At 66.0% G+C, this 55,875-nt stretch carries 56 protein-coding genes; 29 read left to right on the top strand and 27 right to left on the bottom strand.

What is annotated here, in order from left to right; all coding sequences use genetic code 11:
* Positions 1-56: 56 nt before the first annotated feature.
* The 4 genes from IC40_RS0120645 to IC40_RS0120630 all read right to left on the bottom strand — a co-directional run bounded on the left by IC40_RS0120645 (position 57) and on the right by IC40_RS0120630 (position 5,624).
* Positions 57-713 carry a VC0807 family protein gene (locus IC40_RS0120645; RefSeq protein WP_030136578.1) on the bottom strand — a complete coding sequence of 219 codons (657 nt, stop codon included), beginning with the start codon at positions 711-713 and terminating at the stop codon, positions 57-59.
* 193 nt (positions 714-906) lie between these two features.
* Positions 907-1,902 carry an esterase family protein gene (locus tag IC40_RS0120640; protein ID WP_030136577.1) on the bottom strand — a complete coding sequence of 332 codons (996 nt, stop codon included), beginning with the start codon at positions 1,900-1,902 and terminating at the stop codon, positions 907-909.
* A 157-nt stretch (positions 1,903-2,059) separates the two neighbouring features.
* Entirely contained in the window at positions 2,060-3,460 is a 1,401-nt protein-coding gene (locus tag IC40_RS0120635) for a mechanosensitive ion channel domain-containing protein (protein WP_030136576.1), read from the bottom strand.
* Between the two features lie 4 nt (positions 3,461-3,464).
* Positions 3,465-5,624 carry an adenylate/guanylate cyclase domain-containing protein gene (locus tag IC40_RS0120630; protein WP_042509736.1) on the bottom strand — a complete coding sequence of 720 codons (2,160 nt, stop codon included), beginning with the start codon at positions 5,622-5,624 and terminating at the stop codon, positions 3,465-3,467.
* A gap of 104 nt (positions 5,625-5,728) precedes the next feature.
* On the opposite strand from IC40_RS0120630, the gene IC40_RS0120625 reads away from it, so the two are divergent.
* Positions 5,729-7,051 (top strand): NAD(P)/FAD-dependent oxidoreductase, encoded by a 1,323-nt coding sequence (locus IC40_RS0120625; RefSeq protein WP_030136574.1) that lies wholly within the window; start codon positions 5,729-5,731, stop codon positions 7,049-7,051.
* Here IC40_RS0120625 and IC40_RS0120620 read toward each other — a convergent pair.
* From IC40_RS0120620 to IC40_RS0120595, 6 genes are all read right to left on the bottom strand, one after another.
* On the bottom strand, positions 7,042-8,322 hold the full coding sequence (locus IC40_RS0120620; RefSeq protein ID WP_030136573.1) for an alpha-amylase family glycosyl hydrolase: 1,281 nt from the start codon (positions 8,320-8,322) through the stop codon (positions 7,042-7,044). The genes IC40_RS0120625 and IC40_RS0120620 overlap by 10 nt on opposite strands.
* A complete protein-coding gene (locus IC40_RS0120615) occupies positions 8,319-8,798 on the bottom strand; it encodes a nucleoside deaminase (RefSeq protein ID WP_030136572.1) in 480 nt (159 codons plus the stop codon). The genes IC40_RS0120620 and IC40_RS0120615 overlap by 4 nt, the downstream gene beginning before the upstream one ends.
* Before the next feature lie 30 nt (positions 8,799-8,828).
* The gene (locus tag IC40_RS0120610; protein WP_019510027.1) at positions 8,829-9,044 is read right to left on the bottom strand and encodes a hypothetical protein; all 216 of its coding nucleotides are present in this window, start codon (positions 9,042-9,044) and stop codon (positions 8,829-8,831) included.
* Between the two features lie 132 nt (positions 9,045-9,176).
* Positions 9,177-10,853, bottom strand: a complete 1,677-nt coding sequence (locus IC40_RS0120605; protein ID WP_030136571.1) for a tetratricopeptide repeat protein — start codon at positions 10,851-10,853, stop codon at positions 9,177-9,179.
* An 18-nt stretch (positions 10,854-10,871) separates the two neighbouring features.
* Positions 10,872-11,891 carry a hypothetical protein gene (locus IC40_RS0120600; RefSeq protein ID WP_030136570.1) on the bottom strand — a complete coding sequence of 340 codons (1,020 nt, stop codon included), beginning with the start codon at positions 11,889-11,891 and terminating at the stop codon, positions 10,872-10,874.
* Positions 11,891-12,472 (bottom strand): TetR/AcrR family transcriptional regulator, encoded by a 582-nt coding sequence (locus tag IC40_RS0120595; protein ID WP_030136569.1) that lies wholly within the window; start codon positions 12,470-12,472, stop codon positions 11,891-11,893. The genes IC40_RS0120600 and IC40_RS0120595 overlap by 1 nt, the downstream gene beginning before the upstream one ends.
* A 144-nt stretch (positions 12,473-12,616) precedes the next feature.
* On the opposite strand from IC40_RS0120595, the gene IC40_RS0120590 reads away from it, so the two are divergent.
* The gene (locus IC40_RS0120590; RefSeq protein ID WP_030136568.1) at positions 12,617-13,240 is read left to right on the top strand and encodes a PaaI family thioesterase; all 624 of its coding nucleotides are present in this window, start codon (positions 12,617-12,619) and stop codon (positions 13,238-13,240) included.
* Between the two features lie 7 nt (positions 13,241-13,247).
* Here the strand turns inward: IC40_RS0120590 and IC40_RS0120585 are convergent, their stop codons facing one another.
* Positions 13,248-15,248, bottom strand: coding sequence for an FUSC family protein (locus IC40_RS0120585; RefSeq protein ID WP_030136567.1), 2,001 nt, complete (start codon positions 15,246-15,248; stop codon positions 13,248-13,250).
* A 101-nt stretch (positions 15,249-15,349) separates the two neighbouring features.
* On the opposite strand from IC40_RS0120585, the gene IC40_RS0120580 reads away from it, so the two are divergent.
* Both IC40_RS0120580 and IC40_RS0120575 read left to right on the top strand, forming a co-directional pair.
* Entirely contained in the window at positions 15,350-16,060 is a 711-nt protein-coding gene (locus tag IC40_RS0120580) for a hypothetical protein (protein WP_030136566.1), read from the top strand.
* The gene (locus tag IC40_RS0120575; protein ID WP_030136565.1) at positions 16,057-16,812 is read left to right on the top strand and encodes an enoyl-CoA hydratase/isomerase family protein; all 756 of its coding nucleotides are present in this window, start codon (positions 16,057-16,059) and stop codon (positions 16,810-16,812) included. Before IC40_RS0120580 ends, IC40_RS0120575 begins: the two co-directional genes overlap by 4 nt.
* 4 nt (positions 16,813-16,816) lie before the next feature.
* On the opposite strand, the gene IC40_RS27370 is transcribed toward IC40_RS0120575, so the two are convergent.
* Complete coding sequence (locus tag IC40_RS27370; RefSeq protein ID WP_081843500.1) at positions 16,817-17,008, bottom strand: (2Fe-2S)-binding protein; 192 nt, start codon at positions 17,006-17,008, stop codon at positions 16,817-16,819.
* A gap of 466 nt (positions 17,009-17,474) precedes the next feature.
* Between IC40_RS27370 and bfr the strand changes: the two genes are divergently transcribed.
* The 4 genes from bfr to IC40_RS0120555 all read left to right on the top strand — a co-directional run bounded on the left by bfr (position 17,475) and on the right by IC40_RS0120555 (position 21,070).
* A complete protein-coding gene (bfr, locus tag IC40_RS0120570) occupies positions 17,475-17,966 on the top strand; it encodes a bacterioferritin (RefSeq protein WP_019510040.1) in 492 nt (163 codons plus the stop codon).
* Between the two features lie 84 nt (positions 17,967-18,050).
* Positions 18,051-20,117, top strand: a complete 2,067-nt coding sequence (locus IC40_RS0120565; RefSeq protein WP_042509734.1) for an MDR family MFS transporter — start codon at positions 18,051-18,053, stop codon at positions 20,115-20,117.
* Between the two features lie 42 nt (positions 20,118-20,159).
* On the top strand, positions 20,160-20,642 hold the full coding sequence (locus tag IC40_RS0120560) for a carboxymuconolactone decarboxylase family protein (RefSeq protein WP_030136563.1): 483 nt from the start codon (positions 20,160-20,162) through the stop codon (positions 20,640-20,642).
* A gap of 44 nt (positions 20,643-20,686) precedes the next feature.
* Complete coding sequence (locus IC40_RS0120555) at positions 20,687-21,070, top strand: hypothetical protein (protein ID WP_042509823.1); 384 nt, start codon at positions 20,687-20,689, stop codon at positions 21,068-21,070.
* Here the strand turns inward: IC40_RS0120555 and IC40_RS0120550 are convergent.
* Genes IC40_RS0120550 through IC40_RS0120540 form a run of 3 tightly spaced genes read right to left on the bottom strand, consistent with a single transcriptional unit; the run spans position 21,059 to position 24,674 of the window.
* Positions 21,059-22,393: a cytochrome P450 gene (locus tag IC40_RS0120550; RefSeq protein ID WP_030136561.1), complete on the bottom strand. Its 1,335-nt coding sequence runs from the start codon at positions 22,391-22,393 to the stop codon at positions 21,059-21,061. The genes IC40_RS0120555 and IC40_RS0120550 overlap by 12 nt on opposite strands.
* Positions 22,394-22,423: 30 nt before the next feature.
* Positions 22,424-22,897, bottom strand: a complete 474-nt coding sequence (locus IC40_RS0120545; RefSeq protein WP_030136560.1) for a nuclear transport factor 2 family protein — start codon at positions 22,895-22,897, stop codon at positions 22,424-22,426.
* Positions 22,887-24,674, bottom strand: a complete 1,788-nt coding sequence (locus IC40_RS0120540) for an N-acyl-D-amino-acid deacylase family protein (RefSeq protein WP_030136559.1) — start codon at positions 24,672-24,674, stop codon at positions 22,887-22,889. Before IC40_RS0120540 ends, IC40_RS0120545 begins: the two co-directional genes overlap by 11 nt.
* A 92-nt stretch (positions 24,675-24,766) precedes the next feature.
* On the opposite strand from IC40_RS0120540, the gene IC40_RS0120535 reads away from it, so the two are divergent.
* From IC40_RS0120535 to IC40_RS0120525, 3 genes are all read left to right on the top strand, one after another.
* Positions 24,767-25,663 carry a dienelactone hydrolase family protein gene (locus IC40_RS0120535; protein ID WP_030136558.1) on the top strand — a complete coding sequence of 299 codons (897 nt, stop codon included), beginning with the start codon at positions 24,767-24,769 and terminating at the stop codon, positions 25,661-25,663.
* Positions 25,664-25,746: 83 nt separating this feature from the next.
* Entirely contained in the window at positions 25,747-26,853 is a 1,107-nt protein-coding gene (locus tag IC40_RS0120530; protein WP_030136557.1) for a glycosyltransferase, read from the top strand.
* 43 nt (positions 26,854-26,896) lie between these two features.
* Complete coding sequence (locus IC40_RS0120525) at positions 26,897-27,289, top strand: hypothetical protein (RefSeq protein ID WP_042509822.1); 393 nt, start codon at positions 26,897-26,899, stop codon at positions 27,287-27,289.
* Here the strand turns inward: IC40_RS0120525 and IC40_RS0120520 are convergent.
* Together IC40_RS0120520 and IC40_RS0120515 are read right to left on the bottom strand one after the other, a co-directional pair.
* Positions 27,279-27,809: a winged helix-turn-helix domain-containing protein gene (locus IC40_RS0120520; protein WP_030136555.1), complete on the bottom strand. Its 531-nt coding sequence runs from the start codon at positions 27,807-27,809 to the stop codon at positions 27,279-27,281. The two genes, IC40_RS0120525 and IC40_RS0120520, sit on opposite strands and share 11 nt — an antisense overlap.
* Before the next feature lie 60 nt (positions 27,810-27,869).
* On the bottom strand, positions 27,870-28,625 hold the full coding sequence (locus tag IC40_RS0120515; RefSeq protein WP_030136554.1) for a MetQ/NlpA family ABC transporter substrate-binding protein: 756 nt from the start codon (positions 28,623-28,625) through the stop codon (positions 27,870-27,872).
* A gap of 168 nt (positions 28,626-28,793) precedes the next feature.
* Between IC40_RS0120515 and IC40_RS0120510 the strand changes: the two genes are divergently transcribed.
* The gene (locus tag IC40_RS0120510; RefSeq protein WP_030136553.1) at positions 28,794-30,245 is read left to right on the top strand and encodes an APC family permease; all 1,452 of its coding nucleotides are present in this window, start codon (positions 28,794-28,796) and stop codon (positions 30,243-30,245) included.
* Positions 30,242-31,594, top strand: a complete 1,353-nt coding sequence (locus IC40_RS0120505) for a glutamine synthetase family protein (protein WP_030136552.1) — start codon at positions 30,242-30,244, stop codon at positions 31,592-31,594. The genes IC40_RS0120510 and IC40_RS0120505 overlap by 4 nt, the downstream gene beginning before the upstream one ends.
* Here IC40_RS0120505 and IC40_RS0120500 read toward each other — a convergent pair whose 3' ends face one another.
* Positions 31,595-32,893, bottom strand: coding sequence for a cytochrome P450 (locus tag IC40_RS0120500; protein ID WP_030136551.1), 1,299 nt, complete (start codon positions 32,891-32,893; stop codon positions 31,595-31,597).
* A gap of 65 nt (positions 32,894-32,958) precedes the next feature.
* The gene (locus IC40_RS0120495) at positions 32,959-33,396 is read right to left on the bottom strand and encodes an acyl-CoA thioesterase (RefSeq protein ID WP_030136550.1); all 438 of its coding nucleotides are present in this window, start codon (positions 33,394-33,396) and stop codon (positions 32,959-32,961) included.
* Between the two features lie 42 nt (positions 33,397-33,438).
* On the opposite strand from IC40_RS0120495, the gene IC40_RS0120490 reads away from it, so the two are divergent.
* Positions 33,439-34,422: a threonine ammonia-lyase gene (locus IC40_RS0120490; RefSeq protein WP_030136549.1), complete on the top strand. Its 984-nt coding sequence runs from the start codon at positions 33,439-33,441 to the stop codon at positions 34,420-34,422.
* On the opposite strand, the gene IC40_RS0120485 is transcribed toward IC40_RS0120490, so the two are convergent.
* Together IC40_RS0120485 and IC40_RS0120480 are read right to left on the bottom strand one after the other, a co-directional pair.
* Entirely contained in the window at positions 34,390-34,611 is a 222-nt protein-coding gene (locus tag IC40_RS0120485; protein WP_042509821.1) for a hypothetical protein, read from the bottom strand. The genes IC40_RS0120490 and IC40_RS0120485 overlap by 33 nt on opposite strands.
* 253 nt (positions 34,612-34,864) lie before the next feature.
* A complete protein-coding gene (locus tag IC40_RS0120480) occupies positions 34,865-36,343 on the bottom strand; it encodes a peptide MFS transporter (RefSeq protein ID WP_030136547.1) in 1,479 nt (492 codons plus the stop codon).
* A 235-nt stretch (positions 36,344-36,578) separates the two neighbouring features.
* Here IC40_RS0120480 and IC40_RS0120475 point away from each other — a divergent pair, with 235 nt between their 5' ends.
* Positions 36,579-37,904: a DUF7159 family protein gene (locus IC40_RS0120475; protein WP_418888442.1), complete on the top strand. Its 1,326-nt coding sequence runs from the start codon at positions 36,579-36,581 to the stop codon at positions 37,902-37,904.
* 138 nt (positions 37,905-38,042) lie between these two features.
* Entirely contained in the window at positions 38,043-38,768 is a 726-nt protein-coding gene (locus IC40_RS0120470) for a L,D-transpeptidase (RefSeq protein ID WP_030136545.1), read from the top strand.
* 10 nt (positions 38,769-38,778) lie between these two features.
* Here the strand turns inward: IC40_RS0120470 and IC40_RS0120465 are convergent, their stop codons facing one another.
* The 3 genes from IC40_RS0120465 to IC40_RS0120455 all read right to left on the bottom strand — a co-directional run bounded on the left by IC40_RS0120465 (position 38,779) and on the right by IC40_RS0120455 (position 40,660).
* A complete protein-coding gene (locus IC40_RS0120465; protein ID WP_030136544.1) occupies positions 38,779-39,429 on the bottom strand; it encodes a sterol desaturase family protein in 651 nt (216 codons plus the stop codon).
* Positions 39,426-40,148, bottom strand: coding sequence for a FadR/GntR family transcriptional regulator (locus IC40_RS0120460; RefSeq protein WP_030136543.1), 723 nt, complete (start codon positions 40,146-40,148; stop codon positions 39,426-39,428). The genes IC40_RS0120465 and IC40_RS0120460 overlap by 4 nt, the downstream gene beginning before the upstream one ends.
* Before the next feature lie 161 nt (positions 40,149-40,309).
* A complete protein-coding gene (locus tag IC40_RS0120455; RefSeq protein ID WP_030136542.1) occupies positions 40,310-40,660 on the bottom strand; it encodes a hypothetical protein in 351 nt (116 codons plus the stop codon).
* 106 nt (positions 40,661-40,766) lie between these two features.
* On the opposite strand from IC40_RS0120455, the gene IC40_RS0120450 reads away from it, so the two are divergent.
* Complete coding sequence (locus IC40_RS0120450; RefSeq protein WP_030136541.1) at positions 40,767-42,047, top strand: Ig-like domain-containing protein; 1,281 nt, start codon at positions 40,767-40,769, stop codon at positions 42,045-42,047.
* Between the two features lie 93 nt (positions 42,048-42,140).
* On the opposite strand, the gene IC40_RS0120445 is transcribed toward IC40_RS0120450, so the two are convergent.
* Together IC40_RS0120445 and IC40_RS0120440 are read right to left on the bottom strand one after the other, a co-directional pair.
* Positions 42,141-42,590 carry a hypothetical protein gene (locus IC40_RS0120445; RefSeq protein ID WP_030136540.1) on the bottom strand — a complete coding sequence of 150 codons (450 nt, stop codon included), beginning with the start codon at positions 42,588-42,590 and terminating at the stop codon, positions 42,141-42,143.
* Positions 42,591-42,636: 46 nt separating this feature from the next.
* Complete coding sequence (locus tag IC40_RS0120440; protein WP_030136539.1) at positions 42,637-43,461, bottom strand: SDR family NAD(P)-dependent oxidoreductase; 825 nt, start codon at positions 43,459-43,461, stop codon at positions 42,637-42,639.
* Between the two features lie 204 nt (positions 43,462-43,665).
* On the opposite strand from IC40_RS0120440, the gene IC40_RS0120435 reads away from it, so the two are divergent.
* Genes IC40_RS0120435 through IC40_RS0120400 form a run of 8 tightly spaced genes read left to right on the top strand, consistent with a single transcriptional unit; the run spans position 43,666 to position 52,876 of the window.
* Entirely contained in the window at positions 43,666-44,478 is an 813-nt protein-coding gene (locus tag IC40_RS0120435; RefSeq protein ID WP_030136538.1) for an MlaE family ABC transporter permease, read from the top strand.
* 3 nt (positions 44,479-44,481) lie between these two features.
* Entirely contained in the window at positions 44,482-45,330 is an 849-nt protein-coding gene (locus IC40_RS0120430) for an MlaE family ABC transporter permease (RefSeq protein WP_030136537.1), read from the top strand.
* Positions 45,331-45,345: 15 nt separating this feature from the next.
* Positions 45,346-46,533 (top strand): MCE family protein, encoded by a 1,188-nt coding sequence (locus tag IC40_RS0120425; RefSeq protein WP_081843501.1) that lies wholly within the window; start codon positions 45,346-45,348, stop codon positions 46,531-46,533.
* Positions 46,530-47,564: an MCE family protein gene (locus IC40_RS0120420; RefSeq protein WP_030136535.1), complete on the top strand. Its 1,035-nt coding sequence runs from the start codon at positions 46,530-46,532 to the stop codon at positions 47,562-47,564. The genes IC40_RS0120425 and IC40_RS0120420 overlap by 4 nt, the downstream gene beginning before the upstream one ends.
* A complete protein-coding gene (locus IC40_RS0120415) occupies positions 47,564-48,646 on the top strand; it encodes an MCE family protein (RefSeq protein WP_030136534.1) in 1,083 nt (360 codons plus the stop codon). Before IC40_RS0120420 ends, IC40_RS0120415 begins: the two co-directional genes overlap by 1 nt.
* Entirely contained in the window at positions 48,643-50,112 is a 1,470-nt protein-coding gene (locus tag IC40_RS0120410) for an MCE family protein (protein ID WP_030136533.1), read from the top strand. Before IC40_RS0120415 ends, IC40_RS0120410 begins: the two co-directional genes overlap by 4 nt.
* Positions 50,112-51,347 (top strand): MCE family protein, encoded by a 1,236-nt coding sequence (locus tag IC40_RS0120405; protein ID WP_030136532.1) that lies wholly within the window; start codon positions 50,112-50,114, stop codon positions 51,345-51,347. Before IC40_RS0120410 ends, IC40_RS0120405 begins: the two co-directional genes overlap by 1 nt.
* On the top strand, positions 51,347-52,876 hold the full coding sequence (locus tag IC40_RS0120400; RefSeq protein WP_030136531.1) for an MCE family protein: 1,530 nt from the start codon (positions 51,347-51,349) through the stop codon (positions 52,874-52,876). Before IC40_RS0120405 ends, IC40_RS0120400 begins: the two co-directional genes overlap by 1 nt.
* 58 nt (positions 52,877-52,934) lie before the next feature.
* Here the strand turns inward: IC40_RS0120400 and IC40_RS0120395 are convergent, their stop codons facing one another.
* Positions 52,935-53,441, bottom strand: a complete 507-nt coding sequence (locus IC40_RS0120395; protein ID WP_030136530.1) for an Rv2253/PknI dimerization domain-containing protein — start codon at positions 53,439-53,441, stop codon at positions 52,935-52,937.
* Positions 53,442-53,588: 147 nt separating this feature from the next.
* On the opposite strand from IC40_RS0120395, the gene IC40_RS0120390 reads away from it, so the two are divergent.
* The 4 genes from IC40_RS0120390 (at position 53,589) to IC40_RS0120375 (ending at position 55,724) form a co-directional block, all read left to right on the top strand.
* The gene (locus IC40_RS0120390) at positions 53,589-53,960 is read left to right on the top strand and encodes a hypothetical protein (RefSeq protein WP_030136529.1); all 372 of its coding nucleotides are present in this window, start codon (positions 53,589-53,591) and stop codon (positions 53,958-53,960) included.
* Positions 53,953-54,369 carry an Rv2576c family protein gene (locus IC40_RS0120385; protein ID WP_030136528.1) on the top strand — a complete coding sequence of 139 codons (417 nt, stop codon included), beginning with the start codon at positions 53,953-53,955 and terminating at the stop codon, positions 54,367-54,369. The genes IC40_RS0120390 and IC40_RS0120385 overlap by 8 nt, the downstream gene beginning before the upstream one ends.
* Before the next feature lie 87 nt (positions 54,370-54,456).
* Positions 54,457-55,104 (top strand): Rv1363c family protein, encoded by a 648-nt coding sequence (locus IC40_RS0120380; RefSeq protein WP_042509732.1) that lies wholly within the window; start codon positions 54,457-54,459, stop codon positions 55,102-55,104.
* Positions 55,101-55,724, top strand: coding sequence for a hypothetical protein (locus IC40_RS0120375; RefSeq protein ID WP_234882639.1), 624 nt, complete (start codon positions 55,101-55,103; stop codon positions 55,722-55,724). The genes IC40_RS0120380 and IC40_RS0120375 overlap by 4 nt, the downstream gene beginning before the upstream one ends.
* Positions 55,725-55,875: the final 151 nt, after the last annotated feature.

Genomic DNA, 55,875 nt, shown 5'->3' with positions numbered 1-55,875 from the left:
AAGTTGATTCTGATGCACTCAACCCGGAGCGGTCCTCGGTTGTTCCCGGAGCATGATCACTGCGCTGAGGGCGAACACCCGGGTCGCGGTGCCGGGGGATCGGCCGACGGCACCGCCGACTCGTCCGTCTGCTGCCATCGCGCCCGGGCTCGTTTGGCGATGACGACTGTCAGCAGGATCAGGATCCCGATGACGGCCAGCGACACCGCCGTGTTGAGGCCCTTGCCGACGTCGACCGAGAACGAATAGATGATGCCCAAGCTGACGAACGTGCCGACGAGAAGTCCGACTCCCCATACTGCAGAGAGCAGAATGTGCACCCGGTGCTTGAAGGCCGCCTCGCCGGGTTCGGGGGAGCGGTCACCACCCTCAACGCGCTCGGCGACCACCTGGGTTAACGGCTTACCGAGGACACAGCTGCCCAGGAAGATCAGTGCGCCGATGCCGCCGACCAGGGTGTCGCCGACCATCAGCATCCGGGCATCCGATGTCGCCAGGCCGACGGCCAGGCTCAAGCCGAAGTTGAGCATCAGGTAGCCGGCGAACGGGTCCAATCGGCGGGCGCGGATCGCGTCGTAGCCGACCTTGGCGCCGGCCAGCAGCGTCGCGATGAGCAGGGCCAGGTATTCGGACACCCCCGCGGCGCGCAACCCGTAGTAGGCGACCAGCGGCGGGGCGATGTCGAGCAGTATGCCGCGCAGAACCGGGGTCACGCGCAGATGCTAGATGGCGATGCTGACGATCGGCTGTCAACGTCCACGAGCCGCGAGAGTGACGTTTCTGCGCTGCCCAGACCATGGACGGCGCAGAAACGTCACTCTCGTGAACAGACACAAAGCAGGGAGCCTGCCGTTCGGGGGGTACGGCAGGCTCCCTGGGTCTTTGGTGCGTCGGGTCAGTCCGTCATCATGCGACGGCCTGGGCTCCCAACACGCGCTGGATATCAGGCTTCATCATCTGAAGCTGCTGGCCCCAGTAGCCCCAGCTGTGGGTGCCCTGTGACGGGAAGTTGAACACCCCGTTGGTCCCACCGGCTGCGACGTACTTGTCCCGGAAGCTGACGTTGGTCCGCAGGGTGAAGCCCTCCAGGAACTGTGCGGCCATCAGGTTGCCGGTGTTGGCGCCGACGTCGAGGTCCGACGGGGTGCCGGTGCCGCAGTAGATCCAGACGCGGGTGTTGTTGGCCACCAACTGGTTGATGTTGACCATCGGGTCATTGCGCTTCCACGCCGGGTCCGAGGACGGGCCCCACATGCTCTCGGCGTTGAAGCCGCCGGCATCGTTCATGGCCAGCCCGATCAGCATCGGCCACCAACCCTCGGACGGGTTGAGGAAGCCGGAAAGGGATGCGGCATAGATGAACTGCTGCGGGTGGTGGATCGCGTAGTTCAGCGATGCGCTACCGGCCATCGACAGGCCGACCACGGCGTTGCCGGTGCGCGACACGCCCTTGACGGTCTCCAGGTAGGTGGGCAGCTCCTGGGTCAGGAAGGTCTCCCACTTGTAGGTGTAGTTCTGCCCGTTGCCCTTCGAGGGCTGGTACCAGTCCGCGTAGAAGCTGGACTGACCGCCGACCGGCATGATCGTGGACAGACCGGACTGGTAGTACCACTCGAATGCCGGGGTGTTGATATCCCAGCCGTTGTAGTCATCCTGGGCGCGCAGGCCGTCGAGCAGATAGACCGCATGCGGCCCACCACCCTGGAACTGCACCCGGATGTTGCGGTTCATCGACTGGGAGAACACGTCGAGGTACTCGACGGGCAGCCCGGGTCGAGAGAACGCACCAGCAGTCGCCGAACCCCCGGCGAAACCGATCAGCCCGGGCAGCGCCAGCATCGACGCGGCAACCACCGCCAGTCTGCGTAGCCATCCGCCACGGATTTTCCTGATGGTCTTCATAACGGCAACAAACCCACCTTTCGTGTCCAAGCAATCGCCGTTGCTTTCTTCGATGGGTAGTTCAACACGGGCCACTTGCGTCACACGCGTACCAGCGCGGCGTGGTGTATCGCGGTTGGGCAACGATTCCGACTCGGCGTCGAGACCGAGTGAGCGGCTACTCGGTGACGGCCATCGCCCGACGCATCGAGGCGCGTCGGTCTTCGATGGCCCGGCCGATCTCCTGCAGCAGCAGGGGTTCGCGCATGACCAGATCATCGAGATGTGTGCGGTCGATCTGCAGCATCGTCACCTCGTCCACGGCATGGCCGGCGGCAAGCACCGGCTCGCGGGTCAACGCGGTCTGTCCCAGGAAATCCCCGGACTCCAGCGTGGCGACGGTGACGATCGCACCGTCATCACGGGTGGAGGTCAGACGCACGTGCCCGCCGACGATGAAACTCATCCGCGAGGGCACTTGACCGGCGAACTGGATGGTCTCGTCGCTGCCGTAGCGCGCCAATCGGAAATGCGGGGCGATCTCGGCAAGATCGTCTTCGTGCAGGCGCAGGGTGGACCCGACGACGTGCAGGTAGTGCGCGATCCGCTCCGGTGTGCCGAAGTCGTCGTCGGCCTCGTCGAGATGAAGCGCAGCGCGCCGCGACGCGTACCAGATCCAGCGCAGAAACGTAGATTTCGCGGCACCGTCATCGGCAGGGGAACGCAACGGAATGGTCGTCCGGTACTCCGCCCCGCCGATATAGACCGCTTTGGGGATTGCCCCTGGCCGCACCTGGGGCAGCGTTCCGGCGATCCGGGTGAGCAGTGCGCACACCTGGTCGGGAGGATCGGTGGCACCGAAAACACTTGTCAGCGAGATGGAATGGTCCCCGGGCGGCCGGCTGAGATTGGTGAACGATGCCGCGGCGAGCACCGAGTTGGGCATGATCTGCAGCCCGCCACCGCCGGTGTCGACGTGGGTCGCCCGCCAGTTGACCTCGACCACCCGGCCACGTGCCGAGGGGGTGTCCAGCCAGTCACCCAGCTGGAACGGCTGCTCGAACAACAGCAGCAGACCGGAGACGATCTGGCCGACCGCGTTCTGCAATGCCAGACCCAGCACGATCGAGGTCACGCCGAGGGCGGTGAACAGTCCGCCGACATCGGCACCCCAGATGAACGACATGATCATCGCCAATCCGATGGCAATGACCACGAAGCGAGCGACGTCGAGGAAAATCGACGGAATCCGTTTGCGCCAGCTGCCTTCCGGTGCACCCTGGAACAGGGTGGCATTGAACCCCGAGAGCAGCAGGATCAGCACGACGAAACCGAACACCGTGGCGATCAGGCGCACCGGAGTCGCGTCCGGGGACACCTGGTTGGCCTGGGTCAACAAGAGCAGCAGCGCGCCCAGCGGCACGACGTAGTTGCGTATCAGCCCGACCGCTCTGGTGAGCGCGCTGCCGCGGCGGGCAAGCGCGTTGCGCAGTTCGGTCAGCAGCACCAGCGTGATGGGCAGACCGATGGACACACCGAGGGCCCACAGAAACCATGAGGTGTCGAACAATTCGGCCATCGTGTTACTCGGCCAGTCGCCAGACCGGCTCGGACCGGCCGGCGATCTCCACCGCGTCGGCGGCGGTGAAATCCCGGGTGCTGCTCATTGCGTCGTGAACCCGCGATGTCACGTAGATGCCCGGTTGCGACGACCCGCTCTGCATGCTGTTCGCCAGGTCGACCGTGGTGCCCCACATATCGTAGGCGAGACTCGACCGGCCGATCAGGCCGCTGGTGACGGTTCCGGTGTCGATACCCGCCCGCAGCTGGAGGGCATGACCCGTCTCGGTGTTGAACCTGTCGACGATGCGTTTCATCTCCACCGCGAAATCGACGGTGCGCCGTACATTGTCGAGTCGGGGAGCGCTCAGTCCGCAACTGGCCAGATAACCGTTGTGCAGGGTTCGCACCTTCTCGATACCCAGGCTTTCGGCAGCGGCGTCGAACTGCCGCACCAGCCGGTTGACCAGGGAGAGCCCTTCGTCGGCACTGAGATCGGCGGAGAGTTCCTCCAGGCCCGCGATCCCGGCGAATATGACGGTGACGTCGCGGTGATCCTGGGCTATGGTCTCCTCACCGCCGCGGTAGCGGGCGACCACCGGTTCGGGCATCAACGACCGCAGTAGCCGGTCATTCTCCTGACGCTGCTCGTTGAGCAGGTCCTCCTTGATGGCCAGATTCCGGCTCATGGCATTGAATGCGACCGTGAGATCACCGAATTCGTCCTTGGACTGCACCGGCACGGTCACCCCGTAATCTCCGGAGCTGATCTGTTGCGCCCCGGCCTCCAGCCGCCGGATCGGTCTGATGAACAGCCGCGCAAGCAGCATCGATGCGATCGAGACGATGAAAATGATTGCGGCGGTGGATAACACCAATGTCCTGGTGAATGTCGATACCGGGGCGAAGGCCTCGTCGGCATCGATGTCGGCCACCACGACCCAATCCAGGCCAGGAAGGTTCACCGGCGCATAGGCCTGCAGTGCTTCGCTGGCCAAGTAGTCGGTTTCGATGATGGTGCCGGACTGGCCTCGGTGCGCACGCCGCGTCGCTTCGCTGTCGATGGGTTGGACCAGGATGTTGGTACCGCTCATCAGTGATCGATCGGCGACGTCAGGCGGTGTCCCACCATCGATGACGCGCTTGCGGAACTCATCCTTGTTCTGCTCGAACATGCGTGAATTCGACCGCATCAGGCCATCCGGCCCGACCAGGAAGGTCTCACCGGTCTCGCCCATGCCGGCTTTCTGCCAGTCGCCGTCCATGGTCATCACGCGGTTCACCCCGCCGGTGGGGAACTGCAACGCCAGAACCCCGGCAATCCGGCCGCCGGATCCGATCGGCGACAGCAACCAGGCCGCAGGCTCGGCCGATGGTTGGTAGTAGGAAAAGTCGGTGACCCCGACGTAGTCCACGACATTGGAGTTCAGTGCATCGCGGTAGGCGCCGGCTAGCGAGCCGCCGGAGTACGGCCCGGTGAGGATGTTCGTACCGAGGTCCGGACCCTTGTACGCGGTGTATACGACGTTGCCGCGCGTATCGAGCAGCAGCGCGTCCTCGTATTTGAACCGACTCACGATCTGACGGAAGAAATCGTTGAAACGGGCGTTGGCGGCCGACCATTGGCTGCCATCTCCGGCGTCATCGTTCTTCAGGGACTCATCCCAGTTCGAGAACGGCACCGTGTAGCGCGCCTGCAGATAGCGCTGCGCCGGTGAGGTCGGCAGCAGTCCACTGACGTCGATGTCCTGGCCGGTCACCTCGGTGGTCAGCTCGGCGAACTGGCTCTTGTAGTAATTCAGGATCGCGGCGTCGTCGGCTGGCGTCACCGGCGCAGCGGCCAGATCGTCGAAGCCGGCTGTGAAGGCGCGGGCAGCCTCCTGGGCGGTGGAGCCACGGGTGTAGATGACCAGGGATTCGCGCAGATAGCGGAATTCGGCCTCCAACTGCCTGGTCTGGGAGGACAGGATCTCGTTGAGTCTGTTGAAGGCGGCATCGCGCAGCGAACTTCGCCCCGACTGGTATCCGACATAACCGATGACGGCTGCCGACAGGATGCTGGTGGCCAACAACATCACCAGCAACTTGGATTGGATGCTCATCCGAGACCGCACGCGGCGGCGGCGTCGCAGCGGGGAAATTGCGCCGTCTGATGCAGGCTCAGGGCGCTCAGGTGTGGTCATCAATTCGGGAGCCTAGCTCTGTACGCCCGTATTGCGCTCTGCTTGGCGATATTGCACAGCGGCGCGACATCGGCGCACCGCACCGTGGGGCTACTGTGGTGATGATGGACGACCAGCAACTCCGGGTGCTCATCATCGGGGGCGGGTTCGGCGGTTTGTTCTGCGCCCGCCGGCTAGGCCGCACCGACGCGTCGGTAACACTGCTCGACCGTGCGGCAGGACATATCTTTCAGCCGCTGCTCTACCAGTGCGCCACCGGAACGCTGAGCATCGGTCAGATCAGCCACTCGCTGCGCGAGGAGCTTTCGCGATACCCCAACGTGCGCACCCTGCTCGGTGAAGCTGTCCAGCTGGATCCGGACGCCGGGACCGTGACGGCGTTGCGTCCCGACGAATCGACCTACACGTTGGACTACGACATCCTGGTGATCGCCGCGGGCATGCAGCAGTCTTATTTCGGCAACGAGCGTTTTGCCGAGTGGGCACCGGGGATGAAGTCACTCGATGACGCGCTGTGCATCCGGCAGCGGTTGTTCACCGCATTCGAGATCGCCGAGACGCTGCCGGCCGGGCGCGAACGGGACAGCTGGTTGACCTTCGCCGTGGCCGGCGGTGGGCCGACCGGGGTCGAGATCGCCGGCCAGATCCGCGAAGTTGCTTCGCGGACACTGGCCAACGAGTTCCACAGCATCCAACCCGAGGACGCCAGGGTGCTGCTCTTCGACGGTGGTGACCGGGTCTTGAAGTCGTTCGCCCCGGGCTTGACCGAGAAGGCCACCCGCACCCTGCAGGCGCTCGGTGTCGAGTTGCACATGGGCGTCCACGTCACCGATGTCGACCGCGACGGCGTGACGGTCACGCCCAAGTCCGGCGGACCGCAACAGCATTACGAAGCACGGACGGTCCTGTGGACCGCCGGTGTCGAGGCGGTGCCGTTCGCCCGGCATGCGGCGCAAGTCCTGGGCGCCAAGACCGATCGATCCGGCCGGATCGACGTCCAACCTGATCTGTCGGTGCCCGGTCATCCCGAGGTCTTCGTCATCGGCGACCTGGCCGGGGGCGATTACCCCGGTGTGGCGGAGAACGCGATGCAGGGCGGTCTGCACGTCGCCTCGTGCGTGCGTCGTCAGCTGGCCGGTAAACCGCGCCGCAGTTACCGGTACCGCGATCTCGGCTCGGCGGCCTATATAAGCCGCGGCAATGCGCTGCTCCAGGTCGGCCCGGTGAAGCTCTCGGGTCGGCTGGGCTGGATGGCGTGGGGCTTCATCCACATCGCGTTCCTGACCGGTGTGCACAACCGGGTCAGCACGGTGCTGACGTGGATGGCGGCGATCGGGCGCGACGAGCGTGAGCATCGGACGTTCATGCTCGGCGATCGCGGTGTGCCCGAACAGCCCTATACGTGGACCAAGGACGATCAGCCGTAGTCGACGATCACCCAGCCGTGCGGCGGCACGATGAGTTCGTCGACACGTTCGGCAGGCGGGGCTCCGGATCCCGCGATCACCCGCCCGGTTCCGGGCAACCCTGCCGTCAACGGGGCGTCGTCGACGTTGAGGGCCACCACGATCGCGCGTCCATCGGCAGCGACGCGGTAGGCGTAACCGGTGTTGGTCAGGCTCAGTGATTCGGTACGGGCGTTGTGCAGCCACGGGTTTCGCCGGCGCAGGCCGATCAGGTACTGGTACAGCCGCGTCATGTCAACGGGTGGGATCGGCGGCGCGCCGAACTCGGGGCGGATCGCGTCATCGCCGCCGACGCGCTCTTCCTTGACGCCGTGCCAGGCCCACTCGTCACCGGCATAGACGCTCGGCGTGCCCCCGGTGGTCAGCAACAGCACAAGAGCATGCTCGAGATGCCGGGGATCATCGATGCGACTGGCGATTCTGGTGACATCGTGGTTACCGATGAACGTCAACGGCACAAAGGAATCGAGAAAGTCGTTGTGCCGCTGCAGCGCCCAGTCGAGTTCGTGGAAGTTCTTGTCGTTCAGGGCACTCCAGACTGCCTTCCACAGTTCATACTGGGTGACCGAGTCGTATCCGGCGGCGCTCACCTGCGCCGCGTAGTCGCCGTGGATGACCTCGCCGAGGAACCAGGCGTCGCGATGGCGGCGACGAACCTGCGGTAGGACCTGCCGCCAGAATTCCGGATCGACCGCGTAGGCGGCATCGAGGCGCCAACCGTCGGCACCGCGATCGAGCCAGTGGTTCATGACCTCGACGGTGTGCGCCACGACTTCGGGATCACTGTGGTCGAGCGCGATCAATTCGCCGTGACCCTCGAAGGTGTCGAAACCGTCCGAGCCATGACGGAACCAATCCTTCGGGCCGCCCGCGACCGCGTCGCGATAGCGCGGGTGGTCGGTGCCGACATGGTTGAACACACCGTCGAGCAATACCCTGAGCCCGCGCCGACGGCATTCGGAGATGAGTCGGTCGAAATCGGCATCGGTTCCCAGGCGTGGATCGATGCGGAAGTGATCGGTGGTGTCATAACCGTGGGTCCGGGAGCTGAACACCGGTCCGAGCGCCAGGCCGGAGGCACCCAGTTCCAGTGCGTGGTCGAGCCAGTCGATGATCCGCAGCAGACGGTGTTCGTCGGCCGTCGGTGCGGGATCGGCGGGAAACGCACCGACGAACCCGAGGGGATAGATCTGCCACCAGATGACGTGGCGTACCCAGTCGGGATCGGTCATGGCCGGAACGCCCGCTCGTAGAGTGCACGCATCTCGTCATGCAGTTGCGGCGCCGGGCCGTCGACGACGAGCTCCGGCGCGACGGTGGTGATCGGAAGTGGCGCGACCGGCGCCGGGGGAGTACCCCACTCGGCGCACCACTGGCTGAGCTGCCGGGCCGATGTCGCGTAGACGATGCGCCCGAGGCCCACCCATGCGTGTGCGGCCGAACACATGGCGCAGTGTTCACCGGAGGTGTAGACCGTGGCGCTCGCACGTTGTTCGGGGGAGAGGTGCTCGGCGGCCCATCGGGCAATGGCGAACTCGGGGTGTTCGGTGGCGTCACCGTTGCCGACGTGATTGTGATCGGCGAACAGGGTGTCACCTGTGTTGTCGACCAGTAGGGAGCCGAAGGGCTCGTCGCCGAGGTCCAGCGCGTCGCGTGCCAGTTCGACACACCGCCGAAGGAATTCCAGATCCGCGTCGGTGATCGCCACGCGGGCGAGTTTACCCAGCGGGGAGGAATGTCAACCGCAGCGCAACGGTTGGGGTGCCGATTCGTCGGTGGCCGCACCCCAGCACCACGCCGCGTACGCGGCCGCGACGGCGATGGCCTCGACATCGGCTTTGCTGCCGCCGGCGGAACGGACCGGGTCGCTCACTGCGTGCCGGATCATCCCGACCAGTGCGACCAGTGGCTCGTCCTTGGAACGGAGGTGCGCCAGGTGGCGTTCGTTGGACATCGTTGTCCTCTCCACAGGTAGGGGCGGGAGCGCACTCGGCTTGCGCGGGCCCCCGGTTCTTTTCCTGACGCACACGATAGTGGCTCGGGGCCTCGTTGGTTGCATGACACGTTGACTGCCAACTAAATTCACCTATTCGCAACACGTCTCCGGCCCTGCCGTGACATCGAGGCGGCACGCGCAGGACGCGAGAACGGGAACATCGGCGCGGGCGCGGGCCAACATCAGCTGCTGGCCGATGATTGCCGCTTCTGCATCACGGCCGAGACGTTGCAGGCACTCGTGGTATCCGTGCAGACTCCAGACGTTGCCAGGATGCTGGCACGACCGGCGAAGAGTGCTGTCGAGACCGAGATCCGCTGCGTACACTTCGGCGGCCTCGGACACCCGGCCCTGCTCGAGCAGAAGAGCGCCGTAGGCGTGCCGTGTCGGCTGCATCCAGCCCCAGGGTTCGTCGTAGGGCAGCGCGTCGTCGAGGGCGATGGCATCGCGGAGCCGGGCGAACGCGTCGTCGAATCGCCCTTCCCGATAAGCGATTTCGCCGTCGAGCATGGCGACTCCGATGGCGAGGATATCGCGGCTGGTGTTGTTGAAAAGGTAGCGGGTATCGGGAATCCGCGCGTAAGCGGCTGCGAGAGCATCACGTTCGATGTATGCCTGAGGTAGCTGACCGGTAGCGGCATAGGCGACCCCGCGGCCGTAGTGCACCGTCGCGGTGGTGGTGCAGTAGAGCGCACCGTCATCGGGCACCGGCAGCGAGATCAGATCGGACCACCGGCCGAACCGCACCAGGACGTGAACCTCAAGGGCGGCGAACGCCTCCAGCCAGTCGGCCATCGGGGGCGAGGGGATGGCGAGCAGTTCGGGTGTGAGCTGTTCTGCGAGCTCACGCGCGGCGTCGTGGGCAATCTGAAACCGGCCCTCGAACATTGCCGAGTACACCACGAAGTGCAGATCGTGGGCGCGGTAGAGCGAATAGAAATTCAGTGGCCCGGCATCGGCGACGAACAACCGATCGGCGGCCACGGCGGCCTGGTTGGCCACCACCGCGGCGCGGTAGTCGCCGCAGAGCACGTCGATATGGCTGGGCATGTGCTGCAGATGGCCGGCATCGGGTACCAGGCCGCGGAGCAGGTCGGCCGCGGGCAACGCGAGCTCGGGGTGAGCCGACATCTCCATCGCATGGATGTAGAGGTGCAAGACCCCGGGATGTGCCTGTCCGGCGGTCCCGGCAAGAGCCGCCTCCAGGATCGCCGTGGCCTCTTCCACCCGCGAGCCGGGGGCCGGCTGACCGGTCGCGCTGTCCCAGAGTTCCCAGGCGCTGACGTTGAGCAACGCGTCGGCGGCCAATGCCTGCACGTCGACATCGTGGGGGAAGCGCGCTGCGACCGACACCATTGCGTCTGCGTAGGCGGCGTGCGCGCCGCGCAGCGCGGCGTCATCGGACGGGTCGTCGGTCGGGAACCGCAGCGACAGGGCGTCGATCAGGGCGCGTTCGGTGGCCGAAGCCCGCCCCGCTGCGGCCGAGGCCAACTCTGCGCGCGCCCGCCGCAACGCCTCGTCCAGTTCGACGGGATCGAAGGCATCCCAGGCCTTGTTGTAGTTCGGGCCGACGGCGTAGGCGATGCCCCAACGGGCGACGGCCAGGTCACCGTCGTGTTCCAGCGCACGTTCGAAACAGCGCACCGCTTCGTCGTGGTTGAAGGCGTAAGCCCATACCAGACCCCGGTCGAACCACAACTGCGCCTGTGCAGAATCGGTGTCGACCGGGCGTCGGTAGCTGCCCAGGTTGTAGTAGCCCGCATCCATCGACCAACCATAGTGGGGTCAGCCGCGCGAGCCGGCGCGACGGCGCAGACGCTCGACGGCCGGTGTGCGCACGGTGGTCGCCAACGCGGCGAGCGCAAGTCCGGTGGTGGCCCAGATCATCAGCGTGGCAAAGGGTGTCAGCGCACCGTTACCGTCGAAGTACTCGATGCTGCGCAGCAGCGAGACTCCCGAACCCTGCGGCACGATCTGGTTGAACAAGGTGTAGAAACCGGTCAACAGCGGTCGGCCGATCGGGCCGGCCGCCGCAGCATTGCCGACGACCACCAGGAAGGCGGTGACCGTCATGGCCGCCACGGTGCCGAAGGCGGCCGCGACCCCGGTCACCGCGCCGCCGACCGCCATGGCGTAGAGCCACAACGCCCCGAAAACCTGCCAGGGATGACCGGTCAGTGCCCCGAGCCCGCTATCGACATACACGGTGACGACACCGGCCAGCAGTGCTGCGTAACAGCAGAGCGTGACCGTCCGCAACGCGAGGGTGGCAGGACGGTGCACGGCGCCGACCAGTCGCCCGAACGCCGCCGCTCCCACCGAGGCGCCGATCGAGACGAAGATGACCGCATAGAACTCGACGGTGCCGGACGGGTCACCCGCCGAGGTCGGCGCGATATCGGTGACAGTCGGGGTCAGTCCGGCTCCGGCCGCCACGCTGCGGCCCACGCTCTCGGCGGCAGTGGCCACGCTGCGGCCGCCGCCGCCGGCGACGTAGATGTCCAGGGTTCCCGTGGGCCGTGCGACCAACGCGGCGTCGGCTTTTCGCTGCAGCACGAGATCGCGGGCGGCGCCGTCGTCGGCGACCGCGGTGACGGCGAGCTCCGGTCTGGCCTGCATCGCCTCGACCAGCTGGGTGGGCGCGGCGACCGCGATATCCATATGGCGCAGAGTCGGTTTGGCGAACGCGCCGGCGTAGCTGGCGATCATGGCCAACACCAGGGCGGTGAACACGCCCATCGCGAGTGCGACGTTGCGGACCTGGGTCGCGGTGACGACCGGAGGTGCGTCGCGATGCTTGGCCATCAGATTCGTCCCGGCAGTGTGAGCAGGGCGTTGACGGTGTCGAACGCGGCGGTCACACGCTCACGGAGATCACTCGCATCACGCTGGTCCGGTGCCTCCATCCACGATCGCAGCACCTCCATGAACCCTCCGACCAGGAAGCGGGTCACCGCTTCGACGGTGAGCCCGGACATCGGCGCGATGACCGACATGCCCTGTGCGGCGATCTCGGCGCAAGCAGGTGCCAGTTCGGCGCGGAAGGCGTTGACGACCCGCTGGGTGACCGCGCTGGGGATGACGTTTCGGTACATCTCGCGATGCTCCCCGGCGAAGTCGAACAGCCGGGTGATGCGCACCCGGGGGTCGTCCCCGATATCGGTGGTCGCCTGTACGAATGCCACCGCGAAGGCGGCCGCGACCGCGTCGTCACGGTCGCGGAAATGTTGGTAGAAGACCTGCCTGCTCACGCCGGCGCGGCCGACGATGGTGGCGACGGTCAGCTCGTCGACCGGATGTTCGTGGGCCAGCGCGAAGGCGGCCTCGTGGAGAAGGGTGCGGACCCGCTCTGCGCGCGGGTCCGCACTGTGTGTGCGTGCAGCCATGGATGCGAGGGTAATGCATTTCGTAGACACCTGACCACGAAAGCTTAGGTTATCTATACCACCGCGGGCGCTGTCGTGTGACCCGACGCTCCGGGTTTTAGGAGGTGGCTCGACAGCATCGCTAGAACATGTTCTAGTTCTGGGATGTTGGACTTCACCCACCAGGACCTCAGCACCGAGGAGGTCGAACGGCTGCGCAGCATCTTCGGCCCGCTCACCGAGTCGGTTCGTCAGCTCGTCGATGCGACCATCCGCACGGAGGCCGATGCCGACACCGTGGCGGCCGCCACGGCACGCATCGACGAGGTCACCACGGCCCTGCGTACCAACCAGCTCGAAGGTGCATTCGGCGTGCGATTCACCGCCCATGGCGACCGGATGCCCTGGGGTAACGCCGTGATCGGTCTGCGCAACCCCATCGCCCCGCCGTTGACGGTTCGCCGCGGCGACGACGGCTCGGTGGCGGCCGACTTCGTGCTCGGCGCACCCTACGAAGGCCCGCCGGGACATGTGCACGGCGGTATCGCCGCGCTCATCCTCGATCACGTCCTCGGCGAGGCGGCCAGCCCTGCCACCAGCCCCCGGTTGACCGGAACCATCACTGTGCGATACCTGCGGCCGACACCGCTGGGTGCGCTGCGCGCCGAGGCGGCGATCGTACGTACCGAGGGCATCAAAACCTTTGCCGCGGGCACGCTATCGGACGGCTCCGGGGCGACGGTGCAGGCCGAGGGGGTGTTCATCCAACCCAGGTGGGCTCGGGAGTGACGCCGGTTCAGCCCACCTCGATATCGCTGGCTGCGACCTCGGTGACCACCGCGGTGATGGTGGCGATCTCGGCAACGAGTACCCGCTCGGCGCCATCGGCGTCGGTCAGCAGCGCCGCCGCGGTCCGCACGCCGGTATTGGCGGCGAGCAGCGCGTCGGTATCGACGCGCCAGGGCGCGGCGGGGGTGGCGGGATCACCCGACAACGCCTTGACGTATTCGTCGACTGCCGCCACGAACTCCCGGTCCAGGTCGGCCGGCGGATGTGCAGGCAGGTTGGCCTCCAGCGTGGCGCACGAGGTGGTGACCGCGTTCAACGCCGCCCGGTAAGAGCGCATCCATCGACGTAGTTGCTGCCAGTCGGTTCCCGTCGCCCCGGCGGTCGCCTCGAACGCGGTGCGCGCACTGACCGCCCTTGCCCACGCCGACTCCAGCGACTCCTTGGGATGATCCAGGTCGTGCACGAATGCCCGCACGACCATGGCTGCATAGTCGATCTCGGTCTTGAGCAACTCGCCCGCGCGCTGTCGCAACCGCACCAATGCGTTGTCCGGTAGGGCGACGTGCACCGTCACTGCCAGCGCACCGCCTATCAGTACCGCCAGCAGGCGGTCGGCAATGGCGGCTGCATCACCGGTGCCGCCGGTGTTGAGTAGCAGGACGAGGGCCGCGGCGATCGCCGTGTTCACCGCCAGATAGCTGACCTCTGCGCTGGCGTACGCCGACGCGATCAGCAGTACAGCAAGGATCATCGACGCGATCGGCGAGGGTCCCAACACCGCGACGATGATGGCCCCGAGTGCCACCCCGGCGGCGGTGCCGACTATTCGCCACACGCAGCGGGTGTAGGTGTGTGCGGTCTCTGGCCGTAACACCATCAGAACGGTGAGCGCTATCCATGCCCCGTGCGGCACGCCGGCAAAACGCCACACCGCCACCCCGATGACGGTGGCGGCGGCCAGTCGGATCGTGTGTCGCAGGATCGGTGAGTACCGGTTTGTCTGTTCGCGCATCAGGTCGACGGCGGCGGCGAGGGCGTGCGGCAGACCCGGGCTGCGCAGGTGGGCGACCTGCTCGGGTTCGAACTGTCCGTAGCGCAATTCGACCGCCTCACGCAGCTGGCCCACCAGGCGGATGGCGGTGTCGTGTGCCGGGCCGTCGACGGCCTGCGCCGAGCCCTCCAGTCGGCCGAGGGCGAGGGCGAGGTCGTGCCGAGAGCGGCGCCTGGCGTATGCGATGACCGTCAGCAGATCGGCAGCAGCGCGCAGCAGCCGTGCGACGTCCTCGTCGTCCGCGTATCCGCGCAAGCCGGCCAGGGACTCCGAGATGCGTTCGGGCAGGCCGTACCAGCCGCGGTAGATCGGCGGCCGGCGTTTGGCCATCGCCTCGCTGACGGTGAAGGCCTCCCGTAGCCGCAGCAGCGGCTCATCGTCCGGTTCGGCGCCCGGATCGGTGAGCACGGCTTCGGCATAGCTGGCCAGCGCCAGATAGGCCCGGGTGAGGGCGTTGCGTTGGTCACGCCATCGGCGCTGCGGCCACAGCGCGATGAGCACGGCCTGGGTCAGTCCGGCGGTCAACGCGAGCGCGGACGCGCTCACTGCCGCCGAAACCGTCGCCGGCGGCTCGGCCGTCAGCAACAGCGCCGCGCCTGCCGCGGCGACCAGACCAGCGTTGGCGCTCAGCGCCCAGTGCAAGCCCGCCACCACACACCAGAACGCCAGGGCGATGAGCAGGGCCAGATCGCTGGCGCCTGCCAGCGCGCCCAGCAGGACCGCGACCGCCATCTCGGCCGAGACGAGGACCACGATCGGGAACCGGCCCCGGGGACTGTCCTGTAAAGCACTGGCGCCGGCCACGATTCCGGCCATCGCGGCGCTCGCCACCGCCGACAACTGGGCCGGGACCCCGAGCACTATCGCGGGCATCGTGATCGCGACGACACCCACCAGGCTGCGGATCACTGCACCCGAGTCATACAGGGTCAGGCGCAGCCGGCGGCTCGTCGTCATCACGCCATTGTCACCCCAGCCGCACCCGTAACACCGGCGATCGTCACTTCCCGCGCGCCGTTGTCATCGTCGAAACCGGCTGCGGTTGCTACGTTCTGCTCGTGGAAAAGGTGATGATCACGTTGCGCCGCTCGGCCGCCGACGAGCAGTGGTGCCTGCGGTTGCGGACTGAGGTGGCCGCCGACCTGTCCGGGTTGGGTCTTAGCGGTCTGACGATCAACGTCCGCGATGACGACGTGCGTGCGTCGATGATGACGCTGACCACTCTCGACCCGCCGGTCGTCGCGGTGGTGAGCATCTGGACCCAGCAGTACTACGGGAGCGCGGTCGCGGCGGCGCTGCAGCGGCTCTCCGAAGAATGTGAGATGTTGGCCGCCTACCTGGTGACCGAGTCGGTGCCGCTGCCCGCCCCGGAGGTGCCTGCCGGTGCGCGCACACCCGGTCTGGCCAACGTGGCGCTGCTGCGCCGTCCCGCGGATCTGGACATCGCGACGTGGTTGTCGCGCTGGCATATCGACCACACGCCGGTGGCGATCGAGACGCAAGCCACCTTCGGTTACACCCAGAACACCGTGGTCCGCGCCATCACCGCCGATGCGCCGGTGATCGACGCCATCGTCGAGGAACTGTTCCCGATCGAGGCGGTGTCGGATCTGCTGGCTTTCTTCGGTGCCGCCGATCAGAGCGATCTCGCCGACCGGATGGGGCGGATGGCGGCCAGCGTCGCGAGGTTCGGCGCGGACCGCGATATCGACACGGTACCCACCAGTCGGTACGTCTGTTCGGCCCAGGGGCTTACGCTGCACGCGTGACACTTTTGATCTCGGATGACAACCGGGTCCGGACCCTTACCCTCAATCGACCGGAGGCGCTCAACGCGTTCAGCGAGGCGCTGTACGACGCGACGACGGAGGCCTTGCTGGCGGCGGCAGAAGACCCCGAGGTCTCGGTGGTCCTGATGACCGGCGCCGGCCGGGCTTTCAGCGCAGGCAACGACCTGGTCGAGATGCAGAAGCTGGTCACCGACCCCGAGTACACGCCCGGTAAACATGGCTTCCGCGGGCTGATCGAAGCGCTGACGGCTTTCCCCAAACCGCTGATCCTCGCCGTCAACGGCCTCGGATTGGGTATCGGCGCAACCATTCTGGGCTATGCCGATCTGGCCTTCATGTCCGACACCGCGCGGCTCAAGTGCCCGTTCACCAGTCTGGGTGTGCCGCCCGAGGCGGCCTCGTCCTATCTGATGCCCAGGTTGATCGGACGGCAGAATGCGGCGTGGCTGTTGCTGTCCTCGGAGTGGATCGATGCCGACGAGGCGCTGCGGATGGGACTGGTGTTCAAGGTCTGTGATCCCGCAGAACTGATGTCCGAGGCGCGTTCTCATGCGGAGCTGTTGGCATCCCGTCCGCTGAACAGCCTGATGGCGGTCAAGCAGACCATGATGGAAGCCATCCGTCCGGCGATCGCCGCGGCGTCCGAGCGCGAGAACGCACTGTTCGCCGAATTGTTGGGTCAGGCCGCCAACGTCGACGCGCTGGCGTCGTTCAACGCCGGGCGCGGCTGATAGGTCAACCCGCGGCGTGCACCGGGCACTCGGTGGTGCGGGCTGCGGCCAGGATCGCCCGCACCGTCCGGCGACACCGGCCGCAGTCCGAGCCTGCCCCGCAGGCCTCGGCAACTTGTCGAGACGTCGTAGCGCCTGCAGCCACGGCGTCATGCACCGCCTGGGTGGTGGCGCCGGTGCACAGGCAGACGAACATCGGATCAGGCCGCCGTGCTCACGTTGCCGAGCGGGCTATCGGACAAATGCAGCGCACGGTGACCTGCCGAAAGCGTGCCATTCATCGACAACGAATTACGCGCGAAATCGGAAATCGGGTGTCGTGGCGCCGCTGGTGTGAACAACTGGTCCGAATTGCGCCGGTCAATAGCCGAATGGGGTGAGGAATCCGCGCTTTGCGTCATGATTCCCCTTCCGATTTCGCGTGTCCCGCGACGCTGTCGCCGGCGCCGGATGCAAGTTAGGTCATCGTAACCTAAGTAAGGGTAGCCAGTCCATAAGATGTTCGGATACTTGGGTTTGCCTTGCCTACGGCACGCCGTAGCGGCGGAAATCTCTCCGACAAACCGCCGTCGACACCCTCGCTGCGGCCTTCGCGCTGGACTAGATTCAGGTGCGCACGGCTTTGGCGACACTTGACAGCCCTCAAGGTGCTTAGGAGCGATATGCAAGGCGATCCGGATGTTCTGAAACTGCTCAACGAGCAGCTGACGAGCGAACTCACGGCGATCAATCAATATTTTCTGCATTCCAAAATGCAGGACAATTGGGGATTCACCGAATTGGCGCGTCATACCCGCGAAGAATCCTTCGAAGAAATGCGCCACGCAGAAACGATCACCGACCGCATCCTGCTTCTGGACGGATTGCCCAACTATCAGCGACTGTTCTCGTTGCGAGTCGGGCAGACGCTGCGCGAGCAGTTCCAGTCGGACCTGGCCATCGAGTACGAGGTGGTCGAACGTCTTCGCCCCGGGGTCATGATGTGCCGCGAGAAAGGTGACGCGACGTCGGCGGGCATCCTGGAGACCATCCTGGCCGATGAGGAAAACCACATCGACTACCTGGAGACCCAGCTGGAATTGATGGACAAGCTGGGCGAAGAGCTCTACTCCGCGCAATGTGTGTCGCGGCCGCCGGGTGTGGGTACCGCCTAGGGCGTGCGGTCGTCCGGCTCACCGACCGCGGTATATTAGATAGCAAGGCTAATATTTCGCTGGGTCGGGGAGGACCGGGGAATCGTGACGGCCATTGCTACCGGGTCGAGTGCCGCCGACGCACAGATCAGCCCGCAGCGCCGCAACATCATCTTTGTTGCGGTGTTGTTGGGCATGTTGCTGGCGGCGCTCGACCAGACCATCGTCGCGACCGCACTACCGACGGTGGTATCTGATCTCGGGGGAGCGGGACATCAGTCCTGGGTGGTGACCAGTTACCTGCTCGCGTCGACCATCGCGACGGCGATCGTGGGCAAGCTGGGCGACCTTTTCAGTCGGAAGTCCGTGTTCCAGGTCGCCGTGGCGTTCTTCCTGCTCGGCTCGGTGCTCTGTGGGCTGGCCGATTCGATGGCGATGTTGGTCGGTGCGCGCGCCTTGCAGGGTGTCGGCGGCGGTGCGTTGATGGTGACCGCCACCGCCGTCATCGGTGAGGTGATCCCGCTCCGCGACCGTGGTCGCTATCAAGGTGCGCTCGGCGCGGTGTTCGGTGTCACCACGGTCATCGGCCCGCTGCTCGGAGGGTTTTTCACCGATCACCTGTCGTGGCGCTGGGCGTTCTGGATCAATGTGCCGGTCGCGGTGGTGGTGTTCCTGGTTGCAGCAGTCGCCATCCCGGCGTTGGCTCGCGCCTCGCGCCCGGTGATCGACTATGCCGGTATCGCTCTGGTCGGTCTCGGCGCCTCCGGTCTGACATTGGCCACCAGCTGGGGCGGCGGTGAATACGCCTGGACATCGCCGGTGATCATCGGTCTGTTCGCCGGTTCGGTGATCGCGTTGGCGATCTTCGTGTGGGTGGAACGTCGTGCACCGGAACCCATTTTGCCGATCCGCCTGTTCGCCGGACAGGTGTTCACGGTCTGCTGTGTGCTCGGATTCATCGTCGGTTTCGCGATGCTGGGTGCGATGACGTTCCTGCCGACGTTCATGCAATTCGTCGACGGCGTATCGGCGACCGTATCGGGTCTGCGCACCCTCCCGATGGTGGTCGGCATGCTGATCACCTCGATCGGCAGCGGTTCGATCGTCGGCCGCACCGGACGGTACAAGATCTTTCCGGTCACCGGAACAGCTGTCATGACCGTGGGATTCGCATTGTTGTCCACCATGGACGCGCACACCGCGTTCTGGATGCAGTCGTTGTATCTGTTCATCCTCGGTGCCGGTATCGGATTGTGCATGCAGGTGCTGGTCCTGGTGGTGCAGAATACCGCCGATTTCGCCGATCTCGGGGTGGCGACATCGGGAGTCACGTTCTTCAGGACGATCGGAAGTTCCTTCGGCGCTGCCATTTTCGGGTCGTTGTTCGCCAACTTCCTGTCGAGCCGGATCGGCCAGGCGGTGGCTGACAGCGGCGCGCCCCCGATCGCCGCGGAGTCGCCACAGGCGCTGCGCGAACTACCGCCAGAGATGGCGGCCCCCATCATCGACGCCTATGCCGATGCCCTCGGCATGGTCTTCCTGTGCGCGGCCCCGGTGGCCTTCGTGGGATTCATCGTCTCGCTGTTCCTGAAAGAGGTTCCGCTGCGTGAGATGGAGACGGTCTCGGCATCCGATCTCGGCGAAGGGTTCGGCATGCCGACGTTGGAGACCTCCGACGAGATACTGGAGATGGCGGTGGCGCGCATCTTCCGGGACTCGCCGGATATCCGCCTGCGCAGGCTCACCGACCATCCCGGGTGCGAACTCGATATCGCCAGGCTGTGGGCCGTCGTGCAGATATACCGGCACAACCAGGTCTACGGGTCGGCAACCCTGACCGATATCGCCGATCTGCGACGCGTTCCCGCCGAGGTGCTTGAGCCGTCCTTCCAGCGCTGTGTCGATACCGGATACGCGTTGCGCACCGGTGACCAGCTCTGGCTGACACAAGCCGGGGCTGACCAGGTTCAGGTGGTCATCGATGCACTGGTGAGCAAGCTGATCGACCGCCTCACCGGGGCGAGCGCAGCGACGGGCGTGCGGTTCGCCGCTCGGCCCGATCGGCTCCAGGTGGAGGCGGCACTGGAGCGGATCGCCCACCGCATGATGGTGCAGCCGCAATGGGTGGAGGATCGCGACGAACTGGCCACCGCCGGCCCACCAAAGAACTAGAACACGTTCCACTTCGTTCGTCGGCGGCGTACGGTTGCGCGTATGAGCCGTATCGGAGATTTCGCTGACGACGATGCCGCCGCCTGGATCACCAAGTCACCCGATATCGGGATGGCGATGGCGGGCTACACCCACGCCGTCTACAACAAGAACCGGCTGCCCATGCGGGTGCGGGAGCTGGCGCGCATGGTGATCGCACTGAACAACGAGTGCGTGGTGTGCCAGAACACCCGCGATTCTGAGGGCGCGGCGGCCGGGGTCGATGAAGACCTCTATGACCACGCGGCGGTGTGGCAGACCTGGCCGGGGTTCAGCGACCAGGAGCGGGTCGCCGCCGAGTTCGCCGAACGTTTCGCCGGCGACCACACCGGTCTGCGTGATGACGAGGATTTCTGGGCCCGCTGCCGTGAGCAGTTCAGCGATGAACTGCTCACCGATCTGGCACTGTCCTGCGCGATGTGGCTCGGGATGGGTCGCATGCTGCGCACTCTCGACATCGGCCAGTCCTGCAAGATCACCCTTTGACCGTTCTCGCCGGGGCGACTGCGCTCACCTTCGTCTGGCTGGGCATGGTGTTGGCGATCTCCTTCTTGGAGGCGCCACTGAAGTTCCGGGCTCCCGGTGTCACCCTGCGCATCGGCCTCGGTATCGGCAGGCTGGTGTTCCGTGCGCTGAACGTCGTCGAGACGGTGCTCGCCGTACTCATCGGCACGGCCTTGACGCTTGCGTCGGCACGCGGGCCCGCCCTGATCGGATTCGCTGTTGCGGCAACGATGTTGACGATCCAACTACTGGCTGTCCGGCCAAGACTGAGCCGCCGTTCGGATGCGGTGCTCGCCGCGCCGCCGGGCGGTGGCGAGCCCGCTCGGTCGCGAGCGCACTACGCCTATGTCGGGTTGGAACTGGTCAAAGTCGCGGCGCTCGTCGTGACCGGTGCCGCGCTACTGCGCTGACGCCGCCGCATGCGGGCATCCCGGGGACGTCGCCACGGCGTGCCGCGCGCGCACGCGAATCCTGGCCCCGCGGTGCGGCATCAGGATCACGCTCTTGATGCGGCGCCGCTCGCCCGGCGCCGTCGTGGTGTCCAGATCGACGCGTCGCAAGACCTCCCGTAGCACGATCGCCATCTCCACGAGCGCGAAGTTCGCACCGAGGCAGCGCCGGTTGCCACCGCCGAACGGGAGCCAGGTGGTCGGGCCCAGTTGGGCGTCGAGCATCCGGTCGGGATCGAACGTCTCGGGATCGGGATAGCGATCGCCATCTGCGTGCACCAGCCCGATCCCCGGCGCGACCATCACACCGGCCGGAAGTCGATACCCGCCGATCTCGACCGGCTCGGTGAGAACCCGTCCGACGTCGAAGACAACCGGGCGGATCCGCAGAATTTCCTTGCACACGGCATCCAGGTAGGCGTCATCGCCGCCGCGGGCCGCCGCGGTGGCCTTGGCGAGCAGGTCCGGGTGCCGGGTCAGCCTCTCCAACGCCCACGACAATGCGGTCGCGGTGGTGTCGTGTCCGGCGACCAACAGCGTCATCAGCTGATCGCGCAGTTGTTCATCGGACATCTCGCCGGTGCGGATCATCATCGCCAGCGCATCGGTCCGCGATTCCAGCGCCGGATCGGCGCGCCGCTCGGCGATCTCGGCGTACAACAGCTCGTCGGCTGCGTGCAGTCGCTCGGCGAAAGGCCGCCACGGCGTCAGGCGCTGCAGGCCCGGCGTGCTGATCGCCAGTGATTCCCAGGTTCCCACGCTGAGCAGCTTGGGCATGACGCGCCGTAATGCGGTCAGCCGATCGGGGTCGCTGGCACCGATCACCGTCCGAAGGATCACCTCCAGGGTGATCTCGGCCATCTTGGGCGCCACCGCGAAGCGCCGGCGTAGGGGCCAGTCTTCGATGTTGTCGGCGGCCACCCGGGCGATCACATCGGTCTGTCTGGCGACCGCCTCGCGGCCGAACGGTGCCAGCATCATCCTGCGTCGTCGCCGGTGCTCATCTTCGTCGATCACCAAAACCGAGCTGGCACCGAGCAATCCGGTCAGCATGGAGTTCGCTTCGCCGGCGTGGTAGACCGTTGGGTCACCGCTGAACACGGTCTTGATATCGGCAGGGTCGGCCAGGTAGACCACCGTCCCCATCGAGGCGATGCGAAGCGTGAACACTTTTCCGTACCGACGCCGACAGGCCTCGATGAGTCGAGGCCAGAATTTCATCAGCAGTGCTGCCTGCAGCCCCGGCGGCAGCGGCGGTCCGGGCGGCAGCGCCAATTCGGTCATGTGTATGAGTCTACGGACGAGCGCAACCCCTCACAGTTGACCGGTCGCGTCGTACACCCACGACATGTCGGCGGTGGCGAAATCCGAGAGCCAGTTCGCGGGCGCATGGTTGGTCAGGCCACCCATGTCCCAGTAGTCCTTCCACAGGATGATCCGCTCGTCGAGGACCCGGTGGACGGTGACGAACGGCAGCACCGCTCGCTCACCGGTCGGCCACGTCCAGGTCTCGGAGTGCTCGTACATGACATGCGGCCCGTCGGCGACGAGCAGGCCGTCGTGATTCTCATAGGCGGCCAACGATTCCAGCCCGATCTTGAGACGCTTGATGATGTCCTGCGGACCGCGGGCCGCCGCGGTCGGCCCGACCGGCATATCGGCGTAGATGCAGTCCGGAGCCAGGAAGGTGGCGACCTCCGCCCAATCGCGGCGCGACAGTGCGCGCCACATGCCCAGTACCGTGGCCGATTCGGCGCACCGGGCCGCACCGACGGTGTCAGATGACATCGGCCAACGCGCTCTCCTCGGCCCCACGGGCGGGGGAGCGGTGCGCGGCCCGCAGGAACCGGCCCGTGCGGTCCCGTCCCACCGATTCGGTGGCGTGCCCGTCGATGAACACCACACGTCCGCCCACCAGCACGGCCGCGACGGTGTCGTCGTTGCGGTTGACCATCCGCGACAACCCTCCGTAACAGTCGACGGGCTCCTCGGCGTAATCGTCAAGGCCGGCGTCCAGGCGCTCGGGATCGATGATCACGACATCGGCCCGATCGCCGATGCGCAGGTGACCGGCGTCCAGGCGGTACCAGTCGGCGAGCTCGCCGGTCAAGCGGTGCACCGCTCGTTCGATGCTCATGAACGCCCGTCCGCTGTTCTGCGCATCGCGCACGTGGCGCAGCAATCGCAGGCCCATGTTGTAGAACGCCATGTTGCGCAGGTGCGCTCCGGCGTCGGAGAACCCGAGCTGGATACCGGGTTCGCGGGCCAGCTGTTTGAGCACCTCCGGACGATGATTGGAAATCGTTGTCCGCCAACGCAGTTTGCGGCCGTGCTCGAGGACCAGATCAAGGAACGCGTCGACCGGGTGCAGACCGCGGTCCAGGCCCACCTGCCCGAACGATTTGCCGATGACAGCCGCGTCGGGGCACCCGACGATCTCGGCGTCGAAGAAATCACGGTGCCAGACGCGCACACCGTATTTGCTTTCGTAATCCTTGCGGAACTGCCGCCGGTAGCCCTCGTCGGCCAGCAGCGCATTGCGCTCCACTTCGTCGCGCAGGTGCAGAGCCGCTGCGCCGGAACCGAACTCCTCGAATACGACCAGGTCGATACCGTCGGCGTACACCTCGAATGGCACCGGGAGATGCTGCCAGCGGAAGTTGCCACCCAGTGCGTTGATCAGCCGCGAAGACGGACCCATGATCTTGATCGCGTACGGGTTGGCCTTGATATCGGCGGCTGAGAGCAGGCTGGTCTTGAGCGGGTTGCGCAAGAACCCCAGCGACTGGGCCATCTGGGAGAGCAGGTTCAGCGGATTCTGGATATCGGGCCCGGATTGCAGGGCCCGACCCGTGCGGCGCAGCAGCGACTTCAACCTGCGCAGCTCGCGCGGTTTGGCATAGGTCGACGGCAAGGTGCGCGAACGGCATGTGTCACCGTCGATCTTGTCGAAAAGCAGTTGCTGCGAAGACATTCCCACAAATCCCGCGTTCAGGGCCTCGGTCAGCATGCGTTCCATCTCGGTCTGCTCGGCCCGCGTCGGCCGTTGATCGGCGCGGGTGGCACGGTCCAGGCCCATCACCGCGGTGCGCATGTCCGAATGCCCGATGAAGGCCGCGAGGTTGGGCCCCAGCGGCAGGGATTCCAGCGCCTCGACGTAACCCTCGGCGTCGGTCCAGGTCTTGTGGTCATCGACGGTGTCGATGACGTACTCGCGCGGGATCGCCTCGACCCTTCCGAACAGGTCACCCGCGTCGGCACCGCCGATGTGCACGGTGGACAGCGAGCACGAGCCCAGCATCACGGTGGTCACCCCGTGGCGCAGCGACTCGGTGAGCGACGGCCGGGCCAGTACCTCCACGTCGTAATGGGTGTGGATATCGAGCATTCCGGGGATCACCCATTTGCCCGTGGCATCGATCAGTTGCGGGCAGCCGGTGTCATCGAGGTCGTCCGCGCTGACGGCGACGACGTGTCCGCCGCGGATGCCGATGTTGCGAACGGCGGACGGGGCGCCCGTTCCGTCGAACCAGCGTCCGCCACGGATGATTGTGTCGTAGGTCACCCCGTCATCAGAACAGTGGCGCTGACGGGTGTCAACGAAAATCGTGAACAGATTCGTGCAGGTGTCTACTTCGGGCGCGCATACTCGACTTCATGACGCCACTGCAGCGCTATATCGCCGAAGAGATCGCCACCGATCACGTCGATGGCCTGCTCTCGCGACGGGAGGCCTTGCGTCGACTCGCCCTGCTCGGTGTCGGGACGGCCGCGGCAACCGCGCTCATCACCGCCTGCGGGGACGCCAAGCAGGAGGTGACCGCGACCAGCACGGAGACGACCGGACCCACGCCGCCGGGGATGGGCGCGGCCCGTCCGACGGCCCCGGTGAGCTGGCAGGGCCCGGCCGGAGAGCTGCGGGGCGCTTGGGCCGAGGCGCCCGATCCGCGCGGTGCGATGCTGGTCATCCACGAGAACAAGGGGCTTACCGACTGGGTGCGCTCGGTGGCCGGCCGACTGGCCGGGGCCGGCTACTCAAGCCTGGCCATCGACCTGCTGTCGGCCGAGGGCGGCACGGCCGCCTTCGCCGATCCGGCCGAGGCCACCGCCGCGCTGGGCAACCGTCCGCCCGAAGACATGGTGGCCGACCTGCGGTCCGGGATCGCCGAGGTGCGGGCCCGGACTCCTGGCAAGCGGGTGGCGGCCATCGGTTTCTGTATGGGCGGCGGACTGGTGTGGCGCCTGTTGGCGGCGGGTGCGCCCGAACTGTCGGCCGCCTTCCCGTTCTACGGCCCGACGCCCGATGATCCTGACTTCTCCGGCTCGAAAAACGTTGCGGTGCTCGGCTTCTACGGTGAGCTCGATCAACGGGTGAACGCCACCGAACCGGTGGCCGCCGAGGCGCTGGACCGCGCCGGGCTGGTGCACGAATTGGTCACCGAGCAGGGCGCCAACCACGCGTTCTTCAACGACACCGGAGATCGGTACGAACCGCGGGCCGCCGAGGACGCGTGGCAACGCACACTGGCCTGGCTGTCGACCCACGTCGGCTAGGTCGCAAGCGCATTCACCGGCAGTTCACGTCGGTGTCGGCGGCGCGTGACCACCCGAACACAGATCGCGGCTACTCATGGCCCATGAGGGTCGTCCAGGTCGCCAACTTCTACGGTCCGCGCTCGGGCGGACTGCGCACCGCCGTCGATCGGCTCGGCGCCGAATACAGCGCGGCCGGGCACGATGTCCTACTCGTGGTGCCGGGCGCCGATGCGGGTCGGCAGGTGCTGCCGTCCGGTGTTACGCGGTTGTCCCTTCCGGCGCGCCGAATCCCGTTCACCGGCGGCTACCGGGCCGTGCTGCCCGGCCCGGTGACCGCCCTGCTCGAGGAATTGCAACCCGACGCACTGGAGGTCTCCGATCGTCTGACGCTCCGATCGCTCGGACCCTGGGGTCGGCGCAACGGGGTGGCCACCGTCATGATCTCGCACGAGCGACTCGACCGGCTGCTCGGGCAGATACTGCCGCGCCGCGCGGCCCGCACGATCGCCGACGCGGCGAACCGACGTACCGCCCGCAACTACGACGCGGTGGTCTGCACGACGGGTTTCGCCCGTGCGGAGTTCGAAAGGATCGGAGCGGCAAACGTCGCGACCGTGCCGCTGGGCGTGGATCTCGACCAGTTCCACCCGCGTTACCGTTGTCTGCAGCTGCGCGGCCGATGGGCGCGCCCGGAACAGACCCTGCTGGTGCACTGCGGCAGGCTCTCGGTGGAGAAGCACGCCCATCGCAGCATCGACACCGTTGCGGCCCTTCGTGACTCGGGCGTGGACGCGCGACTCGTCGTCGTCGGGGAAGGCCCGCTGCGGTCGCGGCTGGAGCGTCAGGCGGCCGGTCTGCCGGTCGACTTCACCGGTTACATCGGTGACCGCGACACGGTGGCGGCCATCCTCGCCTCGGCCGATGTCGCGTTGGCGCCTGGGCCGCACGAAACCTTCGGCCTGGCCGCCCTAGAGGCGCTGGCCTGCGGCACACCGGCAGTGGTCTCACGCACCTCGGCCCTTGCCGAGATCCTGACCGCCGACAGCGGCGCCGCCGCGGATAACGATCCGCGGGCCATCGCCCATGCTGTCGCCGCGGTGATCAGCCGACCCGAGACGATGCGTAGACACTGCGCCCGTCGACGGGCCGAACAGTTCACCTGGCCCCGTTCGGCGGCGGGCATGTTGGACGTGTTGGCTCGACGGTGACCAATCGCCACGGCCCGCCGGCACCGTGTCCTACGATCTGGGCATGAAGCGGCTTGTGCTGGCGGTACCGATGGTGAGTGTGGCGGCACTGATCGGCGCGGGATCGGCGACCGCGGCCCCCGAACAAGGGTGCGCGGTCACCCTGAAGCCGCCCACGGTGGTGCAGGACGCCGCGGTGCGTGCCGTCGTCGCATCGGTGAGTCCGGGAGCGTGCAACCGTGCGGTTCCGCAACTGCAGGTGGCATGCCTACAGCAGGCAGGCAGCCCGGTGGCCCCGCTGTGCGTGCAATCCGAGGGCCCCGGCACCGCCGAGGTCAGGTTCAGCCCGTACACCCCTGGTGCCGGGTACATCGTGAGTGGCCGGGTGTGTGCGAACGCAGGCAGCCCGCCGGTGACCTATTGCAGTACCGTCGGCCCGACCACGGTCATCCTGTAGCGCCGTCGCGCAGGTAGTGCACATCGGCGCCCATGTCGAACCGATAGCCGCCGCCGCGGATCGTCGTGATGACGCCGGCATGGCGGCCGAGTTTGACCCGCAGCCGGCGAACATGGGTGTCGACGGTGCGCCCGGCTCCTGGTCGGTCATCCCACAGCTGTTCCATCAACTCCTCGCGGGATACCGTGCGGTGTGGGTGTTCGGCGAGGTAGAGGAGCAGTTCGAGCTCCCGGTAGCTCAGATGCACTGCGTGACCGTCGACGATGACCGAACGCCGCGAAGGATGTATCCGCAGGCCGCCGGCCTCACGGGTGGGCCCACCTGCGCTGTCTGCGGAGGTGATGACGGCCGGTCGGGCACGTACCCCGGGTATCGAGCGGGCGATCACGCTGCCGTAGTCATCGGCCAATTGAGCTGTGCGCAGCGGAAGTTCGGTCAAGCCCGGCGGCACGTCCAGGATGAGGACGACCTGCACCGGACGCGGAGTCGGCGATGACGTACCTGCTCCCGATTGGTACATCGCTGCATGGTGCCCCAGAATTCGGGTGCCCGGCAGGGTTTGGAGCGCGGTGAGCGCAACTCAGAACGCGGGGATGACCTGACCCGAGTACGTCGTCTCGATGAACAACCTGGTCTGCGGCCCGGTGAGCGCCGCCGCCAGCGTCACCACATCTGGGTTGCGTTGTCCCGCATGCTGGGTCACCAGATACTCGGCGTAGCCAGGGTCACCGCGGTCGCAGTGCAGGGCGGTGTCGGTGTGTACGTTGCGTTCCATCGCCTGGTTGCCGAAGAGGAACACCGCGTCGAAATCGTCGAGAGCCGAAGCCATGGTCCAGCTGGTCAGTTCCTTGAACACCAGGCGGCGCGGGTTGGCCCGCACGTCGGTTGTGGTGGCCAACTGCCCCTCATCGGGCCGACAGTCCAGCAGGCCGAGCCGGTCGAGCATCATCAGTGAGCGGTCGGCATTCACCGCGTCGGCAGGCAACGCCACTTCGGCGTAATCGGGAATCGCCGCCAGGCTGGTCACCCGGCTTGAGTACAACCCGAACGGTTCGATGTGGACCGCGACCACCGGGGCCAGCGCGGTCCCGGCGGTCCTGTTGAACTGCTCCAGGAAGGGCAGGTACTGAAAGTAGTTGGCGTGCAATCGGCCTGCGGCCAGCCAGTCGTTGGGTTCGTCGAAACTGTCGAACACGATCACCTGCAGATCGATCTGGGACTCGGCCAGCGTTGTGCGGACACTCTCCAAGATCTCGGCGTGTGGGACCGGTGAGGCGCCGACCCGCAGTGGCCGAAGCCCTTTCGTGCTGACCGATCGCACCGAACTGGTCGACATGATCGCCAGCGTACTGAAGACCGCACAGCGTGCAAGGTGGCAGCCGAGTTGAATGTGCCGCCATGTTACGGACTTCGGCGCACGCTGACCGCAGCGGTTCTCGAGCGTTCGATGGCGGCCTAGGTTCTGGCCAACAGTCATCGCAGGGCCGAGAAGGATAGGTGCACCATGTCCGAGATCACCGCTGTAGCCGGGCAACTGGGCGACCCGGCCAAAGGTCCCGACCGACGGTTGCGGGGCAACCTCGGGGTGGCCTCCATCGTCTTCATGGTGGTCGCCGCCGCCGCACCCCTCGGGGTGGTCGGTGGTGTTTTTCCGCTGGGCATCGCCAACGGCAATGGAGCCGGATTCCCGGCGACGTTCCTCGTCTCGACGGTGATCTTGCTGCTGTTCGCGGTGGGCTTCACCGCGTTGACCCCGTTCGTCGACGGTGCCGGGGCCTTCTTCTCCTATATCCGTCACTCCCTGGGATTCTCGGTCGGCATCGGGTTCGGCTTCGTCGCGTTGGTCAGCTACGTGGCCCTGGAGGCCGGGGTGTACGGCCTGCTCGGGCCCGCCGGCGTCGGTGTCATCACGCTGTTCGGCGGGGCCGAGATCCCCTGGTGGGCTGTCGCGGCGGTCGCATTCGGGGTGACAACCTATTTGGGCTACCGCAACATCGAGTTGTCCAGTCGGGTGCTGGGCGTGTTGCTGACCGCCGAGATCGCGGTCATCGGCGTCCTCGACCTGGTGATCGTGCTGCGCGGCGGAGGGGATGACGGGCTGTCGACCGGTGCGGTCAACCCCACCACCGTGTTCTCCGGTTCGCTCGGTATCGGGCTGCTCTTCGCGATGCTCAGCTACATAGGTTTCGAGGCCACGGCGGTCTTCCGCGACGAAGCCAGGGACCCGCGGCGCACCATTCCCCGCGCCACCTACGCCGCGCTGATCCTCATCGGCGCCTTCTACGCCGTCAGCAGCTGGGCGCTGATCTCGGCATGGGGGGATGATCGTGCCGTCGCACAGGCCACCGATTCCGGTGGCACCTTCCTCGCCGACATCGCCCAGACCTATATCCGCACCGCAGGCAACGACATCATCACCGTGCTGTACTTCACCAGTCTGTTCGCCTGCATCCTGGCTTTCCACAACGTGGCATCGCGTTACGTGTTCGCGCTGTCCCAGCACCGGGTGTTGCCCGACGCGCTCGGGGTCGCGCACTCGGCACATGGTTCACCGCACAAGGCGTCGCTGTGGATCTCCGGCGTCGTCGCGGTCGGTATCGCGGCCGCCGTCGTGTTCGGCCTGGATCCGGTGACGCAGTTCTACACGTGGTTCGCGGCCACCACCACGGTGGGATTCGTGGTGCTGTTGATCGCCACCAGCGTCGCGGTGTTGGTGTTCTTCGCACGTGACCGCCGCGGGTACTCACAGTGGCGGGTACGCATCGCGCCGGCATCGGGACTCGTCGGACTCGGTCTCACCCTGGCATTGATCCTCACCAATCTGGAGGGCCTGGCCACCTCGAATGCGTTGGGGTGGGGCATCGTCGGCCTTCTGATCGTGTCCTTCGTCATCGGGGTGGTCATTGCCCAGCGGGTGGCGGATGCCGCCGAGGTGACCCCGGTGGTGCACTCATGACCCTCGCCGCCGATACCACAGATTCCGACGCCGCGACCGAGGAGCCCGTGCGCGCGCTGTCCGAGCGCCTTGCCGACGGCTCATTGACCGAGATCGAGGTGGCCTGGAGCGATCCGCTCGGACATGCTCAGGGTAAACGGATCCCGGCCGCGCAGTTCCTGGAAAGGGCGCAGGGCAGCGGATTCGCGTTCTGCGAGGCAGCGCTGGGCTGGAACGCCGACGGCACCGTCGTCGACGGGCTGCGACTGACCAACTGGGCAGGCGGTTATCCCGATGTGTACGCGGTGCCCGATCTGTCGACCTTGCGCGAGTTGCCGTGGCGGCCGGGCGTCGGGCATGTCGTCTCCGATATCGTCACCCACGACCGCACACCGTCGTTGCTGGATCCACGGGCCGTGCTGCGGCGGGTGCTCGATCGCCTTGCCGCACTGGGCTACACCGCCAAGGTGGGCGTCGAGCTGGAGTTCTATCTGTTGAATCCGGACGGCACCGCCCTGCAGGATGACATCCACGCCTACTCGCTGGAGAACGCCAACGCGCTGGATCCGGTGCTGTCCGACCTCTACGACACCCTCGGTGCGTTCACCCGACTGGAAGGAATCCAGAGCGAGTACGGACCGGGACAGGTCGAGGCAAACCTGGTCTACACCGATGCGCTGGAGGCCGCCGACGACAGCGCACGGTTGAAGTATGCCGCCAAGGAGGTGGCACGCAGGCACGGCACGCTCGCCAGCTTCATGGCCAAGCCCTTCACCGAACACTCCGGAAGTTCTGCGCACCTGCACATCTCGCTCTGGCGGGACGAGGAACCGGCTTTCGCCGAGGTGGACGGCACCGAGAACGACCTCGCACAGTTCGCCATCGCCGGTCTGCTGGAGCACCTGCCCTCGATCACGCTGTTCGGTGCACACTCGGTCAACGCCTACCGCCGTTTCGTGCCGGACTCCTTCGCGCCGGCGACGGTCACCTGGAGCCGCGACAACCGAAGTGCCGCTGTGCGTTCGCTTCTGGACCACGACCCACGGGCGACCCGTATCGAGCTGCGCACCGGTGGTTCGGATGCCAACCCGTACTGGTTGGTCGCCTCGGCACTGGCGGCCGTGGTGGCCGGGATCGAGGCCGGGCGCCGGCCCGAACCGGCGCTGGCCGGCAATCTGTACGGTTCGGGCACGCCGTTGCCGGATTCGCTCGCGGTGGCGGTGGCCCTGACCACCCAGGACGACACCATCGCCGAGATCCTTGGCCGGGATTCGGTCGCCGACTTCGCCACGATCGCACGCTCCGAGTGGGCTGCCTACTCGGGACAGGTCACCGACTGGGAACGTCGCCGCTATCTGAGCACATCCTGATCAGCCGATGCCTTGAGCCCCGCCGGGCGTCCAGCGCACCGGCAGCCGCTTGATCCCATGGATGAACGGCGAGAGAAGGCGGTCGGGTTCGGCGTCGGCCAAGAGATCGGGGACCTGGCGGTGCAACTCCTCGAACGTCACGGTGATCTCACGGCGGGCCAGATTCGCGCCCAGACAAAAATGGGCGCCGCCGCCGCCGAACCCGAGATGAGGGTTGGGGGAGCGCAACACATCGAACCGCCACGGGTCGGGAAACCGTGTCTCATCGCGATTGGCCGATCCGTACCACATCGTGACCTTGTCGCCTGCGGCCATGGCGACACCACCGAGCTCGATATCGCGGGTCAGGGTACGCCGCATATAGGCCACCGGCGATGCCCACCGGACGATCTCCTCGACGGCGGTCGGCGCGATCCGGTCGTAGTCCGACCACCACAGGTCGCGCTGCTCGGGATGCCTGCTCAACGCGACGACACCATGGCTGATGGCGTTGCGCGTGGTTTCGTTACCGGCCACCACGAGGAGGATGAAAAAGGAGGCCACCTCGGCTGATGTCAGCCGTTCACCGTCCAGCTCGGCCGAGATGAGGGCGGTGGTCAGGTCATCACGCGGGCGCGCGCGGCGGTCTTCGGCCAACGCGGTGGCGTAGGCACCGATATCGATCGCCACCCTGGCGAACTCGTCGAAGTCGGCGGTCAGATCCGGATCGCCGAAGCCCAAAATCACATTGGTCCAATGGAATATCCGATCGTGATCATCCTCGGCGATACCCATCATGTCGCAGATCACCTGCAGCGGCAGCGGACCCGCCAGCGCCGAGACCAGATCCGCGCGGCCGTCGGGATGATCGGCGACCATCGCGGTAACCAGGTCGCGGGCACGCTCGCGAACCGATTCCTCCACCCTGGCCAGCACCCGCGGGGTGAAGGCGCTGCGCACGATGTTGCGCAGTCGACCGTGACGCGGATCATCCATGGCGATCATGGAGCCGAAGTACTCGGCCAGTTCCGGGGTTTGGTCCCCGATGGTGATGTTGGGACTCGAACTGAAGATCTCCGGGTGCCTGCTGGCATAGTGCACGTCGTCGTAGCGGGTCAGCGCCCAGTGGCCGGCCCCGGCATCGACACCTTCGGCCGTGACCGGTCGGTGGAAGGAGATCGGGTCGCGGTGGCGCAGGGTGGCGAACGCGCCATCGCGGAAATCGTCGTCGCCGCGCCAGAACCGCCAGGACCCCAGATCCACCTCGGCCCGGTCGACGGTGCGCGGGGGTGTTCCGTTGCGACGGACCGCGATCGACATGGACCTCAGCATAGGTTCGCCGGCGTCGGCGCACGCCGGAATCGCGGCCAAGCGCCGCCCGAGCGTCAGCCGGGGGCCGAGTCGGCGAAAATGCGACGGAGTTCGTCGGGCACCGGCCGTTTCGCCCAATCGTTGGTGGATACCGTCACGTAGACGTTGCGGCCGCGCACCGCCGTCCGTTCGATGCCGTCGCCATCGGTGCGCAGCACGTCGAAGGTGACGGTGAAACTGGTGGTCCCCACCGACTCGCAGGCCACGACCACCCGGACGGTGTCGCGCCAGCGCACGGGCGCGCGGTAGTCGATCTCACTGCGCACCACCTGGAAGTCGACACCGGCGGAGATGAGATCGGGATAGTGCAGCGACCGATGGTCCAGATATGCGGTCCAGGCCTCGTCGAACCAGGTCAGGTAGTGGGCGTGGAACACCACCGACTGCTGGTCGACCTCGGCGTACCGGGGGACCACCGACAGCGCGAACCGTGCATCGTCGACCGGACTCACGGAGCACACCTTGCCCCATCACGCGCTCGTTACGATCAGGGGGTGCCTCCCACCCTGATCAGCATCGACGATATCCGGTCCGCCGCCCGACGCCTGGACGGTGCCGTGGTGCGCACTCCGCTGCTGGCGGCCGACTGGGGTGATCCGCAGCGTCCCCTCTGGCTGAAGCCGGAGAGTCTGCAGGCGATCGGTGCGTTCAAGGTGCGTGGCGCGCTCAACGCGATCGGACGGCTCGACGCGGACGAGAAACGCCGCGGAGTTGTCGCGTACTCCAGCGGTAACCACGCTCAGGCCGTCGCCTATGCCGCAGCACGATTCGGACTGCGAGCACATATCGTCATGCCCGAGGAGACTCCCCGCATCAAGATCGAGCGGACCCGCGCGCACGGTGCCGAGGTGGTGCTGTGCGGTACGGGCCAACGCGAGGCGGTGGCCGCCGAGCTCGTCGAACAGACCGGCGGATCGCTGATCCCCCCGTTCGATCACCCCGATGTGATTGCCGGACAGGGCACCATCGGCCTTGAGATCGCCGAGGATTACCCGGATATCGCCAATGTGGTGATCCCGGTCAGCGGTGGTGGATTGGCGTCGGGCATCGGAACGGCGATCCGCGCACTGTGCCCGAACGCCCAGATCTTCGGTGTGGAGCCGGAGTTGGCCGCCGATACCGCGGCAGGCCTACGTCGGGGCATCCGTGTCGACATGCCGATAGAGGATCGCAATCGAACGATCGCCGACGGTCTGCGTTCGCAGCCCTCGGAGCTGACGTTCGCCCACCTACAGCATGTTCTGACCGATGTTCTCACCGTATCCGAGGACGAAATTCGTTCTGCGGTGGCGGAACTGGCCTTCAAGGCACGGTTGGTGGCCGAGCCGAGCGGAGCCGTCGCGCTGGCCGCGTATCGGCGTCACCGGATGCCGGCGGGACCGACGGTGGTGATCGTCTCCGGCGGCAACATCGAGCCGGCCCTGCTGTCGGAGATACTGACCGCGTCAGCCGCGGTCGGGAAAGACCAGCGGGACTGATACGCCGCAGCCCAGATATGCGCAGTGCGACCATGCGTCTTGTTCGGCGGCGGCCTTCAACAGGCGACGTCGGCCGATCCAGCCGCACGAGCAACCGGCGGTGGAGTTACCGATACCGCGGTTGTACACGTAGGCCACCCCTTTTCCGGTCGATGCGGTGAGGCGGTCTTCCAACAGTAAGACGTTCATCTGATCCATCTCCTTCGTCGACCTGACCTCGGTGTCATGCAGACGTGCGAGCCTGTCGCAGTTCGAATTCTGCGCTGCTGAACCCCGGTTCGGCAGGATCGGCGAGTCACGAGTCGACGCTGATCCGGTCAAGTCGGGGTAACGAACAGCCATGTACTACCCGTCGGACAGCGTTGCCAAACAGTACGTCCGCCGACGTCGCGGGCATCAGAGATGTTGCTACACCGTCAATTTGGGGACGCTGGGGCAGCTGTTAATGCACGCCCTCCATCAGTCGGCTGATCCGCCCCGCCAGCCCCAGCACCACGGCGCCGGCGGCGATCGCGACCACACCGAGTATCCCGAAGTACGCGAACTCGCCGGCGGGGTCGTAGTACCCGGACAGGACGCCCGACATGGCGGTACCCAGGCCCACGGAGAAGAAGTACAGCGCCATCATCTGGGCGCGGTAGGCGTCGGGCGCGAGTTGGGTGGTGACGGCCAGGCCGATCGGGGAGAGCAGCAACTCCGATACTGCGAACACCGCCATGATGCCCATCACCAGCAGTGCCGGCACGGCCTTACCTGTGGAGCCGGCGAACGGCAGAAACAGCAGGAACGCCGCGCCCATGCCGATCACGCCATAGGCGAACTTCTGCGGGGTGGTCGGCGCACGGTTACCGAGCCGGGTCCACATGATCGCGAAAAGCGGTGACAGCAGGATGATCCACACCGGCTCGATCGACCCGATCCAGCTCGACGGTGCGGTCCAGCCGAAGATCGACCAGTTCATCCGCTCGTCCGAGTACACCGCCAGCACGGTGAAGATCTGCTGGAACAGCGACCAGAACACCGCATTCGCGATGAACAGTGGGATGAACGCCCGCACGCGGGTGCGTTCCAGGCCGCTCACTTTCGGGCTGCGCAACAGCACCGCGAAGTAGGCGACGGACGCCACGACGATCACGCCGGTGGTGACCTGGGACAGGGTGGCCAGCGTCACCAGGCCGGTCCAGAACGCAATCACCACCACGACCAGGACGCCGACACCGGCAGCCACGGCGGGCAGGATCCCGCTGCGTGGCAGCGGGTTGGGGACCTCGCGGCCATGGGTGCCGAGGTTGCGCCGGAACACGACGTACTGGGTGAGTCCGATGGCCATACCGACGGCCGCGGCGCCGAAGCCGTAGTGGAAGCCCACCCGCGTCTGGAGCAGACCGGTCAGCAACGGGCCGATGAAGGCGCCCAGGTTGATGCCCAGATAGAACAGCGTGAACCCGCCGTCGGCGCGGGCGTCACCCTTGTCGTACAGGGTGCCCAGCAGGGAGGAGGCGTTTGCCTTCAGCGCTCCGGAGCCGAGCGCCACCAGCACCAGGCCGACCGCCACTCCGGTGATACCTGGCAGCAGTGCCAGGGCGATGTGCCCGGCCATCACCACCACGCCGCCGTAGAACACCGTGCGTTCCATGCCGAGCACCCGGTCGGCCAGCCATCCGCCGAGCACCGTGGACAGATAGACAAGGCCGCCGTACGCCCCGACGATGCCTGTCGCGGTGGCCTTGGCCATCTCAAGGCCACCGTCGGTCACCGAGTAGTACAGGTAGTACCCCAGGATCGTGAGCATCCCGTAGAACGAGAATCGCTCCCACAGTTCCACGCCGAACAGGTTGGTCAGTCCGATCGGATGGCCGAAGATGGTGCGAGCGGCCCGTGCGTCGTGGCCGTCGGTTGCCGTGTGTTCCGCCCCAGTCATGGGATAACACCCTGCCACGCACCGGGAGTACGTGTCGCATTGTGGCGAAGTCACCGTCGCATCGGACATGTGCGAAGGATCTGGCGAACCCGGCTCCCGGTGTGACGTCCAGGAATGGGGCTATCGGCAAATCTGGGCCGACGGGTGATGACGCGCTGGCTGGGCTCCGGGGCGCCCACCCGGGTAAGGTCAGCCGGATAACGGGGCGGTGACCGGATCGTCTCGACCCGGTCGCATGCCTGCGACCGGGTGGTCCGAAGGGGTTCATGTGGACGCGGTGCTCGGTTTGTCGATGACGCCTACGTCGCTCGGCGTGGTCGTCGTCGACGGCGACGGAGCCCCCGAGGGTGCGGCCGCGCGGGACTCCTTCGAGGTTCGCGTCGACGGCTCGGACACCCGCTCGGCAACCGAACAGGCGACCGCGGCGGTCGGGGCCATCGCGGCCGCCCGCGGACAACGCCTCAAGTCGATCGGTGTCACCTGGAGCGAGAACGCCGACGCCGAGGCGACCGCCCTGATGGACTCGTTGAATCGCTCGGGTTTCGGCAATGTCGTCCCGATCCGGCTGCCGGAGGCCACCGAGGCGCTCGCCCGGGGGATGGCCGATGTCATCGGATACCGGACCAGCGCGGTGTGCGTCATCGAACCTGATACCGCGATCGCCCTGATCGTCCATACCGACGACGGCGCGATGCAGACGGCGATCAATCACGGTATCGACAGCGATGAGAGCCTGATCGGCTGGTTGAGCACCGTGTTCACCCGCGCTGACTGGCAGCCGGAAGCGCTGGTCGTGGTCGGTTCCGCCGGTGGCTTCGACAGCGTCCTGCCGCAGCTGGAAGAGGCGCTCTCGGTGCCGGTGTTCGCTCCTGCCGAGGCGCCCCTGGCGCTGGCCCGCGGCGCGGCCCTGGCCTCCACACACAGCTCAGGTCTGCCGTTCAGCCTGGAATTGCCTGCCCCGGCCGCACCGGGTCGGCATGCCGCCACGGCATCCGGCAACAACTCGGCTCGGCTGATCGCCGGGGCACTGGTCGCCGGTGTGGTCACGTTCGTGATTTCGGCATCTGTGGCGGTGGCGGTGCAGTTGTCGCCGGCGCGGGATACCGCTGCCCCCGAGCCCGCCGCCGTGGTCGTTCAGGATCCGCCCGCCGCGCGTATTGCGCCCCGCCCCGCCCCGCCCTCAGCTCCGATCGCCGAGCCGGCCCAGGGGGAGCAGTCCTCACTGTCGGACGCGCTGGCACCCCCGGTCGAGTTCGCGCCGCCGCCGCAGGCGCCGGCCGAGCCGGTGCTTCCCGAAGCGACCGCGCCCGAGGTGAGCACCGGATACGATCCCGCGCCTGTCGAGGCGGCGATGCCCGATCCGGCGCTGGCGCCCGCGCCACCGGTCGTTGATGCACCGCCGGCCGTGCTGCCGCCGCCGGTCCCGCCGGTGGCTACGCCGCCGCAGGTGTTCGAGCAGCCCAAGAAGCCGTTCCTGCAGCGGATCAGGGACCGGCTGCGTCTCGGTGGCCCCGACCAGGGCCCGCCCGGGCAGATCATCGTCAGTCCGCCGCAAGGCTAGGCCTTTCGGGCGCCGCGCAGGTCGGTGGCTGGCTAACATTTGTCGGACTCGGTGCGACAAGCAGATGAGCGGTCAGGTCGGGTCCGGGGTGTCCGGGGTTCAGGGGAGGTCGGCACGTTGCGAAAAGCTATTCGGTACATGGTCGTCATGGTGGGCATCACCGCGTTGTCGCTGGGTGCGTCCACGGCCACTGGTGTGGCTTCCGTGAGCGTCCCGGTCTCGGCCGTGGCCGTGTCGCCGGCTGCCGGTGCGGTAGTCGGTGTCGCCTATCCGGTCACGGTGTCCTTCGGCGCGCCGGTCCTCGACCGTGATGCCGCCGAACGCGGCATCACGTTCTCCGCGCCGACGGTGCCGGACGGAGAGTTCCAATGGCTCGACGACGCCACCGTGCGCTTCACCCCTGCCGACTACTGGCCCGCGCACTCGACCATCACGGTCGAGGCGTTCGGTCTGAAGTCGAGCTTCCAGACCGGTGCGCTGGTGCGCGGTGTCGCCGATATCGACGCGCACACGTTCACCGTGAGCATCGACGGCGAGGTCGCACGCGAGATGCCCGCGTCGATGGGCAAGCCCGGACACGCCACGCCCATCGGCGAATTCACCGCACTGGAGAAGCAGAGCGTGGTGGTCATGGATTCGCGCACGATCGGCATCCCGCTCGACGATCCCGAGGGCTACAAGCTGACGGTGTACGACGCGGTGCGCGTCACCTGGGGCGGGGTGTATGTGCACGGTGCGCCGTGGTCGGTGGGCTCGCAGGGTTATGCCAACGTCAGCCACGGTTGCATCAACCTCAGCCCGGACAATGCCGACTGGTACTACAACAACGTGAGCATCGGCGACCCGATTGTGGTGCAGGCCTGACCATTCCGGCTCATTGGGCGTCGGCGTGCAGGTTGCGCGCGGTCGGTGAGGTGTCGACGGTTGCCGGATCCGGGTAGGTTCTCAGCACGCGGTCGGCCGTTCCGCTGCTGGTGACGGTGAACCAGTAGTGCTCGTTCTTGAAGTGATGGCGGCGGTGATTGCGCCAGATCGCGCGGTACAGCCTGGATTTCGGCTTGTAGTCGGTGTGGATCAGGTAGTGGCACCATTCGTAACCCAACCCGAGGCCGGCCAGGATCGTCAGGAACGTCAGACCACGGCCCAGGCTCGGGAAGGCCAGCGCGGCGATCGCAACCGCCAGCGGCAGCACCCAGAGCAATGACCGCCAGGGGATGAACACCAATGGCAGGTCGCGTGGTTCGACATGGTGTTCGCGGTGCTTGCGCGACAACGGGGGATCCAGCCGGATGCCGGCGATTCGGCGTGGACGCCAGTGCAGGATCAGTACGTGGATCAGCCATTCGGCGAACGGAAACGCCGCGAGCATCACAGCGGGCACCAACGCGTCGGTGAGTTGCCAATCGCCGGTCTGGATTCGGGCAGCAGCGGCAGCGACGAGCGTCGCGCCGAGCATCCACGGGGTGGGGTGGTGTCGGAACTCGCGTGCCGCGTCCCACAATGTGGTTCCACTCCGGCTGTTCATCGCGACTCCTCCAGTTCGGTCAGCGCGGTGATCAGCGCTGTGGTGGCGGGTTCCAGCAGTGCGTGGGCTGCATCAGCGGCTTGGACGGCATCACCGGCGATGACGGCATCGGCGATGGCCTGGTAGGCGTCCGGTCGGCCGACCTCGGCGGCCATTATCGTGGCCAGGGCGGGCAACGCGGGTTCGTAGGTGGCGCGCAGTGTGTTGTACATCAGCCGGAAAGTGATCGAATCTGCATGGTCGACAAGGTGATCCCAGAAGCTCAGTGCGTGGCGCTGCAACTGCACGGGGTCGGTTTCGGTGCGCAACGCCCCGACGGTGGTCTCCATCAAACCGGTTAGTTCCGCGCCGTGGCGACGTGCGGCGAGTTCGGCGACCTTCGGCCCATTATGCAGACGGGTTTCCAGAATGGAACGCACCACTGCGGTATCCAGTTCGCCTGCGCGCAGCAGCAGGCGGGGGAGCAGATCCAGTCCGGCATGCCGACGGAAGTCGCGAACCGTGGTGGTGTCACCCTGACGGATCTCGACCAGGCCGATCGAGCTCAGCCTTTTGAGAGCTTCGCGCACGGCGGGCCGCGAAACGCCCAGAACCTCGGCCAACCGGCGTTCGCTGGGCAGCTGATCGCCGGGTTGCAGCGCGCCGCTGAGCACCTCGTCGACGATCTGCTCGACGACGTTCTCGGGGACCGAGCGTCGGGGCACTGGTTGAAGAGCCATCCGACGAGGATGGCATCCGCCTTGGTAAGAGGTCAAGTGGTCAGACCAGCTGGACTTTAGAACGCCACCGCAGCGCCCGATGAGTGGGATCAAGCCGCCCAACCTGCGCTTTCACAGTTGATTGTGTGAGACGTCACAGCTACGTACCAGGAGGGCGACTCTCACATGCAGACCAGAAACGCGGCTCGTGCCGCGGCGGGCGGCACCACCCAACGGCTGACCGGCGCCGCGGCACGGCACGTGGCCTTCGGCGGTGTGGCGCTTTCGGCCTGGCTCATCACCGCCGTCGCCACCGGCCACGGAGTCGCCACAGCCGATGATTCCTCGTCAGCGTCGTCCGGTACGTCGACCAGCTCGTCCTCTTCGGGGTCTTCGTCTTCGTCGTCATCGTCTTCGTCTTCGTCAATGTCGAACGAATCGAATTCGGGCACACAGAACTCGAAGGGGGCAGCCTCCACCGGTTCTCGCTCGACCACCGAGGACAGCAGCCAAGACAGCTCAGATTCGGCCACACAGCGTGAAGGCGCGGCCCTGGAACCGTCGCACGAATGGTCGAACCCCGAGCTCGCCGAGGAGGATTCGGCGACAGCGGGCGTTACGGAAGGGGACACCTCGCCGGTGGAGCTCGGCACCCCGGATGTCTCGGAGACGCCGTCGGAGGCAGTCGAGGCAGAGACGCCGCAGGAATCGGAGAGCCCCCAGCAACCCGCCGCTCCGGCCGGCACGGAGACCGCCGCAGGCGCGCAGAACCCAACCGATTCCGGCCGAGACCATGACGATGCCTCGAATTCCGCTGTGGAGCAGAAGCCATCGGACGCCGTTCTGGTGCAGCCGGCACGGACGGTGTCGGCCGACCGGCTGTCGGCCCACATCACCGCCCGTGCCGATTCGACCGGCTCGGTGAGCGGCCCGGCGACCTTCGCACCGGCAACCGTGTCCACGACGGCTCCGGCTGCTACGGCCGCCGTCACGGCGCCGAACCCGGTCGCGGCCATCACCGATGTGGTGCACCGGTTCTTCGACGCGCTCTTCGGCCCGTTGCAGGAACTGATGTCATCGGCGCCGGCCGGACAGAATCCGTTGGCGTGGGCATTGCTGGCCTTCGTGCGAAGGACATTCTTCAACCAGGCCCCCGAAATCACCGCGGTGAACATCGGATCACAGCAGGCCAATGGCGTCATCACCGGCACCATCGACGCGATCGACCCCGACGAGATGGGCAAGACGGTCAAGATCGGAGCCAATGTCTTCGCCTACCCTGCGCAGCCACGAACCCCCGAACCCGACTGCGGTTGTGCGGTCGTGGACGGCGTCGCCGGACTGCCGTTCATGAACGACGCATACCTGGGCTCCGAACCGGGCAGCAACTGGCATGCCCCGGACGCGGTGGACATCACCTGCGTCTACATCGGGTCAAACGGTGCGGTCACCTACACCGGAAAGGAGATCGGTGAGGTCACCATCGACGGACTCGGAACCGGCCACGTCACGTTGCTCTTCGACGGTGTGTTGTTGTCGGCGACGCAGGAACGATCGGTAGCTCAACTTCAACCGCATCTCGGTACCGGCGATCTCAAGGGTGTGCGTGGCACTGTGATCAGTGAAAGCACCCTCGACGCAACGGGTGCCGCCACCGGCGTACTGACCGGTGAGGTGGTTCGGCCCGAATTGCGCTACAAACTCGTCACGCAGGCTGCCCACGGCACCGTCGTCATCGACGAGATCACGGGCCAATTCACCTACACGCCCGACCCTGCCTTCGCCGCGGCGGGAGGAGACGACTCGTTCGAGGTGGTCGTCACCGACGGCAGGTTCAACTTGCTCAACCTCTTCAAGCCGCACAATGGTGATCCCGTCCGCACCATCAATCTCAGTGTGGTCGGCACCGTCGCGGTGTGATGCGAGCCTAGGTCCATGTCGGTGCAGATCCAAGGGTCTGCACCGGCATGACCTGTTCGAAGACGTCGAGTCGGCGTGGTTCCGCCGAAAGACCTACAGCCGCACCAACGAAAAGGGGTAGGTCAGAGTGCCCGGCCTGCCATCGCAGCCGGCCGCGAATGATGATGTGAGAGTGCCCCGCAAGCTCGCTGCATCCCAGCTGTAGACATCGCGGGTCGCGACAACGGGACCGTAGTAGACGTTTCCACATCGAAGACCATCCGGAACATCAACGGTCAGCGTGTAGCGCCCGTCCACAAGGTGAGCCTGACCGGAGTATTCGAAGGCCTTCGCCGTCGGCATCGGCATCGCGCCGATACTGCGGCAGTCGTCGGCGGCCGGGATACAGTGCATCACCGACCATGCCCAGGTGTGGAAGTCGTACCGATCCGGTATCACCAGTTGATAATTGGCGAAGAACGGATCCGCGTGGGCGGCCGGTGAACCCGTCACGGTGCCCAGAGCCAGAGCGGAGAATGCGTATGCAAGTGGTGCCAGCTTCATGGCTGATCCCTTCCCGTAAGTCCTGGTCGACGGGCCCGTGGCCACATCACATATGGGATCCGCCATCAACCCGGATCTCGGTGCCGGTGATGAAGTAGGCGTCGTCGCACCCCAACATCGCCACCACACCGGCCACCGAGTCGGGCTTGGCGAAGATCGCGCCATCTGCCAGCGGCAGCATCGGGGCAACCTTGGCGAACAAGGCGAAATCGGCATCCGTGGGTAAGCCGGGACCGATGCTCTGGCGCGCCGACCCGGAACCGTCGGTCATGCCGGACGAGATCGAGCCAGGCTGCACACAATTGAACCGGATACCGGCCTTGGCGAATTCCATGGCCCACGCGTGTGTCATCGACAGCACACCCCCTTTGGACGCGGCATACGCGGCCATGTACGGGTGCGCGAAGTGCGCCGAGGTCGAACTGAAGTTCACCACGGCCGGGCCGTTACCTGTGCCGAGCGCACCGATCGCCTCGCGGGTGACCAGGAACGTACCGACCAAGTTGACCCTCAGTACCAGCTCGAAATCGGCGAGTGTGGTCTGCGCCAGATGGGCCGAGCGCAGAATGCCTGCCGCGTTCACCAGAGTGTCCAGGCCGCCCAGGATCGACAGCGCCTCGCCGACACCGGCTTGTACCGAGGGTTCGCTACCGATATCCATCGTCACCGTGGACAACCGGCCGCCCACATCACCGGCCTTGGTGACGGTGTCGGACAGCCCCTCCGGGCTGATGTCCGCCGCGACAACGGTGCCGCCCTCGGCGAGAATCCGCAGGACGCAGGCTTGTCCGATACCCGAACCGCCACCGGTGATCAATACGCGACGTCCGACGTAACGCGCAGATTCGCTGGGCTCAAGGGAAACAGACACAGCTCGACTCCTGCCATCAAAAGACGCTCACACCTACCGAGGACACGCTACGTTCTCGCGCCGGCGGCGGCGGTCGCGTGATGGTTCCCGGTGGATGGGAGGTGGTGTGTCGAAGGTCATGCCCGACTGTCACCGTTCATGGGTCACGCGCCGACAGGCCGGTCGTGAGGTTCGGCAGCAGCAGTCGTGGAGGTTCTTCGGTACATGGTGAGCAACCCCCAGGACCGTTGGTCCGCCGGGATCGCACTCTTCAGGACGGGCGGGCCCGGTCCGATGCGCGCCATCGGCGGCCTGCTGGCGATGTCCGCGGATGCGGTCAAATTCCTTTTCCAACGGCCGTTTCAGGGTCGGGAGTTCCTGGAGCAGTCGTGGTTCGTCGCCAGGGTGTCACTGATGCCGACCATTGTGGTGGCAGTGCCTTTCACCGTGTTGGTCAGCTTCACGCTCAACATCCTCTTGCGTGAGCTGGGTGCGGCTGATCTTTCCGGTGCAGGCGCGGCATTCGGTGCTGTCACCCAGGTCGGCCCGATGGTCACGGTGCTGATCGTGGCGGGTGCCGGTGCCACCGCGATGTGTGCGGATCTTGGGTCACGTACTGTCCGCGAGGAGATCGATGCCATGGAGGTGTTGGGCATCAACCCGGTCCAGCGGTTGGTGACGCCCCGCATGCTCGCCTCTGGACTGGTCGCGCTGCTGCTCAACAGCCTGGTGGTCATCATCGGAATCATCGGCGGCTACGTGTTCTCCATCTTCATCCAAGGCGTCAACCCCGGCGCGTTCGCCGCCGGTATCACCCTGCTCACCGGTGTACCCGAGGTCATCATCTCGTGCGTCAAGGCCGGCCTGTTCGGTCTGATCGCCGGACTGGTCGCCTGTTACCGGGGTCTGATGATCAGCGGTGGCGGCGCGAAGGCGGTCGGCAACGCCGTCAATGAAACCGTCGTCTACGCGTTCATGGCTTTGTTCGTGGTCAACGTCGTGGTGACCGCCATCGGCATTCAGATGACGGCGGATTAGCCGATGACCGTCTCACGTTCATTGCGCCCCCGTCTGACCCGTGAACTCAATCGTCCCGTTGCGTCCCTCGGTCGCGTTGGTGACCACACACTGTTCTACGGCCGTGCACTCGCGGGCGTGCCGCACGCATTCGTGCACTATCGTCGCGAAATCATCCGGTTGATCGCCGAGATCAGCATGGGTGCAGGCGCATTGGCGATGATCGGCGGCACCGTTGTCATCGTCGGCTTCCTGACCCTCGCTGCCGGGGGCACGTTGGCCGTGCAGGGATACAGTTCGCTGGGCGATATCGGCATCGAGGCGCTCACCGGCTTTCTGGCGGCGTTCATCAACGTGCGCATCTCGGCGCCCGTGGTGGCGGGTATCGGTCTGGCTGCGACCTTCGGCGCCGGCGTCACGGCCCAACTCGGTGCCATGCGCATCAACGAGGAGATCGATGCCCTGGACGCGATGGCCATCCGGCCGGTCGAGTACCTCGTGAGTACCCGCATCGTCGCAGGCATGATCGCGATCACCCCGCTGTACTCGATTGCTGTCATTCTGTCTTTCGCCGCAAGCAAGTTGACCACGGTCGGCCTGTTCGGACAGTCGGCAGGCCTGTACAACCACTACTTCTCGACATTCCTGAACCCGGTGGATTTGTTGTGGTCATTCCTGCAGGCAATTCTGATGGCGATTGCCGTGCTGCTGGTGCACACCTATTTCGGATACTTCGCCACCGGAGGGCCGTCGGGTGTCGGGGTCGCGGTGGGCAATGCTGTGCGGACCTCGCTCATAGTCGTGATCTCGGTGACCCTGCTTGTCTCACTGTCGATCTACGGCTCCAACGGCAATTTCAACCTGTCGGGATAGGGAGCGCAGATGGCGATGAACGAAAACGTCACACGACCGTTGGTCGGTGTGGCAACGGTCGGTGTGGCGGTGGCAATCGTGGCCCTGTCGATTGGGTTGTTTCGTGGCAGCTTCACCGACACCGTGCCTGTCACCGTGCTCGCGGACCGTGCCGGACTGGTCATGAATGCCGACGCCAAAGTGAAACTCCACGGCGCCCCTGTCGGCTCGGTGCGGTCCGTGGAGTCCCTGCCCGACGGTCGTGCTGCGCTGCACCTGGCGATGGACCCGTCGTACATGGAACTCATCCCTTCCAACGTGCGCGCAGATATCGCGTCATCGACTGTCTTCGGCTCGAAGTTCGTCGAACTGATCCCACCGGCCGACCCGTCGCCGCAGTCACTCGCCGCCGGGCAGGTCCTTGCCGCCGACCACGTCACCGTCGAGATCAACACCGTCTTCGAGCAGCTCTCCACGGTTCTGCGCAGGATCGAGCCGACCAAACTCAACGAAACCCTCGGCGCGTTGGCCACCGCGCTGGACGGCCGCGGGGACCAGATCGGCCGGATGCTGTCGGACTTCGATGAATTCCTTGTCACCGTCGATCCGAGCCTGCCCGCAATGGAACACGAGATCGGCGTTGCACCCGAAATGCTCAACGCGTATGCGGACGCCGCCCCCGATCTGGTCTCCACAGTCGACGCGGCGACTCGGATGAGTGACACCTTGGTCGACGAGCAGCACAATCTGGACAGCCTTTTGATCAGTGTCATCGGTCTTGCCGAGACCGGCTCCGATGTGGTCGGGTCCAACCGGCAGGCGATCACCGACACCATGCGACTGTTGGTACCCACCACCGATCTGACCAATGAATACAACGCCGCGCTGAAGTGCGGTCTGGGTGGTGCGGTGGAGCTGGCGAAGGCGCCGGGGACGCCGGTGCCGGGTGGTCTGTTGCTGCAGACCATCGTGTTGGGTCAGGAGCGATACCGGTACCCGTCGAATCTGCCGAAGGTGGCCGCGACCGGTGGGCCGCAGTGCTCGGATCTGCCGAAGGTGCCATTCCAGAAGCATCCGCCGTTCGTCGTGACCGACGTGAACGCCAATCCCGCCCAGTACGGTAATGAGGGAATTCTGTTGAACTCCGAGGGCCTCAAGCAAGCGTTGTTCGGTCCGCTCGACGGGCCGCCGCGAAACACCCCTCAGATCGGGCAGCCGGGATGAGCACTTTTGCCAAGACAGCCATGAAGTTCGGCGCATTCGGCCTGACCATGGTGGTGCTGACCGCCGGATTGTTCGCGATTTTCAGCCAGTATAGGTCCGGGTCCACGGCGGGTTACTCGGCGGTGTTCACGGATTCCTCGAGTCTGAAATCGGGTGACTCGGTGCGGGTCTCGGGCATCCGGGTGGGCACCGTCCGCAGCGTCGAACTACAGCCCGACAACACCGTGCTCGTGGGCTTCGACGCCGACGACAACATCCGGATGAGTGAGAACACCACGGTGGCGGTGCGTTACCTGAACCTGGTGGGTGATCGTTATCTGGAACTGATCGATCAACCGGGGTCGACCCGAATACGTCCTCCGGGTGCGCGTTTCGGCGTCGAGCAGACCGAACCTGCGCTCAATCTCGACCTGCTCCTCGGCGGACTCAAGCCCGTCATCCAGGGGTTGAACCCCACCGACGTCAACTCGCTGACCACCTCATTGATCGAGATCCTGCAGGGCCAGGGCGGCGGTGATCTGGAGTCGTTGTTCGCCCGCACCTCATCGTTCACCAGTGCGCTGGCCGACAACGGTCAGACGGTGGAAAGCCTGATCGACAACCTCAACGACACGATGGCGGTGCTCGCCGAGGACGGGGGAAAATTCTCCGGAGCTGTCGACAAGTTGGAGCGTCTGGTCACCGGCCTTGCCGCAGAACGAGATCCGATCGGGGAGTCGATCACTGCACTCGACAACGGCACCGCCTCGTTGGCGGGCCTGTTGACGCAGGCGCGTCCGGCGCTCTCGGGCACAGTGGACGAACTGACCCGGATGGCACCGCTGCTGGCCAACGACACCGATCTGGCCAGACTCGATCTGCTGATGCAGAAGACTCCGCAGAACTACCGCAAGCTGGTCCGTCTCGGTTCATACGGCAGCTGGCTCAACCTCTACATCTGTGGTGTCACCATCCGGGTGTCCGATCTGCAAGGCCGGACCGCCCACTTCCCGTGGGTGATCCAGAACACCGGAAGGTGCGGTGAACCCTGATGCTCAAGTATCGCCAATCATCCCTGGTACGTGCCGGGTTCATCGGTCTGGTGTTGATGATCCTGATCATCGCTGTCGGTCTGCAGCCCCAGCAGCTCGTGGCGATGGCCACGTCGGTGCGCTACCAGGCCGTCTTCGCCGAGGCCGGCGGGCTGAGCGCCGGCAACAATGTCAAGGTCTCCGGCGTCACCGTCGGCTCGGTATCCGATGTCGAACTGGACAAGGGCACGGCGTTGGTGACCTTCGCGGTGAACAGCAAGGTGCGCCTCGGAAAGGACACCATCGCCCACATCGGGATCGGCACTCTGCTCGGCGAACGCCAACTGGTCCTCGAGCCACGCGGCAGCGACCGGATGCGTGCGGCCGAGGTGATCCCGCTGACCCGGACGGCCTCGCCGTACTCGCTGACCGATGCGCTCAACGAGTTCACCTCCAACACAGCAGAAACCGATACCGCGGCCATCAATCAGTCACTCGATGTGCTCGCCGACACCGTCGACCGGCTGGCACCACAGTTGGCGCCGACCTTCGACGGGGTGAGCCGATTGTCCCGATCGCTGAACAACCGCAACGAGTCATTGAGCAATCTGCTCAGCAGCGCGGCCGATGTCACCGGGATCCTCTCCGAGCGCAGTCAGCAGGTCAACGCACTGATTCTCAATGCCAATGAGCTACTCGGTGTGCTGCAAGACCGTCGCTATGCGATCGTCAACCTGCTCGCGAACACCACGGCCGTGGCTGATCAGCTCTCGCAACTGGTGGACGAGAACGAGGCCGAGCTGGCTCCCACCCTCGAGCAGCTGAATCGCGTCGCCGAGGTGCTGGAGCGCAACCGCGACAATTTTGCCAAGTCGCTGACCGGTCTGGCCAAGTACCAGATCACCCAGGGCGAGGCGGTCAACAGCGGGTTCTACTACTACGGTTACGCCGCCAACCTGCTTCCCGGGCCGGCGATCCAACCCTTCCTGGACTACGCGCTCGGATTCCGTCGCGGTGTCAACGCCGGACAGCCGCCTGACAACGCCGGACCGCGTGCCGAATTCCCGTTCCCGTACAACGGTATTCCGGGAGGATCTCGATGAGGATGCGCACGCCGACAACGAAGCGGATCGGTGTAGTCGCCGTGGCCATCGCGATGATCGCAGGCGTCGGATTCGCGGTATACCAGAGCTTCTTGAAGCCCATGACGATCGTCGCCTATTTCGCGTCGGCAACGGCCATCTATCCCGGCGATGAGGTGCGAGTCGTCGGGGTACGGGTGGGCTCCATCGAAGCGATCGAGCCGATGGGTACCCGAACCCGAATTGTGTTGCAGGTGGATCGCGACGTGCCGGTTCCTGCCGATGCCAAGGCGATCATCGTGGCACCGAATCTGGTGTCGGCGCGGTACGTGCAGCTGACGCCGGCATTCGGTGCCACCCCGGAGGCCAGTGGTGCCACCATGGCCGATGGCGCGGAGATCGGTGAGGACCGCACCGCGGTCCCGGTCGAATGGGATGAGATCAAGGATCAGTTGACCCGATTGGCCACCGAGCTCGGACCGGGCAGCGGGGTATCGGAAACTTCGCTCGGCCGTTTCATCGACAGCACCGCCGATGCCATGGCAGGTAACGGAGATCGACTGCGTGAGACGATCACCCAGCTTTCCGACGTCGGTCGTGTCCTGGGCCAGGGGAGCGGCGACATTGTCGGCGTCATCAAGAATCTGCAGGTCTTCGTGCGTGCGTTGCGGGACAGCAACACTCAGATCGTGCAGTTCCAGGACCGGTTGGCCGATGTCACCGGTGTCGTCGACGGCAGCCGTGCCGACCTCGACTCGGCGATCAGCGAGTTGTCGGTAGCGGTGGGGAAGGTCCAGAGCTTCGTCGCCGGATCCCGGAACCAGACCGCTGAGCAGATCGAGCGACTGGCCAATGTCACCCAGGTGCTCTCGGACAACAGCATGGCGGTCAAGAACGTTCTGCACGCCGCACCCAATGCCTTGGTCAACGGCTACAACATCTACAACCCCGATACCGGCGGCCCGCGTGGTTCGTTCGCCATGAACAATTTCGCCAACCCGGTCGCGACCATCTGTTCGGCGATCTCGGCGGTGGAGAACGTCACCGCAGAGGAATCCGGCCGTGCCTGCGCACAGTATCTGGGCCCCGCACTGCGACTGCTGAATTTCAACTACCTTCCGATCCCGTTCAATGCCTACCTTGGACCGGCACCGAAGAACGTCATCTACTCCGAACCGGGCCTGGCGCCCGGCGGCGGTGGTACCGGACCCGCACCGGCTGATGTCCCACCGGCGGTATCGGCCTACACCGGGATAGGGGATGTCCCACCGCCTCCGGGATGGACGGACCCGCCGCAGCCCCCGGGGGCCTACGCACCGCTCGGACTGCCCGCAGCACGCACACCGGCCCTCTACCCCGGCGCACCCGTGCCGCCCGGGCTGCCGTTGCAACCACCACCTGTCGCGCCGTCGGCGTCGACGTTGACCGAGCTGCTACTACCGGCCGAAGCTGCCCCGGCGGTGCCGGCACAGGAAGGTACCCCGTGATGAAGCCGAAGTCGGCACGCCGGTGGGCCGCTGCGGCCAGCTGTGCGGTTCTGGTGACGTCCGGATGCTCGTTCGACGGCATCAACTCGTTGCCGCTGCCGGGCACCGTCGGAACCGGTAAGCGGGCGACGACATACCGGGTGCAGATCGCCAATGTCGGTACCCTGGAGTCGAACTCACCGGTCATGATCGGCGACGTCGTGGTCGGCGCGGTGCGTAAGATGACCGTCGACGACTGGACTGCGAACGTCGAGGTCACCGTCGAGCCGGACGTCGTGGTGCCCGAGAACGCGGTGGCCACCGTCGGGCAGACCAGCCTGCTCGGGTCCATGCATCTCGCACTCGACCCTCCGGTCGGGGAGAACCCGAGCGGTCGCCTCGCGCCCGGCGCCTTGATCCCGTTGTCCAAGACCTCGACCTACCCGTCGACCGAGCAGACGTTGTCATCGCTGTCGGTCGTGGTCAACGGCGGAGGGCTGACGCATATCGGCGATATCGTGCACAACTTCAACGCCGCACTCGACGGTCGCCAGGGCCAGATTCGCGACCTGCTCGGCCGGATGAACAAGGTGATCGGTCTGTTGGATTCCCAACGGGACAACGTCATCGAATCGATCTCCGCATTGAACCGGCTCGCCGGAACGTTCGCCGGCCAACGCGATGTGCTCAGCCGTGCGTTGGAACGTATCCCGCCCGCGCTCGACGTCTTGAATCAACAACGCCCACGCATCACCACGGCGTTGACGAAACTGGGCCGATTCAGCGACACCGCAACGCAACTCATCAATGACTCACAGGGTGACATAGTTCGCAACCTACAAAATCTCGAACCCACGATCAGGGCGCTGGCCGACATCGGACCCGACCTGACGACAGCCCTGTCGTTCTTGCCGACCTTTCCCTACACGCAGGAATTCATCGACCGCGGTATCCGCGGTGACTATATGAACCAGTTCATCGTGTTCGACTTCACCATTCCCCGCCTGAAGAGCGGCATTCTCCTGGGCACCAGATGGGGTGAGCCCAATGCCACCATGGTTCCCGCCCCGGGTGACCCGTGGTACAACACCTACACCCGGGACCCGTTGTCGGCTCCGGTGACACCCATCCCGGCCGAGGTCGCACCCTTCCCGCCGATGGCCGATGCGGCGGCACCAGGCGGTGCACCCGCGGCACCAGGCGGTGCACCCGCGGCACCGTCTTCGGACAACCCGGCTACCGAGGGCGGTAACTGATGTTGACCCGTTTTGTGCGCAATCAGCTGATCATCTTCACCATCGCTTCGGTGATCGGAGTGGGCGCCATGGTGTTCGTGTACCTGCAGGCACCCGTGCTACTGGGATTGGGCCGCATCGGCGTCACCTTGCAGGTCCCGGCAACCGGTGGGCTCTACCAGTTCTCGAACGTCACATATCGGGGCGTCGAAGTCGGCAAGGTGACTGCCATAAGACCCACACGAAGCGGCGCCGACGTGACGATGTCGTTGCAGCGATCACCGCGGATTCCCGCCGATCTGCAAGCCAATGTGCGCAGTGTGTCGGCGGTCGGTGAGCAGTATGTCGACCTTGTCCCACGTTCCGACGGCGGTCCGTATCTTGAGGACGGGTCGGTCATCACCTCGGACAACACGTCGCTTCCGCAACCGGTCGGGCCGATGCTCGACCAGATGAGTGCGTTGGTCGGGAGCATCCCGACCGGAAAACTCTCCGGCTTGCTCGACGAATCTTTCAAGGCCCTCAACGGAACCGGCAACGACCTGGGTGCACTGTTCGATGCTTCGGGCAGGCTGGCTGCCGATTTCAACGCGTCGGCCGGTGATACCCGTGACCTGATCGAGGACAGCCGTCCGCTGTTGGACGGGCAGGCCGAGAAGGCGAATGCGATACGGACCTGGGCTGCCGGCTTGGCCGGGATCACCAACACCGTGGCGAACCGCGATCAGGAGGTGCGCACCATCCTGCGCACCGGTGCCGGTGCCGCCGATGAGGCCTCCAGGCTGCTGAACCAGGTCAAGCCGACGCTGCCGGTGCTGTTGGCCAACCTGACGACGGTCGGACAGATCGGGGTCACCTACAACGCCTCGCTGGAGCAGCTCCTGGTGCTTCTGCCGCCGTACCTGGCGGCCACCCAGTCCTACGGATCTTCGCTGAACAACCCGACCGGGATGGCACTTTCGGAGTTCAGCCTGACCCTCGGTGATCCGCCCGCGTGTTCGGTCGGCTTCCTGCCGCCGTCATCATGGCGGTCTCCCGCCGACGAGACCGATATCGACACCCCCGACGGGTTGTACTGCAAACTTCCGCAGGATTCGCCGATCGGTGTGCGTGGGGCACGAAACTTTCCGTGTCAGGGCCAGCCCGGCAAGCGCGCACCCACGGTGGAGATCTGTGAGAGCGACCGGCCATATGAGCCGCTCGCCATGCGGCAACATGTCACCGGCCCGTATCCCATCGATCCGAACCTGATCGCCCAGGGGGTCCCTGTCGACGACCGGGTCACCTTCGGGGATCAGATCTTCGGACCGGTGCAGGGGACCCCGATGCCTCCTGCTGACGTGCCACCGGCCACGCCTGCACCGCCGGCGGCAGGTGCGCTGCCGGTGGCTCCGAGCGCTCACGAGAGCTCGCTGCAGGGACCGTCGGTGGCGTTTGCGACGTACAACCCGGACACCGGTCAGTATGCGGCGCCGGATGGGAATGTCTACACGCAGACCGATCTGGTGGCTCCGCCCGCGCGGAGCTGGGAAGACCTGATGCCGAAGTAACGGACACCCGGTGCGCTCGGTGATCGCCGGGCGCACCCGGGGAATGTGGGGTGGGCGGTCAGCTCACCTTCGCGAGTTTGAACGGCATGTTGATGTACACCGGCTTGCTCACACCGCACGCACCGCTGGGACCGGTGGTGACATCCTCTCCGACAAGGACATTTGACGACATGTCGAAGTTGGCGCCCTCCGGCGTCATCGGCTTGAACCGGAATGTCTGCAGGCCCGGTGCGGTGCTGCCGTCCGGGCACGGGATCCAGTTCTCCACGGTGTGCTTGACGTACCAGACGCCGCTGCGTTGATAGATCGGGGCCGTCCAACCGAAGTCGCTCTGCACGGTGCCGGTGCACTCGCCGGGGTAGCTGCACTGGGTACTGACGGTCCAGGTGCTGCGCAGACTGGCTTGATCGAAGAAGGCGTCGTTCTTGCGCGCCCACTCCCCGTTGGAGGTGGCGGTGAAGGTTCCGTTGATACCCCAGTCGGGGTTGTCGGCGTGCACGGCGGGTGTCGACAGACAGGCGAGTGCGGAGACGCCGATGGTCATGATTGCGGGTACACGCAGCATTGCCTGCTCCTCGGACGGGCCTGCTGGCCGGAATCGGCAGCGTGAGAAGTAAATACCCGGCACCCGGCGTCCGCCGGCAACATGTCCACTGAGCGGACCACCGACATGCCGTGCGGCACCGGGGCTGACAGAGTGCGCACCGTGAAGATGACGGCGCTTGCGGTGACGGGCGCACTGGCCGCCGCCCTGTTCACCAGCGTGCCCGCGGCGGCAGAACCCGTTGGCTGCGACGGTCCGGATTGCACACCAGGTATCACCGCCGGGGTGGTCCTGGGTGCGCCATGCCGGGACACCGCGCACTTCGTCTTCGGCACCACATCGTGGGGTCGGCTGGTGTTCTGCGGTTCACCGCGTCGGTACGAACCCAGATACTTTCGATCGCCGTCAATGGCCGGTATCAAGGAATTCGGCGTCAGTTGCGCCGGCTACGAGAATTGGGTGGCCCAGGCCCCGGACGGACTGTTCCTTGCCTGCCAGTCCAAGAACGGCGCGCCACTGTGGGGGCGCGGAGATGTCTAGGGCAAGGCGGTTGTTGTCCTCGGCGATCTGCCTGGGCGCCGCCGGCATGGGGGTGGCCGGGCCGGCGCGGGCCGAGCCGCCTGTCCCGCATCAGGTCACTTACACCGTGACCACCGAAACCCCGGTCAGTGCAGCCGTGTACTTCCGTCAGAGCGATCCGCCGAGCTGGGCAGACTACAGCCACAATCCCTATGTGTTCAGCCCGAAGGTGGACGTCGAGATCGGTCCGGACCGGCCGTGGGTGCTGCACGCGACGTTGCTGGATCCCGCTAGGTGGGCAATGGTCTCGGCCACCAGCGGTCGGGCACAGGTGGAACCGATGTTTCGTTGCCAGCTGGCGGTCGACGGCGTGGTCGTGGCCACCTCGAGCGGTCCCAAGGGCGCGCTCTGCGCGATGCGACACTTCTGAGTGTCCTGAGCACGCAGTTCATGTGACGTGGCCCACTGGGTGGGAGGACGCTCCGGAAGCGTCCGGCCCCCGACTTAGGGTGCCGATATGTCCGTGGATCTCACCGCTGAGGAGCGCGATGCGCTGTCCGTCGAGGCTGAAGCCGAAGCCGAAGCCGCCGAGCAGCTTGCCCTCGAAGCACGGGCCCGCGCGGACCGACTGCGGGCCGACAGCGCCGCTGACGGACCTCCGCGCAGGCCGCGACGGCGCAGACCGCGCTGGACAAGGGTGGCGTCCGCGCTGGCGGCGCTGAGTACGGTCGCGCTGCTGGCCGCCGGCGGATTCATGGTGCAACACGGCCGGGAGGTTGCGGCCCAGGAGAGGCACCGTGCCGAGTTCACCACGGCCGCCCGCCAGGTCGTGGTCACCCTGATGTCGATCGACTTCAACAACCCGAAGGCCAGCGTCGAGCAGATCCTCGACAACGCGGTCGACCCGTTCCGCCAGGAATTCCAAGGCGCATCAGAGGATTTCATCAAGGTGTCTCAGGACGCCAAGGTGATCACCAAGGCGACCGTGAACGCCGCAGCCGTCGAGTCGATGACCGCCGACTCGGCGGTAGTGCTGGTATCGGCATCCTCGACCGTCACCAACGCCGCAGGCGCCGAGGAGTCGCCGCGCAACTGGCGGCTGACCGTCGATCTCCAGCGTGACGGCGACCGGATCAAGATGTCGAAAGTGGAGTTCGTGCCATGAGCGTTCAGGAGAACACCGAGTCGGTGGAGACGACAGACATCGACCAGCAAGCGGTCGACGAGACGGCAGCCGAACAGGAAGCGACCGCATCGACGTCCGGCAGAAGCGGGATCTTCGCACGGACCCGTGGCTTCGCGACTGCGCGCTGGAAGGGCCTGACGCTGACGGTGATGCTGCTCGCCGCCGCGGCGTTCGCCGGGGCGCTGTACCTCACCAGTTTTCGTCCGAGCCAGCTGACCGATGCGGCCGCCGAGCAGGCGGCCGTGGATGCCGCCTCATCGTCGACGCTGGCGCTGTTGTCCTATTCGCCGGAGACCCTTGACCGCGATATGGAACGAGCCGATACCCTGACGACGGGTGATTTCCGGACCTACTACACCAAGTTCACCGCCGAGGTTGTGGCGCCGGCCGTCCGGGAACGTGGAATCACCGCGGGCGCTCAGGTGCTCAACGCGGCCGTCATGGAGATGCACCCCGATAACGCCAAGGTTCTGCTCTTCCTGAATCAGGAGACGGCGAGCAAGGAGCGACCAGAGCCCTCGTTGGCAACCAGCAGCGTGGTGGTCAGTATCACCAAAACCGATGGAGAATGGCGCATCTCGGCACTCGATCCCGTGTAGACGGGCCGGCCGCGCACGACGCTGCCCCAACCTGACGCGCTGCGTCGGGTTGGGGCAAGCACGTTCGCGGGGGTGGTTAGGTGGCGATGATGACCGCGGAGCCGTGACCGAAGAGGCCTTGGTTGGCGGTGATGCCGACGGTGGCGCCCTC

The organism is Mycolicibacterium neoaurum ATCC 25795 (assembly GCF_000691525.1).
Lineage (GTDB): Bacteria > Actinomycetota > Actinomycetes > Mycobacteriales > Mycobacteriaceae > Mycobacterium > Mycobacterium neoaurum.
The sequence above is the reverse complement of the archived record's forward strand: the minus strand, read 5'-3'. Positions and strand labels throughout refer to the sequence as shown.

Excerpts from the sequence above, each read along its gene's own strand:
- IC40_RS0120515 (WP_030136554.1), bottom strand. The coding sequence starts at position 28,625 with ATGTCGACCAGTTCGGTGCGATCGGTCAGCACGAAAGGGCTTCGGCCA.
- IC40_RS0120610 (WP_019510027.1), bottom strand. The coding sequence starts at position 9,044 with ATGTCCAACGAACGCCACCTGGCGCACCTCCGTTCCAAGGACGAGCCA.
- IC40_RS0120380 (WP_042509732.1), top strand. The coding sequence starts at position 54,457 with ATGTCCGTGGATCTCACCGCTGAGGAGCGCGATGCGCTGTCCGTCGAG.
- IC40_RS0120520 (WP_030136555.1), bottom strand. The coding sequence starts at position 27,809 with ATGTACCAATCGGGAGCAGGTACGTCATCGCCGACTCCGCGTCCGGTG.
- IC40_RS0120595 (WP_030136569.1), bottom strand. The coding sequence starts at position 12,472 with ATGGCTGCACGCACACACAGTGCGGACCCGCGCGCAGAGCGGGTCCGC.
- IC40_RS0120605 (WP_030136571.1), bottom strand. The coding sequence starts at position 10,853 with ATGGATGCGGGCTACTACAACCTGGGCAGCTACCGACGCCCGGTCGAC.
- IC40_RS0120435 (WP_030136538.1), top strand. The coding sequence starts at position 43,666 with ATGGTGAGCAACCCCCAGGACCGTTGGTCCGCCGGGATCGCACTCTTC.
- IC40_RS0120430 (WP_030136537.1), top strand. The coding sequence starts at position 44,482 with ATGACCGTCTCACGTTCATTGCGCCCCCGTCTGACCCGTGAACTCAAT.
- IC40_RS0120550 (WP_030136561.1), bottom strand. The coding sequence starts at position 22,393 with ATGACCGAATTGGCGCTGCCGCCCGGACCGCCGCTGCCGCCGGGGCTG.
- IC40_RS0120590 (WP_030136568.1), top strand. The coding sequence starts at position 12,617 with ATGTTGGACTTCACCCACCAGGACCTCAGCACCGAGGAGGTCGAACGG.
- IC40_RS0120465 (WP_030136544.1), bottom strand. The coding sequence starts at position 39,429 with ATGAACAGCCGGAGTGGAACCACATTGTGGGACGCGGCACGCGAGTTC.
- IC40_RS0120410 (WP_030136533.1), top strand. The coding sequence starts at position 48,643 with ATGAGGATGCGCACGCCGACAACGAAGCGGATCGGTGTAGTCGCCGTG.
- IC40_RS0120460 (WP_030136543.1), bottom strand. The coding sequence starts at position 40,148 with ATGGCTCTTCAACCAGTGCCCCGACGCTCGGTCCCCGAGAACGTCGTC.
- IC40_RS0120385 (WP_030136528.1), top strand. The coding sequence starts at position 53,953 with ATGTCTAGGGCAAGGCGGTTGTTGTCCTCGGCGATCTGCCTGGGCGCC.
- bfr (WP_019510040.1), top strand. The coding sequence starts at position 17,475 with ATGCAAGGCGATCCGGATGTTCTGAAACTGCTCAACGAGCAGCTGACG.
- IC40_RS0120505 (WP_030136552.1), top strand. The coding sequence starts at position 30,242 with ATGACCCTCGCCGCCGATACCACAGATTCCGACGCCGCGACCGAGGAG.
- IC40_RS0120500 (WP_030136551.1), bottom strand. The coding sequence starts at position 32,893 with ATGTCGATCGCGGTCCGTCGCAACGGAACACCCCCGCGCACCGTCGAC.
- IC40_RS0120625 (WP_030136574.1), top strand. The coding sequence starts at position 5,729 with ATGGACGACCAGCAACTCCGGGTGCTCATCATCGGGGGCGGGTTCGGC.
- IC40_RS0120470 (WP_030136545.1), top strand. The coding sequence starts at position 38,043 with ATGGTCGTCATGGTGGGCATCACCGCGTTGTCGCTGGGTGCGTCCACG.
- IC40_RS0120535 (WP_030136558.1), top strand. The coding sequence starts at position 24,767 with ATGACGCCACTGCAGCGCTATATCGCCGAAGAGATCGCCACCGATCAC.
- IC40_RS0120630 (WP_042509736.1), bottom strand. The coding sequence starts at position 5,624 with ATGACCACACCTGAGCGCCCTGAGCCTGCATCAGACGGCGCAATTTCC.
- IC40_RS0120525 (WP_042509822.1), top strand. The coding sequence starts at position 26,897 with ATGAAGCGGCTTGTGCTGGCGGTACCGATGGTGAGTGTGGCGGCACTG.
- IC40_RS0120375 (WP_234882639.1), top strand. The coding sequence starts at position 55,101 with ATGAGCGTTCAGGAGAACACCGAGTCGGTGGAGACGACAGACATCGAC.
- IC40_RS0120640 (WP_030136577.1), bottom strand. The coding sequence starts at position 1,902 with ATGAAGACCATCAGGAAAATCCGTGGCGGATGGCTACGCAGACTGGCG.
- IC40_RS27370 (WP_081843500.1), bottom strand. The coding sequence starts at position 17,008 with ATGTTCGTCTGCCTGTGCACCGGCGCCACCACCCAGGCGGTGCATGAC.
- IC40_RS0120560 (WP_030136563.1), top strand. The coding sequence starts at position 20,160 with ATGAGCCGTATCGGAGATTTCGCTGACGACGATGCCGCCGCCTGGATC.
- IC40_RS0120620 (WP_030136573.1), bottom strand. The coding sequence starts at position 8,322 with ATGACCGATCCCGACTGGGTACGCCACGTCATCTGGTGGCAGATCTAT.
- IC40_RS0120445 (WP_030136540.1), bottom strand. The coding sequence starts at position 42,590 with ATGAAGCTGGCACCACTTGCATACGCATTCTCCGCTCTGGCTCTGGGC.
- IC40_RS0120585 (WP_030136567.1), bottom strand. The coding sequence starts at position 15,248 with ATGACGACGAGCCGCCGGCTGCGCCTGACCCTGTATGACTCGGGTGCA.
- IC40_RS0120485 (WP_042509821.1), bottom strand. The coding sequence starts at position 34,611 with ATGAACGTCTTACTGTTGGAAGACCGCCTCACCGCATCGACCGGAAAA.
- IC40_RS0120420 (WP_030136535.1), top strand. The coding sequence starts at position 46,530 with ATGAGCACTTTTGCCAAGACAGCCATGAAGTTCGGCGCATTCGGCCTG.
- IC40_RS0120390 (WP_030136529.1), top strand. The coding sequence starts at position 53,589 with ATGACGGCGCTTGCGGTGACGGGCGCACTGGCCGCCGCCCTGTTCACC.
- IC40_RS0120400 (WP_030136531.1), top strand. The coding sequence starts at position 51,347 with ATGTTGACCCGTTTTGTGCGCAATCAGCTGATCATCTTCACCATCGCT.
- IC40_RS0120600 (WP_030136570.1), bottom strand. The coding sequence starts at position 11,891 with ATGGCCAAGCATCGCGACGCACCTCCGGTCGTCACCGCGACCCAGGTC.
- IC40_RS0120510 (WP_030136553.1), top strand. The coding sequence starts at position 28,794 with ATGTCCGAGATCACCGCTGTAGCCGGGCAACTGGGCGACCCGGCCAAA.
- IC40_RS0120635 (WP_030136576.1), bottom strand. The coding sequence starts at position 3,460 with ATGGCCGAATTGTTCGACACCTCATGGTTTCTGTGGGCCCTCGGTGTG.
- IC40_RS0120415 (WP_030136534.1), top strand. The coding sequence starts at position 47,564 with ATGCTCAAGTATCGCCAATCATCCCTGGTACGTGCCGGGTTCATCGGT.
- IC40_RS0120480 (WP_030136547.1), bottom strand. The coding sequence starts at position 36,343 with ATGACTGGGGCGGAACACACGGCAACCGACGGCCACGACGCACGGGCC.
- IC40_RS0120395 (WP_030136530.1), bottom strand. The coding sequence starts at position 53,441 with ATGCTGCGTGTACCCGCAATCATGACCATCGGCGTCTCCGCACTCGCC.
- IC40_RS0120555 (WP_042509823.1), top strand. The coding sequence starts at position 20,687 with ATGGTGTTGGCGATCTCCTTCTTGGAGGCGCCACTGAAGTTCCGGGCT.
- IC40_RS0120530 (WP_030136557.1), top strand. The coding sequence starts at position 25,747 with ATGAGGGTCGTCCAGGTCGCCAACTTCTACGGTCCGCGCTCGGGCGGA.
- IC40_RS0120475 (WP_418888442.1), top strand. The coding sequence starts at position 36,579 with ATGCCTGCGACCGGGTGGTCCGAAGGGGTTCATGTGGACGCGGTGCTC.
- IC40_RS0120405 (WP_030136532.1), top strand. The coding sequence starts at position 50,112 with ATGAAGCCGAAGTCGGCACGCCGGTGGGCCGCTGCGGCCAGCTGTGCG.
- IC40_RS0120425 (WP_081843501.1), top strand. The coding sequence starts at position 45,346 with ATGAACGAAAACGTCACACGACCGTTGGTCGGTGTGGCAACGGTCGGT.
- IC40_RS0120545 (WP_030136560.1), bottom strand. The coding sequence starts at position 22,897 with ATGTCATCTGACACCGTCGGTGCGGCCCGGTGCGCCGAATCGGCCACG.